At 57.6% G+C, this 57,671-nt stretch carries 47 protein-coding genes and 1 pseudogene (2 of these 48 only partly in view); 24 read left to right on the top strand and 24 right to left on the bottom strand.

The window, feature by feature from the left end:
• Positions 1-2, bottom strand: a 2-nt sliver of a protein-coding gene (locus RBB81_RS12625; RefSeq protein ID WP_353070863.1) for a thiolase family protein. Its footprint begins 1,177 nt before the window's first position; only 2 of the gene's 1,179 nt are visible here; the start codon is cut by the window's left edge — 2 of its three bases fall inside, at positions 1-2; its stop codon lies off the left edge, out of view.
• 96 nt (positions 3-98) lie between these two features.
• Positions 99-2,618 carry a 3-hydroxyacyl-CoA dehydrogenase/enoyl-CoA hydratase family protein gene (locus RBB81_RS12620; RefSeq protein ID WP_353070862.1) on the bottom strand — a complete coding sequence of 840 codons (2,520 nt, stop codon included), beginning with the start codon at positions 2,616-2,618 and terminating at the stop codon, positions 99-101.
• Positions 2,619-3,138: 520 nt separating this feature from the next.
• Here RBB81_RS12620 and serS point away from each other — a divergent pair.
• Genes serS through RBB81_RS12605 form a run of 3 tightly spaced genes read left to right on the top strand, consistent with a single transcriptional unit; the run spans position 3,139 to position 5,601 of the window.
• Positions 3,139-4,467 (top strand): serine--tRNA ligase, encoded by a 1,329-nt coding sequence (gene serS, locus RBB81_RS12615; RefSeq protein ID WP_179582352.1) that lies wholly within the window; start codon positions 3,139-3,141, stop codon positions 4,465-4,467.
• A 5-nt stretch (positions 4,468-4,472) separates the two neighbouring features.
• A complete protein-coding gene (locus RBB81_RS12610; protein WP_179582350.1) occupies positions 4,473-4,853 on the top strand; it encodes a hypothetical protein in 381 nt (126 codons plus the stop codon).
• Positions 4,854-4,896: 43 nt separating this feature from the next.
• Positions 4,897-5,601, top strand: a complete 705-nt coding sequence (locus RBB81_RS12605) for a LolA family protein (RefSeq protein ID WP_183788829.1) — start codon at positions 4,897-4,899, stop codon at positions 5,599-5,601.
• 51 nt (positions 5,602-5,652) lie between these two features.
• Here RBB81_RS12605 and RBB81_RS12600 read toward each other — a convergent pair whose 3' ends face one another.
• Complete coding sequence (locus tag RBB81_RS12600) at positions 5,653-6,711, bottom strand: aminopeptidase (RefSeq protein WP_179582346.1); 1,059 nt, start codon at positions 6,709-6,711, stop codon at positions 5,653-5,655.
• Between the two features lie 480 nt (positions 6,712-7,191).
• On the opposite strand from RBB81_RS12600, the gene solA reads away from it, so the two are divergent.
• On the top strand, positions 7,192-8,349 hold the full coding sequence (gene solA, locus RBB81_RS12595; protein ID WP_353070861.1) for an N-methyl-L-tryptophan oxidase: 1,158 nt from the start codon (positions 7,192-7,194) through the stop codon (positions 8,347-8,349).
• Position 8,350: 1 nt separating this feature from the next.
• Here the strand turns inward: solA and RBB81_RS12590 are convergent, their stop codons facing one another.
• From RBB81_RS12590 to RBB81_RS12580, 3 genes are all read right to left on the bottom strand, one after another.
• On the bottom strand, positions 8,351-9,454 hold the full coding sequence (locus RBB81_RS12590) for a carboxylate-amine ligase (protein WP_353070860.1): 1,104 nt from the start codon (positions 9,452-9,454) through the stop codon (positions 8,351-8,353).
• Positions 9,455-9,669: 215 nt separating this feature from the next.
• Positions 9,670-10,683, bottom strand: coding sequence for an ATP-grasp domain-containing protein (locus RBB81_RS12585; protein ID WP_353070859.1), 1,014 nt, complete (start codon positions 10,681-10,683; stop codon positions 9,670-9,672).
• A 173-nt stretch (positions 10,684-10,856) separates the two neighbouring features.
• Positions 10,857-11,567 (bottom strand): esterase family protein, encoded by a 711-nt coding sequence (locus RBB81_RS12580; protein WP_353070858.1) that lies wholly within the window; start codon positions 11,565-11,567, stop codon positions 10,857-10,859.
• 144 nt (positions 11,568-11,711) lie between these two features.
• Between RBB81_RS12580 and RBB81_RS12575 the strand changes: the two genes are divergently transcribed.
• The 4 genes from RBB81_RS12575 to rimM all read left to right on the top strand — a co-directional run bounded on the left by RBB81_RS12575 (position 11,712) and on the right by rimM (position 14,156).
• Positions 11,712-12,509, top strand: coding sequence for an alpha/beta hydrolase (locus RBB81_RS12575; RefSeq protein ID WP_353070857.1), 798 nt, complete (start codon positions 11,712-11,714; stop codon positions 12,507-12,509).
• Positions 12,510-12,658: 149 nt separating this feature from the next.
• Positions 12,659-12,907 (top strand): 30S ribosomal protein S16, encoded by a 249-nt coding sequence (gene rpsP, locus RBB81_RS12570; RefSeq protein ID WP_179582336.1) that lies wholly within the window; start codon positions 12,659-12,661, stop codon positions 12,905-12,907.
• A gap of 289 nt (positions 12,908-13,196) precedes the next feature.
• Positions 13,197-13,496, top strand: coding sequence for a KH domain-containing protein (locus RBB81_RS12565; protein WP_179582334.1), 300 nt, complete (start codon positions 13,197-13,199; stop codon positions 13,494-13,496).
• 54 nt (positions 13,497-13,550) lie between these two features.
• Positions 13,551-14,156 (top strand): ribosome maturation factor RimM, encoded by a 606-nt coding sequence (gene rimM / locus RBB81_RS12560; protein ID WP_179582332.1) that lies wholly within the window; start codon positions 13,551-13,553, stop codon positions 14,154-14,156.
• Positions 14,157-14,191: 35 nt separating this feature from the next.
• Here the strand turns inward: rimM and RBB81_RS12555 are convergent, their stop codons facing one another.
• Complete coding sequence (locus tag RBB81_RS12555) at positions 14,192-15,082, bottom strand: hypothetical protein (RefSeq protein ID WP_353070856.1); 891 nt, start codon at positions 15,080-15,082, stop codon at positions 14,192-14,194.
• Between the two features lie 176 nt (positions 15,083-15,258).
• On the opposite strand from RBB81_RS12555, the gene trmD reads away from it, so the two are divergent.
• The 4 genes from trmD (at position 15,259) to RBB81_RS12535 (ending at position 18,215) form a co-directional block, all read left to right on the top strand.
• Positions 15,259-16,083: a tRNA (guanosine(37)-N1)-methyltransferase TrmD gene (gene trmD, locus RBB81_RS12550; RefSeq protein ID WP_353070855.1), complete on the top strand. Its 825-nt coding sequence runs from the start codon at positions 15,259-15,261 to the stop codon at positions 16,081-16,083.
• A gap of 179 nt (positions 16,084-16,262) precedes the next feature.
• Positions 16,263-16,622, top strand: a complete 360-nt coding sequence (rplS, locus tag RBB81_RS12545; protein ID WP_218892334.1) for a 50S ribosomal protein L19 — start codon at positions 16,263-16,265, stop codon at positions 16,620-16,622.
• Positions 16,623-16,719: 97 nt separating this feature from the next.
• A complete protein-coding gene (locus RBB81_RS12540) occupies positions 16,720-17,496 on the top strand; it encodes a ribonuclease HII (RefSeq protein WP_353070854.1) in 777 nt (258 codons plus the stop codon).
• Positions 17,487-18,215: a PIG-L deacetylase family protein gene (locus RBB81_RS12535; RefSeq protein WP_353070853.1), complete on the top strand. Its 729-nt coding sequence runs from the start codon at positions 17,487-17,489 to the stop codon at positions 18,213-18,215. Before RBB81_RS12540 ends, RBB81_RS12535 begins: the two co-directional genes overlap by 10 nt.
• Here RBB81_RS12535 and RBB81_RS12530 read toward each other — a convergent pair.
• Positions 18,212-19,384, bottom strand: a complete 1,173-nt coding sequence (locus RBB81_RS12530) for a DUF2235 domain-containing protein (protein WP_353070852.1) — start codon at positions 19,382-19,384, stop codon at positions 18,212-18,214. The two genes, RBB81_RS12535 and RBB81_RS12530, sit on opposite strands and share 4 nt — an antisense overlap.
• Positions 19,385-19,568: 184 nt before the next feature.
• Here RBB81_RS12530 and pdxH point away from each other — a divergent pair, with 184 nt between their 5' ends.
• On the top strand, positions 19,569-20,165 hold the full coding sequence (gene pdxH, locus RBB81_RS12525; protein WP_179582324.1) for a pyridoxamine 5'-phosphate oxidase: 597 nt from the start codon (positions 19,569-19,571) through the stop codon (positions 20,163-20,165).
• Between the two features lie 15 nt (positions 20,166-20,180).
• Here pdxH and RBB81_RS12520 read toward each other — a convergent pair whose 3' ends face one another.
• Together RBB81_RS12520 and RBB81_RS12515 are read right to left on the bottom strand one after the other, a co-directional pair.
• Positions 20,181-20,561: a hypothetical protein gene (locus RBB81_RS12520; RefSeq protein ID WP_353070851.1), complete on the bottom strand. Its 381-nt coding sequence runs from the start codon at positions 20,559-20,561 to the stop codon at positions 20,181-20,183.
• A 232-nt stretch (positions 20,562-20,793) separates the two neighbouring features.
• A complete protein-coding gene (locus tag RBB81_RS12515; protein WP_353070850.1) occupies positions 20,794-22,917 on the bottom strand; it encodes a DUF1800 domain-containing protein in 2,124 nt (707 codons plus the stop codon).
• Between the two features lie 598 nt (positions 22,918-23,515).
• Here RBB81_RS12515 and RBB81_RS12510 point away from each other — a divergent pair.
• Together RBB81_RS12510 and RBB81_RS12505 are read left to right on the top strand one after the other, a co-directional pair.
• A complete protein-coding gene (locus tag RBB81_RS12510) occupies positions 23,516-24,037 on the top strand; it encodes a GNAT family N-acetyltransferase (protein ID WP_353070848.1) in 522 nt (173 codons plus the stop codon).
• A gap of 905 nt (positions 24,038-24,942) precedes the next feature.
• Positions 24,943-25,173 (top strand): hypothetical protein, encoded by a 231-nt coding sequence (locus RBB81_RS12505; RefSeq protein ID WP_183788860.1) that lies wholly within the window; start codon positions 24,943-24,945, stop codon positions 25,171-25,173.
• Here RBB81_RS12505 and RBB81_RS12500 read toward each other — a convergent pair.
• Complete coding sequence (locus RBB81_RS12500; protein ID WP_353070847.1) at positions 25,170-25,880, bottom strand: sulfite oxidase heme-binding subunit YedZ; 711 nt, start codon at positions 25,878-25,880, stop codon at positions 25,170-25,172. The genes RBB81_RS12505 and RBB81_RS12500 overlap by 4 nt on opposite strands.
• A 126-nt stretch (positions 25,881-26,006) precedes the next feature.
• Between RBB81_RS12500 and RBB81_RS12495 the strand changes: the two are divergent.
• A pseudogene (locus tag RBB81_RS12495) lies at positions 26,007-26,747 on the top strand (YoaK family protein); the annotation flags it as partial.
• A 151-nt stretch (positions 26,748-26,898) separates the two neighbouring features.
• On the opposite strand, the gene msrP reads toward RBB81_RS12495, so the two are convergent.
• On the bottom strand, positions 26,899-27,891 hold the full coding sequence (gene msrP / locus RBB81_RS12490) for a protein-methionine-sulfoxide reductase catalytic subunit MsrP (RefSeq protein ID WP_183788864.1): 993 nt from the start codon (positions 27,889-27,891) through the stop codon (positions 26,899-26,901).
• Positions 27,892-28,234: 343 nt separating this feature from the next.
• Between msrP and RBB81_RS12485 the strand changes: the two genes are divergently transcribed.
• The 3 genes from RBB81_RS12485 to aceB all read left to right on the top strand — a co-directional run bounded on the left by RBB81_RS12485 (position 28,235) and on the right by aceB (position 33,641).
• On the top strand, positions 28,235-31,060 hold the full coding sequence (locus tag RBB81_RS12485) for a PIG-L family deacetylase (protein ID WP_353070846.1): 2,826 nt from the start codon (positions 28,235-28,237) through the stop codon (positions 31,058-31,060).
• Between the two features lie 50 nt (positions 31,061-31,110).
• The gene (locus RBB81_RS12480; RefSeq protein WP_353070845.1) at positions 31,111-31,878 is read left to right on the top strand and encodes a 2-keto-4-pentenoate hydratase; all 768 of its coding nucleotides are present in this window, start codon (positions 31,111-31,113) and stop codon (positions 31,876-31,878) included.
• Positions 31,879-32,045: 167 nt separating this feature from the next.
• Positions 32,046-33,641, top strand: a complete 1,596-nt coding sequence (gene aceB, locus RBB81_RS12475; protein WP_353070844.1) for a malate synthase A — start codon at positions 32,046-32,048, stop codon at positions 33,639-33,641.
• Positions 33,642-33,809: 168 nt separating this feature from the next.
• Here aceB and RBB81_RS12470 read toward each other — a convergent pair whose 3' ends face one another.
• The 3 genes from RBB81_RS12470 to RBB81_RS12460 all read right to left on the bottom strand — a co-directional run bounded on the left by RBB81_RS12470 (position 33,810) and on the right by RBB81_RS12460 (position 40,392).
• Entirely contained in the window at positions 33,810-34,685 is an 876-nt protein-coding gene (locus tag RBB81_RS12470) for a dimethylarginine dimethylaminohydrolase family protein (RefSeq protein ID WP_353070843.1), read from the bottom strand.
• Between the two features lie 251 nt (positions 34,686-34,936).
• Positions 34,937-36,139, bottom strand: coding sequence for a hypothetical protein (locus RBB81_RS12465; RefSeq protein ID WP_353070842.1), 1,203 nt, complete (start codon positions 36,137-36,139; stop codon positions 34,937-34,939).
• A 536-nt stretch (positions 36,140-36,675) separates the two neighbouring features.
• Positions 36,676-40,392 carry a TonB-dependent receptor gene (locus RBB81_RS12460; RefSeq protein ID WP_353070841.1) on the bottom strand — a complete coding sequence of 1,239 codons (3,717 nt, stop codon included), beginning with the start codon at positions 40,390-40,392 and terminating at the stop codon, positions 36,676-36,678.
• Positions 40,393-40,787: 395 nt separating this feature from the next.
• On the opposite strand from RBB81_RS12460, the gene RBB81_RS12455 reads away from it, so the two are divergent.
• The 3 genes from RBB81_RS12455 to RBB81_RS12445 all read left to right on the top strand — a co-directional run bounded on the left by RBB81_RS12455 (position 40,788) and on the right by RBB81_RS12445 (position 47,388).
• The gene (locus tag RBB81_RS12455; RefSeq protein ID WP_353070840.1) at positions 40,788-43,556 is read left to right on the top strand and encodes a bifunctional YncE family protein/alkaline phosphatase family protein; all 2,769 of its coding nucleotides are present in this window, start codon (positions 40,788-40,790) and stop codon (positions 43,554-43,556) included.
• A 265-nt stretch (positions 43,557-43,821) separates the two neighbouring features.
• Complete coding sequence (locus tag RBB81_RS12450; RefSeq protein ID WP_353070839.1) at positions 43,822-46,776, top strand: immunoglobulin domain-containing protein; 2,955 nt, start codon at positions 43,822-43,824, stop codon at positions 46,774-46,776.
• A gap of 24 nt (positions 46,777-46,800) precedes the next feature.
• Positions 46,801-47,388: a hypothetical protein gene (locus RBB81_RS12445; protein ID WP_353070838.1), complete on the top strand. Its 588-nt coding sequence runs from the start codon at positions 46,801-46,803 to the stop codon at positions 47,386-47,388.
• On the opposite strand, the gene RBB81_RS12440 is transcribed toward RBB81_RS12445, so the two are convergent.
• From RBB81_RS12440 to RBB81_RS12425, 4 genes are all read right to left on the bottom strand, one after another.
• Positions 47,366-48,430, bottom strand: coding sequence for a UDP-glucose--hexose-1-phosphate uridylyltransferase (locus RBB81_RS12440; RefSeq protein WP_183788884.1), 1,065 nt, complete (start codon positions 48,428-48,430; stop codon positions 47,366-47,368). The genes RBB81_RS12445 and RBB81_RS12440 overlap by 23 nt on opposite strands.
• Positions 48,427-49,602: a galactokinase gene (gene galK, locus RBB81_RS12435; RefSeq protein WP_353070837.1), complete on the bottom strand. Its 1,176-nt coding sequence runs from the start codon at positions 49,600-49,602 to the stop codon at positions 48,427-48,429. Before galK ends, RBB81_RS12440 begins: the two co-directional genes overlap by 4 nt.
• A 74-nt stretch (positions 49,603-49,676) precedes the next feature.
• Positions 49,677-52,259 carry an ABC transporter permease gene (locus tag RBB81_RS12430; RefSeq protein WP_353070836.1) on the bottom strand — a complete coding sequence of 861 codons (2,583 nt, stop codon included), beginning with the start codon at positions 52,257-52,259 and terminating at the stop codon, positions 49,677-49,679.
• On the bottom strand, positions 52,259-52,981 hold the full coding sequence (locus tag RBB81_RS12425) for an ABC transporter ATP-binding protein (RefSeq protein ID WP_179583582.1): 723 nt from the start codon (positions 52,979-52,981) through the stop codon (positions 52,259-52,261). Before RBB81_RS12425 ends, RBB81_RS12430 begins: the two co-directional genes overlap by 1 nt.
• A 101-nt stretch (positions 52,982-53,082) precedes the next feature.
• On the opposite strand from RBB81_RS12425, the gene RBB81_RS12420 reads away from it, so the two are divergent.
• Entirely contained in the window at positions 53,083-53,781 is a 699-nt protein-coding gene (locus RBB81_RS12420; protein WP_353070835.1) for an arylesterase, read from the top strand.
• 2 nt (positions 53,782-53,783) lie between these two features.
• On the opposite strand, the gene truB is transcribed toward RBB81_RS12420, so the two are convergent.
• The 5 genes from truB to RBB81_RS12395 are packed head-to-tail and all read right to left on the bottom strand — an operon-like array spanning position 53,784 to position 57,281.
• The gene (gene truB / locus RBB81_RS12415) at positions 53,784-54,656 is read right to left on the bottom strand and encodes a tRNA pseudouridine(55) synthase TruB (RefSeq protein ID WP_353070834.1); all 873 of its coding nucleotides are present in this window, start codon (positions 54,654-54,656) and stop codon (positions 53,784-53,786) included.
• 19 nt (positions 54,657-54,675) lie between these two features.
• Positions 54,676-55,284: a GTP cyclohydrolase I FolE gene (gene folE, locus RBB81_RS12410; RefSeq protein WP_353070833.1), complete on the bottom strand. Its 609-nt coding sequence runs from the start codon at positions 55,282-55,284 to the stop codon at positions 54,676-54,678.
• Positions 55,285-55,298: 14 nt separating this feature from the next.
• Positions 55,299-55,727, bottom strand: coding sequence for a 6-carboxytetrahydropterin synthase (locus tag RBB81_RS12405; protein ID WP_179582284.1), 429 nt, complete (start codon positions 55,725-55,727; stop codon positions 55,299-55,301).
• Positions 55,724-56,134 (bottom strand): 6-pyruvoyl trahydropterin synthase family protein, encoded by a 411-nt coding sequence (locus tag RBB81_RS12400; protein ID WP_353070832.1) that lies wholly within the window; start codon positions 56,132-56,134, stop codon positions 55,724-55,726. Before RBB81_RS12400 ends, RBB81_RS12405 begins: the two co-directional genes overlap by 4 nt.
• A gap of 55 nt (positions 56,135-56,189) precedes the next feature.
• A complete protein-coding gene (locus RBB81_RS12395) occupies positions 56,190-57,281 on the bottom strand; it encodes a glycosyltransferase (protein ID WP_353070831.1) in 1,092 nt (363 codons plus the stop codon).
• A gap of 45 nt (positions 57,282-57,326) precedes the next feature.
• Between RBB81_RS12395 and RBB81_RS12390 the strand changes: the two genes are divergently transcribed.
• A protein-coding gene (locus tag RBB81_RS12390) for a TlpA family protein disulfide reductase (protein ID WP_353070830.1) crosses the window boundary here: on the top strand, positions 57,327-57,671 show its 5' portion. The gene runs 123 nt beyond the window's last position; only the first 345 of its 468 coding nucleotides appear in the window; the start codon lies at positions 57,327-57,329; its stop codon lies off the right edge, out of view.

Genomic DNA, 57,671 nt, shown 5'->3' with positions numbered 1-57,671 from the left:
ATAACCAACTAACTCCCGATCTCTGTCTCCGAATCTACTCCGAAGACCGTTAAATGAAAGGTATCTTTTGACTTGAACTAACTGCTAGGAACCCGCTCCTAATTCCGCAAAGGCTTGCCCGTTTTCAAAGTGAACGCAATTCGCTCCTGCGTCTTCTTTTCTCCACAAAGCGATAGGAAAGCTTCACGCTCAAGGTCCAGCAGATACTGCTCTGTAACCGGCGTACCCGGTGTGACCTTCCCTCCGCATAGCGCATACGCCACCCAGTTCGCGATTTTCGCGTCATGATCAGAGATGTACTGCCCCTCCCGCATAGTCCACACCGCCAGCTTCAGCGTAGCCAGTGCATTCTCTCCTGGAGCTGCAATGTCAGTACGCGGGGCGGGCGCACTATAGCCAGCATCGGCGATCGCGCGGGCCTTCGTCTTCGCATCCGTCAGCAGCCGCTCGCGATTCATCGTAATGTTGTCCGACTGCTTGAAGAAGCCGAACGAACGAGCCTCCGCCGCACTGGTCGAAACTTTCGCCATCGCGATCGTCTCGAAGTTCTTCTTAAGCGCTTCAAATATCTCGACGCCCTCGCCGCGTGCGTCCGGACGAATGCTCGATCCAGCCTCTACCGACCGGATCGTCATCTCCTTACAACCGCCGCCGCCCGGAATCAGCCCAACGCCGGCTTCCACCAGACCCATATAAAGCTCAGAGTGAGGCTGACGCGCAGCGGCATGAAGCGAAATCTCCACGCCTCCTCCCAGACACATTCCATATGGCGCAACCACCACAGGGCGCGGACAGAACTTGATGGCCTGCGTCATATTCTGGAACGCGCGCACTGCCATCTCCACCTCATCCCACTCCTCTTCCTGAACCCCAAGGAGAAGCTGCATTAGGTTCGCACCGACCGAAAAATTAGTGGAGTCACCCGTAATGACGAAAGCCTCGAAGTTGCTTACGATCTCGCTCGAAGGCTTCAGCGTCTGTGTAATCAGACTGACGATGTCATCGCCCAGTGCATTCATCTTGGAGTGCAACTCAATCGCAGCCACTCCATCGCCCAGATCGATGACCGATGCGCCCGGGTTCTTCTTAACTACCCCATTCGCCTTCTTGATCACCACCAGCGAGGTCACTCCCTCCGCCGTCACCACCGGCTTGTATTCCCCGCTGACAGGATCGAAGAACAGCCGCCCCGATGCGATCGAAGCATCATCCTTGTACCACGCAGGACTCGCCTCGCCGTGCTTCTCCGCATAAGCCAGAACCTTCTCCACGTTCGCCGAGATCTGCGCACCAGCAGCGCGCATCTTCTCCGTCGTGGCGAGCACACCCGCAGCATCGAACATCTCAAATGGGCCAAGCTCCCAGTTGAAACCCGTCTTCATAGCCTGATCGATCTCAACTATATTGTCCGCGATCTCCGGCACCCGGTTCGCGCTATACGTAAACAGCTCCGTCAGCAGCGGCCAGTAAAACGCAGCAGCCTTGTCCTTCGTCGCATCCGCATGCAGCAGCTGCGCGATGCGTGCGTGAGTCGACTCCACATTCTTCGCCATCTCGATCGCAGCAAACTTCGGCCGCATACTCGGCTTGTAGTCCAGCGTCTGCCAGTCCAGAACATGGCGCAGATCCCGACCCTCTGCGTCTTTGCCTTCCTTTTTATAAAAACCCTGCTTTGTCTTGTCTCCAAGCCACTTCTTCTCCAGCATCTTGCCGATAAAAGGCGCAAGCGTCACCTCGGCACGCTCGTCCTTGATCCTTGTGGCCTGCGCGGAAAAGTTCGTCGCCACATGTGCCAGTACATCCACGCCGACCATATCGCCGAGTCGAAAAGTCCCACTCTTCGGCCAACCTAGCGCAGAGCCAGTCAACGTATCAACCTCCTCGATTGACAGACCCTGCTCCTGCATCAGGCGAATCGCATTCCCCATCGAGAACGTACCAATCCGATTCGCAATAAAGTTCGGCGTATCGTGCGAATGAACAATCGCCTTCCCCAGCCGCAGATCGCAGAAGCGCTCCACCGCCGCAATATCCGCCGGATCCGTGTCTGGAGTCGGAATAATCTCGAGCAGTCGCATGTACCGGGGCGGGTTGAAGAAGTGCGTTCCAAACCAATGGCGGCGCAACTCCATCGGCATTCCTTCCACGATCTTGTGAATCGGCAGTCCGCTCGTATTGCTCGTAATGATCGTGTCCTTACGGCGATGTTGCTGCACCTTATCCAGCAGAGCCCGCTTGATCTCAAGATTCTCCGCCACTACCTCGATGATCCAGTCACAGTCCGCGATCAGAGCCAGATCGTCCTCGAAGTTGCCAATCGCTATCAGCCGGGAGCTCTCGACCGCATAAAACGCCGCAGGCTTCGACTTCTTCAACCCATCCATGGCCGCCAGGACAAACTTGTTCCGCTCCTGCTTCGGGGCACTGGCATCCGTACCCAGCGGAACGATATCCAGCAGAACCACCGGCAACCCGGCATTGGCGATGTGGGCTGCGATACGCGAACCCATGGTTCCCGCTCCAAGAACGGCAACCTTGGTGATCTGTCTATGTTCCCTAGACTGGCTGGGCTTTGCCGCACTCTGCGGCGTGGGTGCTTCGATGGTGCTAGAAGGCATGGTCAAAGGCTCCGGCGGGCAGGAATACCCGAACGATGCGAAGCATACTGAATGACCATTCAGTCCGTCAAGTGGATAGCCACTCGATTCACTAATTCATTCATTCTAGGACTCAATCCCGCGGCCCGTTAGCCCTTTTACTTGTCACGGCCGAAGCGAATCTTCTTCGCTCATTTGGGTCGTAGGTAGGAGGTTGCGGGATCAAATCTCATCACTCCTGACTGCGATGCCCTGCCGTCTGTCTGTATAACCCGTTCCAGTGGTGTCTTGGTATTGGCATAGTTAAAGCTGGCAAGAGTTGAAGTAGATGCTCGTTTCAGCACAAGACTGAACCCGTGCGATCCGAGGTAGCCGGCTCGAAACTGATCGATAACCAACTTCAGCTTTACGTGAGCATGCAGCCGGGGAGCCGAGATAACCGGAAAAAATCGACTTTCGTAGTCAACTGAAGGTAAAGGGCGAGTATGGCAAAGACATCGCTGGTCCGTGTTCCAGCGGGAAGACGCTAAAATGTAACGTGATGATTGATCTTGCATTTGTTCGGGCTAATTTGGCCCTTGTGAAAGAGAAGTTGCGTAATCGGGGAATAGATCCCGAACTTGCACTGGGTAACTTCGTCGAAGTCGATCGCGAGAGGCGAGAGGCTATCACTCGAGTGGAGACGCTCAAGGCCCAGAGAAACAGGTTAACGGAAGAGATCGCAAAGCTCAAACGTGAAGGAGTAGATGCAACCTCACAGTCCGATCAGACACGCGCCCTGAAGTCTGAAGCAGAGTCGCTTGAGTACTCCGCAGCAATTGCCGACGAGCGATTGAAAGAGATATTGCAAGCCCTCCCCAATCTGCCGCAGGACAGCGTACCCATCGGCAAATCGGCGGACGACAACCGACAGGAGAAGGTCTGGGGCGAGCAAACGGTCTTCGACTTCCCCGCAAAACCTCATTGGGACCTCGGCGAAGCGCTGGGCATCCTCGATTTTGGTCGCGCGGCCAAAATCTCAGGCTCGCGCTTTGTTGTCCACTTCGGCCAAGGAGCACGGCTCGAACGCGCCCTCGCCAACTTCATGATTGACCTTCACACTGGCGAGCACGGCTATACCGAAGTCCTGCCACCGTATATGGTCAACTCTAAGTCCCTCTTTGGCACGGGCCAGCTGCCGAAGTTTGCCGAAGATAGCTTCCATTGCGACGACAAGGGTTCCTACCAGACCGGTGTTTACCAGGAGAACGATCATTGGCTCATCCCTACTGCTGAGGTTCCAGTCACGAATCTATTCCGCGATGAGACGCTCGAAGAATCGCAGCTTCCAATATCCTTCTGCGCCTACACCCCTTGTTTCCGGTCCGAGGCAGGCTCTTACGGAAAGGATGTTCGTGGCATGATCCGCCAGCATCAGTTCCAGAAGGTCGAGTTGGTCAAATTTGTACGCCCCGAAGACTCCAACGCTGAGCATGAACGTCTCACGCGTCACGCCGAGACCGTGCTTGAGCGTCTCGGCCTCCCTTATCGGCGAATGCTGCTCTGCACGGGCGACATGGGCTTTTCTGCTGCTAAAACCTACGATCTCGAGGTGTGGTTGCCCGGTCAACAGCTCTATCGCGAGATATCGTCCTGCTCCAACTTTGAGTCCTTCCAAGCTCGTAGGGCAAATATCCGTTACCGCCCGGCCCAAGCAAAGAAGAGTGAGTTTCTTCACACCCTGAATGGCAGCGGACTAGCCGTAGGCCGCACCTATCTTGCGATTCTGGAGAACTATCAGCAGGCTGACGGAACGATAAAGATCCCATCCGTGTTAGTTCCGTATATGAACGGCGATACAGTCATCGGCAAGCAGCAAGGCAGGAGCTAACAACCATGTTCAAACTGATCCGCAGCTACATCTTCTGGGCCTACGAGCGAGGCAGCTTCCACTATGACGTCATGGTGACAGCCATTCTCGTCTTCATGTTTGTCTCGCCCCGCTTGATTGACTTCAAGGACAAACCCGTTGAGACGATCGCTCTCCATGCGAGCGAGGTGCTGGTCCGAGAAGCTGGGACCTCCGGCGGAAGCAGCCGCTTCATCTACCAGGTTCGCGCTGATGATATGAGCGGCGCTAGCACTGACCTCGAGCGCCGCGCCGCGATCTTGCGCGTGATCGAACCGATATCTGGCGAGGTATCGATCCAGCGGTACGAGGCCGTCCACGACGCACAGGGGAAGATCATCGCCTACAACGCCTGGGTGCTTCGTTAACTTCTGACACATAATGCATCCAACTTCCAGGAGCACCTGAGTTATGACCACATTCCGTCGTATCGTTGCATCACTTTTCCTGTCATCTGTTGTTTCAGGTCTCGCCACAGTTTCTGGTGTTGCGCAGCCGAAGCCTGGCCACCTGGATGAAGTGCTTCGTCAGATGGACGCGGCGAGCCTGAAGTTCCAGTCGGCTGAGGCCGATTTTCAGTGGGACCTTTACGAGAAGGTTGTGCAGCAGACGACCACGCAGAAGGGCACCATTTACTTCAAGAAGGAAGGCGTGAAGACCGTCATGGGAGCCAAGGTTGCGTCTCCCTCGATCAAGGTTCTTGAATACCGCAACGGGATTCTGACTCTGTTTGACCCTGGCACCGACCACGAGACCATCATTACTCCTAAGGGGAACCAGGCTCAGATGGAGAGCTTTCTCACGCTTGGCTTCGGTGGCAGTGGCAGAGAGATGGCCAAAGCATGGGCAATCTCAGATCTAGGGGATGAGATGCTGAACGGAGTGCAGACCGCTAAGCTGGATCTGGTGCCGAAGGATCCGTCTGTCCGCAACAATTGCACGCATATGACGATCTGGGTAGACCCTGTCCGCGGCATTACTCTGAAACAAAGCTTCTACATGCCGTCCGATGACTATCGAACTGCCGTCTACGCCAACATCAGATACAACCAGGGTGTAGATACCAAGCCTTATCAGATAAAGACTGACAGTAAGACGACGACTGATTCGCACTGAGGTTATCGCGGAGCACTGTAACGCGGACCGGACTCCTTCAGTACAGCCCGCTCAGGCGTCGAGTAGAAACTGGCCGTCGCGCATGATCTGCTCTTCACCCTGCGCGTCGCCAAGCCAGATGCTGAACTCGAGGCCTACTACGTCGATGTGGGTGGAGGACTTCCAGGGGGCTCCGGTGTGAGCGCCGTAAGGATCGCCGAAGGCGATGTGGATGCCGGGGAATTTTTCGTCCTGAAGGATGTTGCCGATGACGCGGTCGACGCCGATGTTGGTGCCGATGGCAAACTCGCCCACTCGGTCGGAGTTTTCGTCGGTGTGGGTGTAGGCCCAAAAATCGCGCTCGAGGGCTTTGTTCTCGCTGGAGGCACGAGTGATCCGATTGCCTTCGATGTTGATCGTGAGGGGATGGGCGCGGAGGATGCCGTAGCGAGCGCAGAGGAAGTCGCCTACGACGCCGTCGACGACGAAGACGCCGTTGACCTCACCGGGAGCGGTGAAGCATTCGCCGCCGGGGAGGTTGCCCCACTTCTCGGTGCTGATGATGCCTGAGGTTTTGAACCAGCGATAGTCGGGGTTGAGCTGGGCGTGAATGTCGGTGCCGGCGGGGGTGGTGGCGCGGACGTAAGTGGCGGCGCGGACCTTGTCGAGGACGGCCTGGGAGAGCCGGTCGATAGCGAGGAAGTCGGCGCGCATACCCTGGGTCATGATCTCGGGGGTGATGTTGACCATGTGGGCGTGGCGCATGCGGCGGCGATTGACGACGTCGGTCATCTGCATACGACTGTGGAGCTCGTTGGGCTGGACTTCGACGGCAAAGATGCTGACCTGCGAGGACTCCATGTCTTCGAGGATGGCTGAAGGCAGATCGGTAAGGGGGCGTGGGGCGAGAGCTTCGAGGACGAAGGCGTTCCAGGTGCAGCCGATCTGGTCTAGCTCCGCGACGAGGGAGGCGGCGATGGTGAGGCAGCGCTCGTCGGTGATGAGGGTGACCTTCTCGTTGGGTTGGATGCGCAGGCAGGTAGTGACGGCGTTGCGAGCACCGGGGGTGAACTCAGGGGGGAAGGCGGTGGTGCGGAGGTCTGGTGCTGCCTGCGTTGCTTGATCAACCATGGGTGCGGCCTTCCGAATAAAACTTCTTTCTAAGATAGCTTGTTACTGAGGAGTTACAGGAGAAAAAGGAGTTTGAGAGGGTATCTACTGCTCCCCCTCCCCGGCACTTTGGCGCTAAAGTCTTCCATCTTTGAGGCTTAGGTTTGGACTTCCTTTTTGACTTAGATTGACTTAGAAGCAAAGTCTTGAAAAGACAGATGCTTCTTTCGATTACTGTCTGTAAAGTCCTCATTTCATTGGCCTGTAGAAAACGAAAACCCCGACACTGGGTCGGGGCACTCTTTGGTCCTGTTTTAATTATATCGGGTTTGGTGGGGTATTGTGCCATGCGAATCTGCTTGTCTGGCGCGGTGATTTGCGATTTTAGGGCTTGACAGGTTTGTCCAAAAGGAAACGCTCCTGCAAAAGATCCTCCTAACCACATATCGTTAGAGAAGGAGACTTTGGTCCCTTAATCCTTGAACTGTTGCACCTTGGAGGGTGACGCTGGAAAGCACATTTGACGTTATCGTCGTCGGCCTCGGCGCTATGGGAAGCGCCACGTCATACCAACTATCTAAGCGAGGCGCAAAGGTGTTGGGGCTGGAGGCCTTTACTCCCGCTCATGATAAGGGGTCGTCGCACGGGGAGTCGCGCATTATCCGGCAGGCGTACTTCGAAGACCCTGCCTATGTTCCGCTCGTTCTACGGGCATATGAGCTTTGGGACCAGTTGCAAGAGGAAAGCAACGAGAACCTCTTGACCATCACTGGTGGCGTTGCTATTGGACCGACCAAAGGAACGCTGGTGACGGGCTGCTTGAGAAGCGCGACAAAGTACGGTCTCGGACACGACCTATTCGACGCCAAAGAGATGCGCCGTCGCTTTCCGCAGTTTGCCCTGACAGAGGACGAAGTCGCTTTCTACGAAGAGAAGGCAGGCTACCTCAAGCCCGAGGAATGTATCCGACAGCATCTACGCGGTGCATCCAGGCGCGGTGCAGATCTTCGTTTCGAAGAACCAGTGCTTTCGTGGACGGCTTCTCAAGAGGGTGACGGTGTAAGCGTTACGACAGAAAAGCAGACTTACCATGCCAGATCGCTGGTGATTTCTGTTGGTCCGTGGTTCGCGGAGCTGTTACCAGACGTTGCGATGCCGGTCGTCGTCTCGCGCAGGGTGCTGTTCTGGCTTAAGCCTCTTTACGAATCTTCCAACTTTGATCGTGGAGTGTTCCCGATCTTCCTATGGGAGCCTGAGGGATCTCCGTTGTTCTATGGCCTTCCGCGAATAAGCGAAGATGGGAGCCCAAAGGTGGGGATTCATTCTGGTAATGAGACATGCACTCCGTCGACAATCGACCGGCGCATCCATCCGCGTGATGCATCAGCAATCAGGTCTGCTATCGGGACTAGAATTCCCGCGCTCAACGGGGAGATCTCTCACACGTCGACCTGCATGTATACGATGACGCCTGACGAACACTTCATTATCGATACGCACCCCAATTATCCGCAGGTGAGCCTTGCTGCCGGATTCTCCGGTCATGGTTTCAAATTTTCTTCCGTAGTAGGAGAGATTCTTTGCGACCTCGCAATGACACGAGAGACTTCAACGGATATCCGCATCTTCTCAGGTTCCCGATTTCTTAAGCATGGGTAGGTTATAGGCCGGCGCGGGTTTCGGCGGCCATGTAGTCGACTACGGATTTCAGGCTGTTGGTTTCGCGGTAGGTTTTTAGCTGGCGATCGGCTCCGGAGCCTTCGCGGAGCATGGTGTGGATGTAGTTGATCTCGGTGCGGCTGCCTAGCTCGTCGAGGACGTCATCGACGAAGGCGAGGTATTCGATGATGAGATCGCGGACGGGGACCTCGGCCTGTTTGCCGAAGTCGATCATCTTGCCGTCGAGGCCGTAGCGGACGGCGCGGAATTTATTTTCCATCAGCAGAGCGCGGGAGTACTGGCGGTAGTCGATGTTGCGGGAGTGGAGGTGCCAGAGCTTGCAGGCTGTGGCCTGGATGAGTGCAGCGATGGCGATGGACTCCTGCGCGCGGAGGGGGATGTCGCAGATGCGGACTTCGACGGTGTCGAAGAAGGGATGAGGGCGGACGTCCCACCAGATTTTTTTGGCGTTGTCGATGGAGTTGGTTTTGATGAGGAGGTTGACGTAGCTCTCGAACTCGGAGTAGCTGGCGAAGCTGTCGGGGAGGTTAGTGCGGGGAAAGTTTTCGAAGACCTTGGCGCGGTAGCTCTTGTAGCCGGTCTCCATGCCGAGCCAGAAGGGAGAGTTGGTGGAGAGGGCGAGGATGTGGGGAAGGAAGTAACGGAGCGAGTTCATGATGCGGATGGCGGCTTCGCGGTCTTCGATGCCGACGTGAACGTGGAGGCCGAAGATGAGGTTGGCGCGGGCGACGAGCTGGAGGTCTTCGACGACCTGGGCATAGCGAGGATCGGGGTAGATCTCTTGGACGCGCCAGTCGGCGAAGGGGTGGGTGGCGCCGGCGATGAGCAGGAGGCCATGCTCTTCGGCTAGGGCGATCATGTTGCGGCGGAGATCGAAGAGATCCTCTTGCGCTACCTGAATGTTGCTGCAGATGCGGGTGCCTACTTCGATGACGGATTGATGCATCTCGGCCTTGACGCGCTCTTCGAGACGAAGCTTGCCCTTGGCGAGCATCTCGGTGGCGATATGAGAGCGCAGATCGCGGGTCTCGGGGTCGACTGTCTGGTACTCCTCTTCGATGCCTAGCGTGAAGGATGGCCGCATATGCTCTCCGTCTTTCAATTGTGAGTCAGAAGCGTACCACTTGAAGCAAGGGTGGTGGAAAAGCAAGGCAAGCACAACAGCAGATTCCTTCGCTGCGCTGCGGAATGACAACAAAAGAACGGGCAACGGCAAAAACAAAACTGTCCAACTGCTACGGTCGAGATGACGATTCTTGAGGAGCGCCAGTAGTGGTTATTCTTCTTTTTTTGCTGTAGCTATTCCTCTTTTTTTGTTTTCTTCTTCACCGCTTTTTTGGGTGCAGATTTGGCGCTTGATTTAGATATCTCTTTTTTCCTCGAGGGGGCGAGGAACGCGGACCAGTTCATCTCCGTTTTCACTTTGGCGGAGGATTGCGCCTTTTTTACAGCTAGTTTCGCGACCTTGTCGACGATCCAGTCGAAGCTCTCCTTGCCGACGGCGTGAAGGTCGGCGTCAGGTGCGGGGTTCATGAAGTCGATGGCGTAGGGGCTGCCGTCTTCTACGGCGAACTCGACGGTGTTGAGGTCGTAGCCGAGGGCTTTGCAGAGGGTGAGGGCGTCCTTTTCGACGCGCTTGAGGAGGTTCTTGTCGTACTCCGGTGGGTCGAGGACGTAGCGGTGCTCGTGTGGGCGGCGCGGATCGTAGGGCATGATGCGGACGTCAGTTTGACCGACGACGTAGCAGCGGAAGTACTCCTTGAAGTTGACCGCAGCCTGAAGGGTCATGCAGAGGTCGCGGGTCTGATCGTAGGCATAGAAGAACTCGTCGCGATTGTGGACGTGGAAGACATCGCGCCAGCCGCCACCGTCGTGAGGTTTGAGGAAGGCCGGAAAGCCTACGTAGTCGAAGATGCCATCCCAGTCGAGAGGAAACTGCAGGTTGCGTAGGGAGCGCTCGTTGATCTGTGGTGGAAATTTTTTGTGCGGAAGGAGAACAGTCTTAGGGACGGCTACGCCTAGTTTTGAGGCGAGGGCGTAGTTGAAGAACTTGTCGTCGGCGGACCACCAGAAGGGGTTGTTGATGATCTGTGTGCCGCTGAGAGCCGCGTTTTTGAGGAACGAACGGTAGAAGGGCATGTCGTGCGAGATGCGGTCGACGATAACGGCGTAGCCCGAGGGCGCGGCCATTTGAACGCCGCCTACGCAGACGAACTCCGCGTGAATGCCTTCGATCTCCATCGCGTTGATGCGATCGACCAACGCACCGGGAAAGGTATTTTCCATTCCGAACAGAACACCGATCTTCTTCACTGAATCCTCCATACGGGTTTTGGGTTTGGTTAGGGGGCGGCTCGAGTCGTTTCTCCTGCAATGTCCTGCCGGACGGGCCCACTGCGCGTGGGGCGGTCACTACGTGACGTGTATACCGGTCTTGATTGTTTTGATGCTTGGTTCCTCCCGTTGGTCGGGATCAAGGCCTGGCTTTAGAGATAGGTCTGCAGCATTCTCTGCCACCAAGGCCAGTCGTGGCCTGTGTTGTCGCCCCAGACATCGAGGCGGCAGGGGATGTTTTTTGCGCGGAAGATCTGCGCCATGCGTTCGTTCTCGTTCCAGCACTGGTCGTGGACGCCGGTTGCGAGAACGTAGTTGTTACGGCGGTAACGGTCGAGATACCAAGGGTCGCCGATGTTGGGGAGATAGTGCGTGGGGATGTTGAAGTAGCAGTCGTCGTCGTAGTAGCCGCGGAGAAAGTGGGATGGGTCGAAGGCTCCGCTCATGGAGAGCATGCCGGTGAAGACGTCGGGGTGACGGAGGGCGATGTTCAAGGCGTGGTAGCCGCCGAAGCTGATGCCGATGGTTCCGATGCCGGAGTACTGGTTCATCTGGCGGATGAGGGGAACGACCTCATTCATGATGTAGTTGCCGTACTGCGCCTGACGGGCGATTCGCCAGCGGGGTGGGACGTCGCGGTTGTACCAGCTTTCGCCATCGACCGAGTCGACGCAGTAGAGCTGGAGGTGGCCGTGCTCGAGCTTGTCTTGCACGGTGCTGACCATCTGGCGATCTTCAAACTCGTAGAAGCGGCCCTGGGAGGTGGGGAAGACGACGGCGGGATACCCTGCGTGTCCGAAGATGAGCAGTTCCATATCGCGCCCGAGGGAGGGAGAGAACCATTTGTGGTATTCGCGCTTCATCGAGCTCCCTCTGCTAGTCTGATGCAATCGTAGTTTATTGGAGCAGCTTCTTTCGCATTGAAACAAACATCGCCATCTCATTCAATTTCTGCGCTTAAGCCACTTGAGCGCGAGCTTGCGTCCGTCGGTTTGCCCGAAGAGGCGATGACAGAGCATACCGCAGACGAACTGGATTCCAATCCGAGATATAGCGTACGTAAGTTTCATTCGGAGATTCTGCCGGACGACCGGATGATTTCGGTCTATCTCCCACCGCAGTATCTGGAGGATGAGGAGCGGCGCTTCCCTGTTTTTTATCTGCACGATGGTCAGAATTTGTTTGACGGGCGGACGTCGTACATCGCGGGGCGGACCTGGAATGCGCATACGACGGCTGACGAGCTGAGCCTGAACGGTGAGATTGAGCCGGTGATCCTGGTAGGCGTTGCAAATACAGGACTTCGCCGGATGGCAGAGTACACGCCGACGCGTGACTTGAAGATGGGTGGGGGAGAGGGACGGAAGTATGGGCGGTTGCTGGTCGAGGAGCTGAAACCTCTGATTGACCGCTCCTACCGGACCTTGGCCGATGGAAAGAATACCGGGCTTGGCGGGTCGTCGCTGGGCGGACTGATCTCTCTGTATTTGGGATTTTCGTACCCGGAGGTGTTCGGCAAGCTCGCGGTCATTTCGCCATCGCTGTGGTGGGATCAGCGCAGCATTTTGCAGGTGATCGAACGAACGGACCCGAAGCCTGAGCTTCGTCTCTGGCTGGATATAGGGACGGCGGAGGGGGTTCGTCATGTTCGAGACACGGACATGCTGGAGCGCGTGCTGCTGAATCGGGGCTGGCGGGCCGGAAAAGACCTTATCTATGAGAAGGTTGACGGAGCAGTTCACGATGAAAATGCCTGGTCGAAGCGCTTTGGGGATGTGCTGCGGTTTCTTTTTCCGTCAGGGTAAGAGAGTTTGCGCTTCTTCGTTGCGGAAAGGCGCGTTTTCAGCCATACTTAGATGTTGGGTAATGTATCTAAAGTCCCTGTCCGAGAAGGATCGACAGCGCGGCTATGTCACCCAAACCAATAATGTTCTGAAAGGCATTGCCCGTGTTGATGATTCGTTTGGCGCGCGTTGGAGCGCGTAAGCAGCCACATTACCGCATCGTTGTGATCGAGAAGGACCGCGCCCGTAACGGCCGTTCGGTCGAAGTAGTGGGGACGTACAATCCGCGCACCAACCCTGCGACGGTTGATTTGAAGCGTGACCGCATCGACTACTGGACCGGAAACGGAGCACAGTTGTCTGAGCGCGTGGGTAAGCTGATGGCGCAGAAGCCTGCAGAGGCAGTCGCGGTAGCCTAGGAGTTACTGGTCAATGCTATCTTTGGGCATGAGGTAATGGTTCCCAAAGATAGCTGACACAATAGGTTCCTTGAAGCACGTCCTGGTACCGTTTCACGTAGACTCCTTGGTATTGCACAGTCGAACTGCAGTGGCCTTGCAAAGCAGAAGGCCCGGGGTTTATTGCCCTGGACTTCCTGCGACCGGTGTATCGCTCGTTGCAGCACTTCCTGGAAGATCTCGCAGTAGACGAGACAAAGGGAAAGAGCTTGAGCGTTCCTCCGTGACTCCCAGACCCAGAAGGTGTGTGATGACCCAGGCAACCCAGTTTCCTGCAGGGGACAACCCTGTAAAGAACATGACAGACCTTGTAGCAGAGATAGCCCGTGCCTTGGTAGACGACCAGGACAGTGTCTCGGTCGAGGCCATAGAAGATGGCGAATGCACCGCGATTCGCTTGCGGGTCGCTGCCAGCGATGTCGGTAAAGTGATCGGGAAGCAAGGACGGACAGCGCGTTCCATGCGCACGATTCTTAGCGCAGCCAGCATGAAGCTGAAACACCGCTTTTCGCTCGACATCGTTGAAGAGGATCATCCCCCTGCACCATAAAGCTCAGAGCAGCTTGCAGGATCTGGTTTTTTGCTTCTCCTCAGATTTTGCTCTATGACGCAAACTACTCCAGCCTGGATTGTGTTGGCACATCTACTTCGGCCGCAAGGTCGCAAGGGTGAGGTTCTGGCGGAGCTGTTTACCGACTTCCCCGAGCGGTTTGAGGAGCAGACGAGAGTGTTTCTCGCGCCCTCGGGCTTTGAAGGGGAGGAGTCGGAGGCACGTGCTATAGAGGTTGTGGCGTTCTGGCTGCCCGTTGGGAAGAACCAGGGACGCGTCGTACTGCAGTTGTCGGGTATTGAGACGATTTCGGATGCTGAGGCGGTCGCCGGATTAGACGTGCTCGTCCCTCGAGAGGAACGGCTTCCGTTAGATGACGATTCGGTCTACATCAGCGAGTTGATCGGCTGTACGGTGTATGACCGAGCAACGGCGGTGGGTGTTGTAGAAGATGTTCAATTCGCTACAACCGCAGATGGGGCGCGCCGACTGACCGACGCTGCACCGCTGCTGGAGGTGAGGTCGCTCGCCGGGGATGTGATTCTCATCCCGTTTGCGAAGGCGTTTTTACTGGCGGTGGATACAGAGGCGAAACGCATCGAGATGAAGCTGCCTGATGGTTTAGTCGAAGTCAATCGAAGCTCGGGCGACGAGAGCTAAGTTCGAAGCATCAGCGCAAAGTTCAAAGCAGAGAGCTAGAAGTGATAGGCCACTCCTAACGAGAGGATCGGATAGACGGGGACCTTCTTCAGGTCTTCGTTGATTTTGTGAATCTCCTGCGTGAGGCTGGCCTGGACCTCGGAGTTGCCGCCGAAGCTGGTGCAACCATCGTTGGTGCAGGCGGTTCCGGTGAGATTGACGTTGATGGTGGCCGCGCCGGTGTAGGCGACCCCGAACTCCATGGGGACGGAGAGGCGGCGGCTGTTGCGGGGAAGGATGTTACCGAAGCCTAATAGAAGCATGGGGGACAGAGTGCGTGGATACGCGAGCGACATGTTGCCGTGGACCGGATCGCCGACGCTGTTGATGAAGCTCTGGTCACCGAGGGTGAAGTTCTGGCCGGCAGGGACCGTCGCAGCCGAGGAGACTGTGTTTTTGGAGTAGAGAATGCCTGGGCTAATGTGAAAGGCGTGACCACCGGGGAACCAATCGAGAGTGCTCTGCGAGGATTTGAAGTGGAGATTCGCGTTGTAGTTCACGCCGTCGATGCCAAAGGGGTAGGCGAAGGCCAAGAAGTTGACGCCGGAGCGGAGATTGAAACGGCCGAAGAGCGGCGTAGCCAGTTCTGCGCCGGCTCCTAACGTATTGGCTTTAATGCCAAAGGCTGCCGTGCGGAACGGTCTTTGGGATGGGAGCTCTTTTTCGAGCTGGGGTGCAGGGGTGATACGGATGACTCCTTCGGCGCTGGAGGATTCGAAGGCTGGCTTATGCGATTCTTCGGTCGATAGGCTGGCCGTTGCCGGCAGAGCCAGGGCGAGTTGCGAGGGCGCAACGGGATTCGAGGGCGTTTGTTGCTGTGCTGTAACCGTGAGGCTGAGAGACGACGGCAGTAAGATCAGGAGAGCGGCGAGTTTTCGTTGAAGCATATGGATGCTCTTTCGGCTCGCCGCGATGACCTGAAAAGACGGCGGGAGAATCGCCCAGGTCCTCTGATCATCTCGATGAGATCTTCGTTGAGATCAGTCGCGTGATTCCACAACTTCCAAGTGATATGGTGCAACCTGGGAGTCAAAAACGAGCGGCTGTACCGCTCTTATCGTCTATGCGCTTTGACATCATTACGATCTTTCCCGATTTCTTTACAGGGCCCTTCGATTACGGGATTCTGAAGCGCGCTCGCACTACGGGTCTGGTGCAGATTGCAACACATGACCTGCGCAGCTTCACGCACGATCGCCATCGAACGGTGGACGACCGGCCGTTCGGCGGGGGCGAGGGCATGGTGCTGAAGGCGCAGCCGATCTATGAGGCGATGCAGTCGCTCGGGATTGCGCCAAAGGCTGAAAGACATCAGCAGAAAGAAACGGTGATCCTACTATCGGCGCAAGGGCAGCCGTTCACTCAATCGCTGGCGCATGAGCTTTCGACGACGGAGCGGGTTGTCATCTTGTGCGGGAGATATGAGGGTGTCGATGAGCGCGTTAATGAACTGCTCTGCGACCGGGAGATTTCAATTGGCGATTATGTTTTGTCGGGTGGGGAGTTAGCGGCGGCGGTGATTGTTGACGCTGTGGTTCGACTGCTGCCGGGGGCTCTGGGGAATCCTGACTCATCGCGATTTGAAAGTTTTGGGGCTGACGATGTCGTGGAAGTTACCTATGCTGCGGATGGGCCGCCGCGGTCGACCTATGGAGCGGGAGGGTTGCTGGACTACCCGCACTACACGCGGCCAGCGGATTTTATGGGGACAATGATTCCAGAGGCACTGTCTGGAGGCAATCATGAGGTGATCCGACGATGGAGGAGGAGGATGGCGCTGAAGAAAACACTGGAGAACCGTCCGGACCTGTTGGAGAGGATTGAGATTACGGATGAAGACCGCGAGATTCTGGCGGAGCTACGGGGCGGCGATTCAGGATCTTTTTGAGGGATCTGGCCTGCCGGCCGGGCCCACTACGCGTGGCGCGGTCACTTCGTGACTTGTATATCCTGTTGAGGGAACTGAGAAAAGCGGCCCTCCCGCCGGGCGGAGGAGATGATTCTAGAGGCATTTTGCGGAGATTTCGTGTACACTGGAGGTCGAGTCCAACATAGGAAAGTTGTGTCATGTCCATTCATCCGATTATGCAGAAGCTGGCCGCAAAGTTAGAGCGGACCGATTTACCCGCGTTCGCCCCCGGCGACACAGTTCGAGTTCAAGTAAAGATTCGTGAAGGCGAGAAAGAGCGTCTGCAGGCGTTTGAGGGAATGGTCATTGCCTGCCGCAAGGGCGCGCAGGGATCCTTCACCGTTCGCAAGATGAGCTTCGGTCAGGGCGTGGAACGCATCTTCCCGTACAACTCCAAGGTCGTCGACAAGGTCGAGAAGGTTCGCTCCTACGAAGTTCGCCGTTCGAAGCTGTTCTATCTGCGCGGTCTGCGCGGTAAGGCTGCTCGTCTGCGTGAGGTTGAGCGCGCCGCCAAGTAGGCATTTCGTTCCCTGTTTTCCACTGAGCTTTACACTAAGCCACGACTTCGGTCGTGGCTTAGTTTTGCGCGGTGGGTTTACACTCGACCTTGAAGGCATGGCTTCGACTCCCTCCACTCGTGCTCCCCGAACGGTGACTGCTGCTACCGCAAAGCAGCGCATGTTGAAGATGCTTGTTTGCAGCGATGCGCCAGAGCAGGCTCTGCGGTATTACGGTTTTCAACGAATCGCCGGGGTGGATGAGGTGGGGCGTGGGGCGCTGTTTGGGCCGGTGGTGGCGGCTGCGGTGATTCTGCCGGAGTGCCTCGACGAGTTGGCGAACGCAGGATTGAAAGATTCCAAGCAGATGACACGGGAGGAGCGCGAGTCTCTCAACCAGCAGATACGCGGGATGGCGCTTGCGGTTTGTGTGGCGGAGGTCGATGCCGAGACGATCGATCGGGTGAACATCTACCAAGCTACACGGATGGCAATGCTGGCTGCGGTGAAGGGACTGACGCTCGCGCCGGATCATTTGCTGATCGATGCTATGCGGCTCGATCATCCCTGTCGGCAAACGAAGCTGATCTATGGCGACGCGCTTAGCCTTTCGATTGCCGCCGCTTCGGTGATTGCGAAGGTGCATCGTGATGCGTTGATGCGTGAACTGGACGCTGTGCATCCGGGATACGGACTGGCTTCGCATAAGGGATATGGGACGCCAGAGCATCGGCGGGCGTTGGCTGAGATTGGGCCGTGTGCGCTGCACAGGAGGAGCTTCGCGCCGGTGCGCGGGGTCGATCCGGATGCTGAGTTGGAACAAGCGATGTCGGCTGACCTTCTGTTTGAAGATGCCGATCTGGATGCAGGCCTGGAGGAAGCTGAGTGGGCTTGAAGTTGATGTGTGTCGTGGCGCATCCTGACGATGAGTGTTACGCCTTTGGCGGAGCGTTGGCGCTGGCAGCGGATCGAGGAGTTGAGACCTACGTGGTTTGCTTGACGGACGGTCAGGCAGCAACGAATCGAGGCGACGCTGAGAACGGAGAGGCGCTCGGGAGTATGCGGAGAGAAGAGTTTCGCGCCTCGTGTGAAGTGCTGGGCGTTACGCATTGTGAACTGATGGGTTACCAGGACGCGCAGCTAGAGTTTGTTGAATTCTCGAAGACCGCCGAGAGGCTGGTGGAACGGATACGGCGATTCAAGCCGGATGTCTTGATTACCTTCGGCGGTGACGGCGGCCAGAATACCCATGCTGATCATATGATGACTTCTATGCTGACAACCGCCGCGTTTCACTGGGCGGGGCAGCCAAAACGGTATCCAAAAGCGGGGCATCCGCACAAAGCCCAACGGCTGTATTACGTGACTGCAAACTTCTTGATGCCCGATCGACAGCCTGCAATGATGATGCCCTGGACCCTAACGCTGGATATCCGCTCTGTACGAGAGCGGAAGAGCGAGGCATTTCGGAAGCATGTGTCGCAGGCGCCGTTGATGGAAAAGACAAAAGAGATATTCGAGCGATATGGAGCTGAGGAGTTCTACGCCTTGGCGGCTACGACTGAGCCGCAGGCTTGCAAGTTGCAGACGGATCTGTTCGAGGGATTGACCTAGTTCGCTTCTGCGCTCTCCGCACGCGAGCCAGTGCTCGAGCAGTTGAATGGACTGTCAGGCTCCGCATTATTTCTCCAGGCGGGATTCGTGCTCCAGTCGCTGGGCAGATTGGGCGGGCGATAGGACGAATCGACAGCGAGCTTTTGCCAAACTGTTTCGTGAATAACAGAGCCAGGTGGGATCGCTCTGCGAGCGCCGAGAGGGATGCGCCACCTCTTTTTCTTGGTCGCTGCGTCGTAATAGGAGTGAGGAAATATTTCGAGGATCCACCAAAACCCCGTAAGGGAGTTATGTTGGCGCTGTGCGGGATTCGGAGCCACCTCAGTGGAGGGAGTTACTTCTGCGAGAATCTGATTTGCCTGGTTGGGATTGACCAGCAGACCGAGTGAGATGGCTTCGCAGAGCATCCACTGCAACGTGACTTGCGAAAGGCCGGCCTCGGCGCTGGGATAGGAGCCGCCAATGTCTGAGTGGACACCGGCGAACCAGACCTGCTTGATGCTCTGGCCGTCGAAGGGGTCCCCCCAGAGATTATTGCGGAAGTAGCAGCGGCGCTCGTCGATGGAGATGGCGTGGCGGCCATTGGCCATATCGGGGTTGCGTCCGGTGTACGGCAGCTTCAGGGGATCCCATATCCAACCCACCGAGCTGACCGTGTCCCACACACCAACCAGGTGCAAAGGGCATGGTCGGCAGAAGGTTGCTTTGAAGCCTTCGGCGACGTGGAAGGTGTGGGTCATGCCGCCGGCCTTGCGGCTTCGTCTCGCGTACATCTTGACGACGTAGGGGATGAGTCCATCGTTGCCGGGGCAGAGAAGGCCGAACATCTGAAGGACGCCCGCGATGGCGCGTGCCGTAAAGGCTCCTCTGCTGAAGCCGAAGAGGTAGACGTTGTCGCCCTGTTCGTAGACGTCCATCAGGTAGCGATAGGCATCGGAGACATTGCCCAAGAGACCTGCTCCGAAGGCCAGACCCGCAACGATGGAGAGTGCGGCGGTCAGCCTGTTGGTTGAGTTGGGAGAGCCTTCGGTGCCAACGCCGGGATGATAGTAGCCGACCTGCCGCTTCCCGTCGATGAGGAGTGTTTGGTAGAGCTTGACGACATTGGAGTTGTTATCGCCATACGCGTTGCCGGTGCCATCGCAGCAGATAACGATGTTCTTCGCCATGAAGGATCTCCTCGGAGAATAGGTGGACGAATCATATTTGCCGGAAGCTGGGAAAGAAAGCTGTTTCGCGGGAGCAAGGTCGGGAGAGAAAAGTTCCACGCATTGCAAACTGAAGCGGGACCCACGCCAAAGCTCGATCAGATGGTCGTTTGCATCTGTAGACTTGAGGCGAAGCGAGGTTTTGATGAGTGAGATCGATGTTGAAAACGCGGTCGACCCAATTGCGTTATTTGGCTTGTGGATGAAGGACGCCGAGAGGGATGAGTTGAACGATCCGAATGCGGTGGCGCTGGCTACGGCTACACGGGAGGGTGTGCCGAGTGTGCGGATGGTGTTGTTGAAACGGTTCGATGCTCAAGGGTTCTGCTTCTACACTAATGCGGAGAGTCAGAAGGGTGCGGAGTTGAAGGAGAATCCGCGTGCGGCGATGTGCTTTCACTGGAAGTCGCTGCGGCGGCAGGTGCGTATCTCGGGTTTGGTGACTGAGTTGTCGAGTGAAGATGCGGATGAGTACTTTCATAGCCGGTCGCGGCTGAGTCAGCTTGGTGCCGCGGCTTCCGAACAGAGTCGCGTGGTGGCCTCTCGGGAGGTGCTGGTGGAGCGGGTGAAGGAGTTGGACCGAGAGTTTCCGGGGGAGATTCCGCGACCGGCTTACTGGCGAGGTTATGTACTCCGGCCGGAGCAAATTGAATTTTGGAAGGATGGGGAAGGACGCCTGCACGACCGATTTCTGTTTACTAAAGTCGGGGAGGGTTGGCGTAAGGAACGATTGTTTCCTTAGGCTGATGGCGACGGATCAGATCCAGAGTCTGGGAAGGGCACCTGAGGGGCCGGTGAGCGGGTCGGAGTGGGGAAAGCGGACCTTGCGCATGCTTGCGAGTGTTTCCGGGCTGGCGGCGGTGCGGCAGATGTCCCAGTGCTCGTTCTCCGGATAGGCGCCGATCACAAGGAAGTCATCTGAGGCAGAGATGCGGCAGTGGCCGGTACCGGTGGGCAGGACGAGGACGTCGCCGGCGTGTACGGTGAGTGGATCGTTGCCTTCACCGCCAAGGACGAGGTCGGCGTGGCCGGCTGCAAAGCCGAGGACCTCGTGTGCTGTGGAATGGTAATGGTGAAACGAGTAGACGCCGTTGCGCCACTGTGGCGGCCAGCCGTTGGCGGAGAAGATGCGCTCCATGTCAGATGCGAGGTCTCCTGTTAGTGGAAGCGCTTTTCGGTATAACAAGACGGGCAATTGGCTGTTCGGCATCCAGCCGTTGGGTTTGAGATGAAGCTGTTCGGGCATTGCAGTCAACGGAGTTTCGATTGCAGACGCTAAGGTTTTGGTGGTTGCAAAGCTGGCAGCTACGAAGCCAGTCGCGAATTGTCTGCGGTCAATTGATGTCATGTTGAATGAGATGGCGTGGAGGTTAGCGGAGTTGGAACTCGGGGCTGCCCATGACGAGAGCGGTCAGCAGGTTGAGGGTGTCGGTGGAGTTGGTAGTGGGAATTTCGGTGATTTGCTTATGGATGAGTTGATTGGTCTGGGCGGAAACGTCGTTACCGATGAGCGTGTCTTCGAGGACGTGGAGGGCTATGTCCTGGCCGGCTGCATCGGGTGGGGGCTGGTTCGTGGTGCCGTTGTGGATCTCGGCGGAGAGGAGAGCCTCGGAGAACTTTGCGCGGTTGGATTTTTCGGTCTCGGACATCTGTGGAGATGGTGAACTGGCGGGTTGAGACATGAGGCCGAGCGCGAGAACGTGGGCTGAGTCGAACTTTTGATTGGCAAACTTGCTGCCGGTGAGGGAGTAGGCGAAGTTGAGGCGGTCTACAAGAGCGGTGGAGTTCATCCACTGGTCTGCGGTGATGTAGTAGCCGGTTGGGGGAAGCGCGTAGTAGAGGGGCATACCCATCGTCTTCAGGGTATTGACTAGGGCGCCTGGGTTCGCCGGGTCGGTGGCGGTGGTGCGGAAGGCGGAGGCGACGAACTCCATCGGAGTCTTCACCTTGTTGCGGAAGTACTTCTTCGAGTTGAACTCAGGGGATTGGACGAGGGTGCGGAGGATGGCTTTGATGTCTCCGTCGGTGGCGAGATAGCTGGCGGCCATGCGGTCGACGAGAGCAGGTGGTGGGTCGTCGGCGACGAAGCGCTGAGCTAATTTGTAACTGATGAAGTGCGCGGTGTGTGGGTCAGCGGCAAGGGCGGTGAGAGCTTCGATTCCCTCTTTCATGCCGACTTGCGTCGCCGCTGGAGATGCATTGGGTAGGACAGGCTCTGAGGAGATGGTGCGCTTCAGCCATTGCTTGGGGCCGGGTTCGTGTTTTTTGTAGTCGTACTGGAAGGGGCCACCCTGGTTGGCGCGATCGACGGTCCAGCCGGTGAGGACGGCGGCGAGTGCGGTAACGTCGGCCTGGGTGTAGCCACCGTTGACGCCTACGGTGTGGAGTTCCATGACTTCCCTACCGTAGTTCTCGTTGAGGCCGTGGTTGCCCTTCTTCGAGTTGGGGTTGGCGGGGTTGACGCCGTTGGCCTGGGAGTCGGGGCCGATAGAGAGCCAGTTGTCGAGGTAGACCATCATTGCCGGGCTTTGGGCAGTGGCTAGGAGGAGATCGCGGAACTTGCCGAGGGCGTGTTTGCGGATGGCGTCGCGTTCGTAGCTGGTGGTGTACCAGGTGTCGGAGTCTTTGCCGATGAAGATGTTGAAGTGGTTGAACCAGAAGTCGTCCATGACCTCCTGCAGTTGGCGCTCGCTGAGGATGGCGCGGAGGATCTTGGCCTGGGATAGCTCATCGACGATGTAGTGGGGCGCACCGATGTTCGCAGCCATGCCGTTGAAGATCTCGCGCTCGCGGGGGTTGAAGTCGGCTAGCAAGAGATTTTTTTGGTCTCCGGCGACGTAGGTGGTGAAGGCGATGCGCTCGGGGACGGAGAGCTTGATCAGCGCGGCCATCCGTTGATTTTTAGGGAGGGCGAAGAGCTCTCCGGCGATGCGGGCGGCCGTGTCCTGGTCGGATTTCTTCTGGGCGGCGGCTTCGGCGTCGGTGGGTGGGGGGATGATGAGCTGGCCCTTTGCGTTGGTCTTTTTACTGTCGATGTCCTTGTTCAGTTTGTAGACCTGAACCTCGTACATGGCGAGGAGGAGGGGGTCGGTGGGGTAGGGGCGCTTGCCTTCGGCGGTGATGGCGATGGTGAAGTGGTCGGGGAAGAGCTGGAGGGCCTGGTCGGGCTGGAGGTTGAGGGTGGTGTAGTCGGCGAGGCGGTGGTCGAGGGCGGCGTCGGGGATGGAAGCGGGGTTGAGTTGCTGCTCGAACCACTTTTCGGGGGTGAGGGCGATTACTTTTTCGAGGTCGCCGGGGCGGGGGCCGAAGGTGAAGCGGTTGAGGAACTGCTGGGCTCGTTCCTGCTGGGTGAGGGGGATGAGTGGGGCGGATTTGGGCGGGTTGGCGGCCTTGGGTTTGGTGGGCTTGGGGGAGGGTTTGGGCGAAGGTTGCGTTTGCGGGCAGGCTGGCGCGGCGACGGATAAAGCAAGGAGAATCGGTAAGAACCTTCGCATAGACGCCTCTGGCTGATTAGACCTGACATCGAGTTCGAAGTTGCGCTCCAGGGCTTGAGAGAGGTGGCGGTACCTCCCCCTCCCCCCTTGGGGGTATTTTGGGCGTAAAATCTTTCGATTCATTGGCTTGCGGGTGGTGCTTGCCTGTAAAATATTGCAAATAAGAGGGTTACGCACAAAATACTTGTTATCAGGGAGTTAGCTGGGAAGTTTGGTGGCGGCGATTCCCTTCTTTCATCCTAATATCAAGTATAGCTAGTGGAGGGTAACTGATACGCCACGCGAATCTGCTGGATTGGCACGGGTTTTGGTGAGTTGGGGGCTTGACAGGTTTTTTTGATCTGGAACGTTTTGAGGAGGACAGCGACGGCTGGAGTGTTTGGGTTGGAAGGTTCGGACGGTACGGGTTGGTGGAAGGTCTCGGGATCCTTCGATGCACTCAGGATGACGGCAAGAACAGACTACGGATTCTTCCCATTCGACTTCGCTCAGGGTCGGGATGACGACGAAGAACAAATAATGGCAACTTACGAATACAACAAAATCGACAACAGCCGGCGGGCTTGATCGTGCTGCGGCTGGACGATATGGTGGGCGCATGGCAGAGATTCGCGCGGCGGCGGGTGAGGATGCGGGCGCGATTGCCCATGTGCACGTTGAGAGTTGGAGGACGACGTATGCGGGGATTGTGCCGGAGGCGTACCTGGCAAGTCTGAATGTGGCGGAGCGCGAGGCCTCGTGGCGGGAGTGGCTGACGCTTGATGTCGATGTGTTTGTTGCCGAGGTGGACGGCGACGTTGTTGGGTTTGTCGGTGGCGGTGCGATACGGGAGCCTGTGGAGGAGTTCGACGCGGAGTTGTTTGCGATCTATCTGCTGCGGGAGGCGCAGAGGCGTGGGATTGGGACGGCTCTTCTGAGGAGGCTGGCTGTGTCGTTGAAGGCGAGAGGGTTCAGGAGCATGGTGGCGTGGGTGCTCGAGGACAACTCTTCTGGTGGCTTCTATTCGCGGTCGGGTGCGGTGCGGGTGGCTTCGAAGGAGATGGAAGTGGGTGGGGTGATGCTGCTTGTGGTGGCTTATGGGTGGGTTGATCTTGGGATGATTGGGGCAGGTGTTTGGTAGTGGATCAGTTTGAACTCCCGGCAACCAAAGTTACCTATAACCCCGTTTCTACTAGCTGACTAGAATGATGGAGGCAGTTTGTGTGTAAGGCAGGTGCTATTGGCTAATCAAGAGAAGAAAGATGTATATCCTTTTTCGTTCATGGTGCTGATTTTCTTGGCTGCTGTCATCGTTTCTTCGATAGCGAAACAGCACACGAATAGTAACGCGGCTTGGGGAACAGGAGCCTGCACTATCGCACTGATAGTCGCCGCCAAAGCTCGCTGGGATCTTAACGGAAGATGGTGGTTTGGGTTGCTCTATGTGTGGGAGCGGCGTTACAACTACCACTCATATTCCTCATGCCGTGGGCTGCGCCTCATTTGACCGGAATCGGTGCAATGGCATTTGTCATCCCGGGATTTCTGATGGCATTGGGGTGCGTATTCCTTGCCGAGAAGGTTTTTGCGAGCAGCACTCGTTCCAAATAACGCTCATCAGAAGCCTAACTGTAGGGCGATTTGTGCCAAGGCTCTAGGGCGAAGAAGCCATCCCTCGCATTTTGGAGAGGCAAATAGGACCTCTCCCACAAAGTCGCATTATCGGCAACTTCGGTCATTTACTCCAAACTGGCCCACTACACGGGTGTTTGATGGTGGTCTTTTCGTGGTGAGTTTGTGGTGGGATGATGGTGGCTTGTGGTGCGCCCGCAACGACAACAGCGACCGCAGCGACAACAGCAGATCCTCCGCTGCGCTGCGGAATGACAAACAAAAAACAGGCAACGACAACGGCAACAGCAACGGCAAAGGCAAATACGGGGGTCTTGACGGATACCGCAGCATGAATTGGTTCGCTGCAATTGAAAGCTGTAGCCACAATCCACTGCACTGTTCACGGTGAGACTGTGAACAGCTTCGGTCGAGATGACGATTTTTTTTGGATGGAAGAGCGGCAACGGTTGGAGTGTTTGGGTCGGAAGGTTCGGACGGTATCGGTGGGTGGAAGGTGTCGAGATCCTTCACTCCGTTCAGGATGACGGCAAAAACAAACTACAGATTCCTTCCCCATTCGGCTTTGCTCAGGGGCAGGATGACGGCGAAGAACAGACAGCGGCGACGCAACTAAAAACGGCGATTGGTGCTTGTGTGCGCTAGACGGAGCTGGGGCGGGCGGGGATGGGGGTGGGCTTTTTGAGGCGCTTTAGGGCGGTGTAGGCTACGCGGGCGAGGAGAAGGATGGTGAGGACTGCGGTGTCCTTCCATGGGGCGTTGTTGCCTTTTTTGACGAGCCACCAGAAGTGGACGATACCGGCGATGGCGGCGAGATAGACGAGGCGATGGAGGCGCTGCCAGTTCTTGCCTCCCATGGCGCGCATGATGAAGGCGGGTGAGGTGCAGGCCAGGGCCAGGAGGAGGAGCCAGGCGAAGAGGCCTACCTGGATGAATCGGCGCTTGAGGACGTCGTCGACCATGCGGGGCCAGATGAGCTTCCATTGGGTGACGAGCTCGCCGGGATGTCCGGAGCGGAGACCGGTGAGGGCGGTCTGAAGGTCGTAGCCGGAGAAGAGGAAGATGTAGGTTGCGAGATGGAGGGTGGCGTAGAAAAAGGCGTAGAGGCCGATGAGGCGGCGGAAGCGGATGAGGAAGCCGAGGCTGGTGGCGAGGCGGCGGATGGGGGTGATGGCGAGAGAGGTGAAGAGGAGGTAGAGGGTCCAGTCGCCGGTGAAGTGGGTGATGTAGTTGACAGGGTCGGCGTTGAGGGCGAGGCCGCCTGAGGTGAAGAAGTGCCAAAGCCATGCGATGGGGGCGAGGCAGAGAAGATGTATGAGGACTTTGAGGAGGATGATGGCGCGCTTGGACATTTTTGACTGGGGCTAGTTTAGCTCGGGCTGTTGAATGGGACGCGTTTGTGGGATTTGAGTTACAGAGTTGTCAGGGGGCTGGTGGGCGAGACAGGAAAAACTGCGATGATAGAGGCGGACGGTGCGATGCCAGTTCCTTATCTTCGCAGACTGACGGGAAGTGAACGCACCCAGAGGGCCAACCGGCAGCTTGCGCACTTCCTCGCTTTTATCGCGGGAGCGGCAAATGCCGGGGGATATGTGGCGGTGAAGCAGTACACCTCGCATATGTCGGGGATCGTGTCGGCGATGGCGGATGCGACGGCGGCACAGGATCTCGGGTGGCTGGCGGCGGGAGTAAGTGCCTTGCTGGCGTTCCTGGCGGGCGCGGCGTGTACTGCAATTCTGGTGAACTGGGGGCGAAGACGTTATTTGAATAGCGAGTATGCGCTGCCGATGATGCTTGAGGCGGGGCTGCTGTTGTGTTTCGGGTTGATGGGTGGGCATCTGGCTCGGCATGAGTGGTTTGTGGTGCCAATGACGGTGGCGCTGCTCTGTTTCACGATGGGGCTCCAGAATGCGATTATCACGAAGATCTCTCAGGCAGAGATACGGACGACGCATGTAACCGGCATGGTGACAGACATTGGAATTGAATTGGGGAAGGCTTTGTATTGGAACCGGCGCGGCGAGGATGAGGGGCTTACCGCGGTGCGGGCAGATTTCGAGAAGCTGTGGCTGCTGGTGTCGCTGGTGGGATTGTTCTTTGTCGGCGGCGTGGTGGGGGCGGTGGGATTCAGGCGGATGGGCTTTGCCGCGACGCTGCCGCTGGCTGTAGTGCTGCTGATGCTCGCGTTTGTTCCGATTATGGACGATGTGCGGGAGCGGAGTGCTTCTTAACACTCTGTCTTCAGGAACAGGGACTAAGGATGTGTCCTGCCGGACGGGCGCCCTGCGCGGGCCGCGGTCACTTCGTGACTTGTATACCGCTTCGCGTGGCGCTCCCGTTGGTCGCGAGCCGGGCGCACTTCCGCTTAGTTCAATAAAATTTTTTGAGGTCCATGCCGGCGTAGAGGCTGGCTACTTGGTCGCCGTAGCCGTTGAACATTTGAGTGGGGATGTTGCGGGGGAGGAGGCTTGTGTCGAGGCGGCGCTCGTGGGCCTGGGACCAGCGGGCGTTGTCGTAGTTGGGATTGACGTTGGAGTAGAAGCCGTACTCGCCGCCATCGGCTTCGTTCCAGGTGGTCTCGGGCTGCTTGTCGGTGAAGTGGAAGCGGACGATGGACTTCGCGGATTTGAAGCCGTACTTCCAGGGGACGATGACGCGGACGGGAGCTCCGTTCTGGTTGGGCAGGACCTGGCCGTAGCAGCCGAAGGTGAGGAGGGTGAGGGGGTTCATGGCCTCGTCCATGCGGAGGCCTTCGCGATAGGGCCAGTCGTAGCCGGAGGGCTCGTCGGGCATAACTTTTTTGTTGTTGTAGGAGAAGAACTGGACGTATTTTGCGCTGGGGAGAGGCTGACAGAAGTTGATGAACTCGGAGAGGGAGTAGCCGTCCCAGGGGATGATCATGGACCAGGCTTCGACGCAGCGGTGACGGTAGATGCGCGATTCGAGCGGGCGGTAGTGGATGAGGTCGTCGATGTTGATGGTCTGGGGCTTTTTGACCATGCCGGTGATCTGTATGGGCCACGGGCGGGTCTGGAGGCGGTAGGCTTCGTGGGAGGGGTCGGATTTGTCGGTGCCGTACTCGTAAAAATTGTTGTAGGAGCTGGCCTTGGCGAGGGGAGTTTGCGGGTCGTCGAGGGTGTACTTGCTGGGGATTGTTTTGAGCGGCTCGCCAGCTGCGTGCACCGTTGTTGGAGGGTTGATGAGGGAGGGGATGGTGCGGGCGGCGAGGGCGGCGGCGCCGAGGGTGGCGGCGGAGGTGAGGAAGCGGCGGCGGGTCTGTTGATGCTGCTCGAAGACGTGCTGGGGGGTGATCTCGGAGGAGCGGATGGTGGCTTCGAGGCTGGGAGATTTGGGGAGAAGCATGGGGTGGTTCCCTCTGTTACAGGTTACTGCTAATACATAGGACTCGGCGCGGGGCTGGTGGTTACAGGTGCTGCTTGAATAGAGAAGCAGGCGACACCAAAGGCGAAATGCGGGGTTCTTGACGGATACCGCAGCATGAATCGGTTCGCCGCAATTGAAAGCTGTAGCAGCAATCCACTGCTCGGTTCACGATGAGACTGTGAACCGCTTCGGCCGAGATGACGGTTTTAGTGAATAAGATTCAGATCTTATTACCCCATAGTATGTACGGCTGGGGTTGATTGGTGGATGGTGGGATTTCTGGCGTGATTTGGGGCGGTTGGGTGTGAGAGATTAGAAAGTAATGACTTCTAAACGGGTTGTGGCGGGTCTGGCTGCGGTTTCGGTGATGGCGCTGGTGGTGGCGGGCGGGGTTTTGAGCTGCCAGGAGCTGCGGGAGACGGCAAATCTTGCCGGGGAACAGGTGAAGCCGGCGGTTGGGGTGCAGAAGATTGCGGCGAATGAGGGGTCGGCTGCGCTGTGGCAGAGTCTTGTGAAGCTGCGGACGCGGGCGAGCCTGATGATGATTGTGGCGCATCCGGATGATGAGGATGGCGGGATGCTGACGTATGAGGCGCGGGGACAGGGCGCGCATGTGGCGATGCTGACTCTGACTCGGGGTGAGGGTGGACAGAATTTGATGTCTGCCGATTTTGATGATGCGCTGGGGTTGGTGAGGACGCAGGAGCTGCTGGCGGCTGGGCGGTATATGGGGATCGACCAGATGTGGGGGACGGAGGTGGACTTCGGGTTCTCGAAGACGAAGGAAGAGGCGCTGGAGAACTGGGGGCATGATCGTGTGCTGTACGACGCGGTGAGGGCGGTGAGGCTGTATCGGCCGCTGGTGGTAACGGCGGTGTTTGTGGGCGGGATTACGGATGGGCATGGGCAGCACCAGGTGTCGGGTGAGATGGCGCAGGAGGTGTTCGATGTGGCGGGTGATCCGAAGGTGTTTCCGGATCAGATTGCGGCGGGGTTGATGCCGTGGAGCCCGCTGAAGGTTTATGCGCGGGAGCCGTTTTTTTCTGTGACGTCGAAGGGGATGTATGACTATGCGACGGGAAAGTATGCTCCGTCACGGTTTTATAACTATGTGACGAAGGAGTGGACGACGGAGTCTCCGAAGGCGAATGTGACGGTGCCGGAGGGAGACTATAGCCCGGTGCTGGGGATGACGTATTTGCAGTTTGCGCGGATGGGGCTGGGGTTGCAGAAGTCTCAGAACGGCGGGATGGGGATACCGGCGGCGGGGAGGTTCGATGTCTCGTATCACCGGTATGCTTCGCGGGTGAAGACGGGTGAGGAGGAGAAGGGATTCTTTGATAGCGTAGATGTTTCGCTCGGGGGGATGAGCGCGCTTGCTCCGGGCGAGAGTACTTTTTTGAAACAGGATCTGGGGAAGATCGATGGGTTGGTGGGGCAGGCGGAGGCGGTTTACAAGATTGCTGCGCCGGAGAAGACGGCTCCGTTTTTGCGGGATGGATTGAAGGCGACCGATGAGTTGATTGCAAAGGTTGATGCGAGTGGGCTGACGGCGCGGGAGAAGTACGATCTGCTGCATGAGCTGCGGGTGAAGCGGATGCAGTTCAATGATGCGATTGTGCAGGCGTTGGGGATTAGTCTGCGGGCGCAGGTTGCGGTGAAGGCCGATAGTGGGCCATTTGCGCGGTTTGGAGATGGCGCGGATACGTTTGTGACGGCGGTGCCGGGGCAGAGCTTTGCGGTGAAGATGCTTGTGGTGAACGGGAGCAAGGTGCCGGTGACGTTGAAGGCTGCGGGGTTGGCTTCGAGTGCGGGAGCTACTTATGAAGACTCGGGGGCGAAGGCTGGTGAGGGGGCGAAGACGATTGTCAGTGGGGTGGCGTTTGAGGATCTGTTTCAGGTGAAGCTGCCTGCGGATGCGGCGGTGACGCGGCCTCCGTTTACGCGGCCGGGGATTGAACAGGCTTACTACGATGTTTCAGATCCGGCGATGCGGAATGCTTCGCTTGCCTTGCCTGCTCTGACGGCGTGGGTGACGGTGGACTACGACGGGGTTGATGTGAAGCTGGGGCAGGAGGTGCAGACGCTGCATAGGGTGACGGGGCTGGGAACGGTGTATGAGCCGCTGGTGGTGGCTCCGGCGATCTCGGTGGCGGTGTCGCCGTCGGCGGGTGTGGTGCCGCTGACGGAAAAGACGCTGATGGTAACGGCGAAGGTGAAGAGCAATGTGAAGGGTACTGCGACGGGGACGGTGAAGCTGGAGTTGCCGAAGGGGTGGACGGCGTCTCCGGAGCAGGCGGAGTTTTCGCTGGTCAAAGATGGGGATTCGGTGGATGTGCCGTTTGTGGTGACTCCGGGGAAGATGGCGGAGACGGCTTATACGATGACTGCGGTTGCGAGTTATGAAGGCAAAGAATATCGCGAGGGGTACAAGACGGTTGGGTATGCGGGTTTGCTGCCTGCGAATCTTTATCGTCCGGCGACGTATCGGGCGCGAGGGGCGGATGTGAAGGTGGCTCCGGGATTGAAGGTGGGGTATCTGCCGGGGACCGGGGATGAGGTGCAGGCGTCGCTTGAGAATCTTGGGGTGCATGCGACGACGTTGACGATGGGCGATGTTGCTGGTGGGAAGTTGAGTGGGTATGACGTGGTGGTGCTGGGTGTGAGAGCTTATGCGGCGCATCCGGGACTGGCGGCGGCGAATGGGCAGCTGTTGCAGTATGCGAAGAATGGTGGCGTGGTCATTGTGCAGTACAACCTGGGGAACTTTGACTACGGTCCGTACTCGTATTCACTGGGAGACGCTGAAAAGGTGGTGGACGAGAGGGCGCCAGTGCGGCTGCTGGTGCCGGAGAGCTTGGTGTTGAGTTGGCCGAACAAGATTACGGAGCGCGACTTCGATGGATGGGTGGAGGAGCGCGGGCACGGGTTTATGGGGACGTGGGACTCGCAGTATGTTGCTCCGCTGGAGACGCATGATCCGGGACAGGATCCGCAGAAGGGTGGGCTGCTGGTGGCGAAGACGGGTAAGGGCGCCTATGTGTATGTGGCGTTTGCGTTGTATCGTGAGCTGCCGGAGGGAGTGCCGGGAGCTTATCGACTGTTTGCGAATCTGTTGAGTTTGGGGAAGAATACGGCGGCGAATTAGATCGTTTGGCTGCGAGACAGAGGCAGGCTGGTTGGGAGACACTGGACGACATGATGACCGGTGAGAGAGAAAGACAGCTGATTGAGGCGGCGGATCTGCTGCTGGATGCGCGGCGGACTGGGGTACCGATCGAGGATCTGCCGGAGCCTTTGCAGCCGAAGAATATGGACGAGGCTTATGCGCTGCAGGATCGCATTGCGGAAGCCTATGGGGAGATAGGCGGCTGGAAGATCGGGGCTCCGAGTGCGGAGGCTACTCCGATATTTGCGCCGATGCCGCTGGCGTGGGTTGCGCGGGATGGCGCAGTAGTTGTCGGGGTGCGGAGGTATCGTGGGCTGGAGGCGGAGATTGCTTTTTTGATGGGTGAAGATCTGCCACCGAGGGCCACGCAGTATTCCAGGGATGAGGTGGTGGCTGCGATTGCGAGCTGCCATCCAGCGATCGAGGTGATTGAGAGTGGCCTGCTCGATCCGCTGAAGGCGGCGCGGATGTCCATGCTTGGCGATCTGCAGATGCATGGCGGGTTCGTGTACGGCCCAGCGGTGGCGGATTGGAAGAAGATCGATTTCAAGGCCGAGCATGTGATGATTGCGGTCGATGGTGCGGTGAGGGTGGAGCGGACGGGATCGAATACTTCGGGGGACTTGATGCGTCTGCTGCCGTGGCTGGCGAATGAGGGCGCTGCCAGGACTGGTGGATTGAAGGCTGGACAGTGGGTGACGACGGGAAGCTGGACCGGTGTGACCCTAGCAGTTCCGGGGTCTACTGCGAATGTAAAGTTTTCTGCGGCGGGCGAGGTTCATCTGCGGTTTGAGTAAATCGAAACGCGGGATTGTGTTCGGCTTTTGATTGCAGCTGAGAACTTCTTTGACGTAGAGGAAAGCGACAGCAAAGGCGAAGACAAAATGCAGGGGGCTTTACTCCGTTCAGAATGACAAAGCTTTCTCTCCACATGTGCGGGAGATCTTTTCTAAAGGGATGAAAGATGAAATCGACTAAGAGTGTTGAGTTCGTTGCGCCGTTGGTGGGGCGGTACGCGGAGGTTTTGACTCCGGAGGCTGTGGCGTTCGTGGTTGGGTTGCAGAGGACGTTTAACGAACAGCGGAAGGAGCTGCTGGAGGCTCGCATGGCGCGACAGAAGCGGCTGGATGCGGGGGAGCGGCCGGATTTTTTGAAGGAGACGAAGAGCATTCGCGAGAGTGAGTGGATGGTGGATCCGCTGCCTAAGGATCTGCTGGATCGGAGAGTCGAGATTACCGGGCCGGTGGATCGGAAGATGATCATCAATGCGCTTAACTCGGGCGCGAAGGTGTACATGGCGGACTTTGAGGACTCGACGACGCCTACGTGGGAGAACGTGGTGGATGGGCAGATAAATCTTCGCGATGCGGTGCGGCGGACCATCACGTTTGAGGATGAAAAGACCGGGAAGAGTTACAAATTGATTGAGAAGCCTGCGGTGTTGTTTGTGCGGGCGCGCGGGTGGCATCTCGAGGAGCGGCATCTGGTGGTGGATGGCGAGCCGATGTCGGGGTCGCTGTTTGATTTTGGATTGTATGCGTTCCATAACGCGAAGGAGCTGCTCGCGCGGGGTTCGGGGCCTTACTTCTATCTGCCTAAAATGGAGAGTCATTTGGAGGCGCGGCTTTGGAACGATGTGTTTATCAAGGCCGAGGGAGAGTTGGGGATTCAGGCGGGTTCGATCAGGGCGACGGTGCTGATCGAGACGATTCTGGCTGCTTTTGAGATGGATGAGATCTTGTGGGAGTTGAAGGACCACTCGGCTGGGCTGAACTGCGGGCGATGGGATTACATCTTCAGCTTCATTAAAAAGTTCGCGGGTGATATGAGCATGGCGTTGCCGGACCGCGCGCAGGTGACGATGACGACGCACTTCATGCGGAGCTACTCAAAGCTGGCGATCAAGACGTGCCATCGCCGGGGGGTGAGCGCGATGGGTGGGATGAGCGCGTTTATTCCGATCAAGAGCGATTCGGTGGCGAATGAGAAGGCGCTGGCGCAGGTGAGGGCCGATAAGGAGCGTGAGGCAACGGACGGACATGATGGGACGTGGGTAGCGCATCCGGGGCTGGTGCCGGTGGCGCTGGAGGTTTTCGACCGTGTGATGCCACGGGCGAATCAGATCTCAAAGCAGCTGCCGGAGTTTCATGTGACCGCTGAGGATCTGCTGAAGGTGCCGGAGGGCACGATCTCGGAGGCTGGGGTTCGGCAAAACGTTGCGGTTGGATTGGGATATGTGGAGGCCTGGCTGCGCGGGATTGGGTGCGTGCCGCTGTTCAATCTGATGGAAGATGCGGCTACGGCTGAGATAAGCCGGGCTCAGCTTTGGCAGTGGGTTCACCATAAGGCAGTGATGGACGATGGGCTGCCGGTGACGGTTGAGATGGTGGATGCTGTAATCGGGGATGAACTGAAGCATGCCAAGGCGAGCGTTGATGCGAAGCGGTACACGGCCTATGTGCGGGCTGCGGAGTTGATGGGGGAGTTGGTGCGGGCATCCAAGTTTGTGGATTTCCTGACGGTGCCAGCTTATGACAGGGTGATGGCTGAAGGGCTTTAGTTCCCTGCTCTGGTTTGCTCCTCTTTGCTCTTCTTTAGAAGATATGTCCCGCCGGACGGGCCCACTGCGCGTGGGGCGGCCACTTCGTGGCGTGTGTACCGGTCTTGGCGAGATGATCCTCTACGGTCCTCCCGTTGGTCGGGATCATCTGCTCGGGCACGAATGCCTTTAGAGTACGGACCGGCTTAGTTTCATGACGAGGCATTTGGCGGCGCCGCCGGCCTTGAGGAACTCGGTGAGAGTGACCTCGATGATGTCGAAGCCGCGTGATTCGAGTTGGTGGCGGAGGTCGGTGCTGATGTTGTTCAGGATGATGGTGCGGTCGACGTTGATGGCGTTACAGGCAAAGCACACGGCATCTGACTCGGTGACGATGATCCGTTTTTCGAGTGAGTAGTAGGCTTCGATCCTGGCGAGAGAGGCTTGGTCGAAGGCTTCGGGAAAGTACATGACGTAGCCGCCTTCGAGGGGAGCAAAGCAGGTGTCGAGGTGGTAGAAGCGCGGGTCGATGAGGTGGAGTGAGGTGACCTCGATGCCCCAGATCCTGCGTAGAGTGTGATGGCTGGAGGCGACGGTGCGGGGGCCGTAGCCAACCCAGAGACGGGTGCCGTCGGTGGAGAAGAGAGCGTCGCCCTCGCCTTCGAAGGGCGTGGCGCGCGGAGTGTCGATGACCGTGTAGCCGGCGAGCTCGAACCAACGGCGGAAGTGTGGCTCTTCACCCTGGCGCTCAGGGTGGAAGAAGCTGCTGATGGCGACGGTGCCGTTGCGCTCGAGGCCTGCGTTGGCGGTGAAGACCATGTCGGGAGAGCCGGGTTCGGGTTCGACGAGTTGGACATCCGCGATGGTGCTCACGGCTTCGTAGAGGCGCTGCCACTGCTCGGCTGCGCGAGTGCGGGAGGAGGCGTGGACGTTGCCCGCCATCCAGGGGTTGATGACGTAGTTGACGTCGTAGAGCCTGGGCGGACACATCAAAAAAGTTGCCGGGGTGGAACGGATTGTGGTGAGGATCGCTGGGGTGGTGATCTCGATTGGCTGCGTGCTCATACTGAATGTTTCTCCATGATGAGCATGGAGGATGACAAAAGCCGCGTCAACACTAATGATTATGCATCAATGACGCATAAAGATACATTTTGTGGAACAAATATTCGAGAGGTTGAGTAGTCGGCCTGAAGAAGCGATGCGGCGACATCTGTTTGACCTCTGTCCAGCGACGCAAGATGTGTAAGAGCTTTCGAGATGAGCTCCCTCTCTCGCCCCCGGACAACTATCCGGGGTGAGAGAAGGTTATCCGCTTAAGATCTGCGCCGAGCTTCGTCCGCCTCCTCCGCCAGACGGAACATCAGTCGCAGGAACTCTGGATTTTTCTGGCCTATGAAGAGCCCGTCATCCACAAAGCCCTGGAGAGAGGCCACCGCTCCACTATTTTTTGTAGAGGTCGGGCGAACGATTGCAACGGGTGGGAACTTCTTGCTGAGAAAGTGGGTTGGTTCGGGCATGATGAGGTTGGCCTGCAAGGTGTCGCCTTTGAGGGACTCGGGATTGGTCTCTCCCTGGGCGTTAGCGAGTGTTGTAAAGGTAACGGATGCACCGGTTCCACCTGGTCCATTGTCGACGTCGGTCAATGGGAGCGCATTGCCTGCCTTATCCTGCCAGGTTTGGAAGTGCATGGTCTCGCTGGGGCCGATGCTAAGCAAGACCCGTAGGACTTCCAGATTGCTGACCTTCTGGGCCAGTGTTGGATAGAGGCTGGTTCCCCCAGCTTCTATAAACGCAAAGTGGAATCCTGCTGTAAACGCGATTGCCTGGAGGTGCGGTGTGATGCTTTTGGTGTTGTCACTGCTGATGAAGCTGCCGGCGGTGTCAGCGTCGGTTCTTGGAATCGCTGTGTGTTTTCCTACGTTGAGGCTGGGGACTGCCTGAACGAACGGTGCGCCGGGATCGAAGTCAGGATTGGTGACGCTGCGGTACTTGGACCAGAAGCTGGTGTCCACGGTTAGCTGCGTCAGATTGGTGAGCCGTGTCTTGCCGGTGGAACCGGTCGCAGTGCTGCCTGGGATGGTGGCAAAGGGGCTGAGGTCGACCGCCTCGGCGCCCTTCGATTCGAGGTATGCTTTCAGGAAGGCGGCGTGGCTGATCTCATCGTCGGTATTGTCGTGGATGTACTGGGCCATATCGCCGTCGAGAATAGAGAGGGCAGCCGTGTAGAGTGGGTTCCCTCCCTTGACTCCCGAGACTTCCTTGTCCTGAACGCCTCCGAGTTCGGAGTATTGAATCCACAGATCGGCCTCGATCTGCTCAAGAGCGTTCAGGAACCTGAGAATCGCGATGTCGCCTTGTGTGAGATCGCCATCTCCGTCATGTTCCTGGCCAAAGGCGGATGCTCCACCGCCCAACAAGCCTGTGCCTATGGTCGCTACGCCTGCCGCAGTAATTCCCGTTCTCAAGAACTCGCGCCGATTGGCGGATTTCTTGAGTAGAGTTTCAGATTGTGACATTTCACTTCTCCTTTGGTCGAACTTTATTGAGCCCGCAAAATACTGCTGACCCCGGTGACGAGACAGTAGGCGTTCTACTCGTCCCTGTTGTCAGTGCAAAGTCAAAAGAGTGTCGGCTCGAGTAAAAATTTGGTAAGCGCAGAGATTATGCGGAGAGTTACGGTGCTGTAATGATTGGCTTGGCTCTTCTGAGCATTTCCTCTGATCGATTCAGTGGAAGTTGCATTAAAAGAATCGAGCACCTTGAGAGCCGTGAACGGGCCAGCCGCGAATCACAACTCGGCAGCCGGGACCGTAGCTGAGCCGGATGATAAGGCGCGAAGCAAATTCGCACGCCAAGAATGACGCTCTGATGTCTGCTGATCCTTCTTAGCAGGTGAGTTAGAGCGCAGGTGCTTCGCGAATGGCCGTGGACCATAGGCATCAACACAGCCTGGTAGCCGATGTGCCGTGCGATGAGTGTTGATCCGGCGATCGTCAAAGAGGAGTGAAGTCGCGCTTGAAGAGGTCGAAGTTGGCGGTTGCGGTTGAGGCCGTCAGAAGCTGAAGATTCCATAGAACTGAATCTGCCGTGGGCTTCCGATCGGGTTGGTAATGGCTCCTACTCCCTGACTGGAGAAGATGGTTGGGTCCGTGTTTGGAAGCGGCGTGATCGAAGGCGGGTTGGAGAAGGTCGCGCCGCTGAAGTTGTTGCCTGGGGTATCGAAGCTGGGCGTGTTGGTGATGTTGAATACTTCCATCGCGAGGCGAAGGCGGTACTGCTCATGGATTCTTGTTTCCTTGAAGAAGGACATATCGGCGCGTTTCTGGAAGGCACCGCGGAAGATGTTGCGGCCTCCGGTGCCGAAGTTGGACTCGAAGGTATCGCAAGCTGTGGTGCCAGCGGAGGTGGGTCCGCACGGTGGAACTCCGGATTGGCCTGGGGCCAGCGAGGGATAGGCAAAGGCTGAGGGTTTGAAGGCAACATCGTTCAGGTTGGAAGAGGTTCCGTTGGGGGTGTTCGGGTTGACGAAGGCACCGCTGTGTCCGGTGAGGGCCTGCTTCGGACTGACTCCCGGGGCCAATGGAAGAACGGGGTTGGTGAGGAAGTCATTTGATGAAAAGAAGATGCTTCCGACGGTTCCGGAGAAGTCGTAGACGTTGTAGGGTTGGCCGCTCTGTAGAGTGGTGACGCCGCTGATACCCCAGCCGCTGCCAGCTTTATCGAAGAAGCGATTGCCAGATTTGAGGTCCGGGATTTGATAGTTGAAGCTGAAGCTGGTGACGTGGGTCCGGTCGTAGTCGGAAGAGGCGTAGCCCGAGGCCAGGTTGCGCGGATCGTTGCCGTTGTAGAAGAGGCCGAAGCCGCTGGAGGCATCGAGGGAGTGAGACCAGGTGTAAGAGAGAAGGTACTCGAAGCCGTGAAATGGAGTTTGGCGGACGGAGGCCAGCAGAGCGTCGTAGTGCGACCAACCTACCGTGGTCCAAGCGACCGAGTTGGGGCTGTATCCGATGTAGGGAACGCGTAGGTCTGTGTTGCCGCCGGTGGAGGTGCTGTAGGGTTCCGACAAAAGCGTATTGCCATTTGCGTCTGTTGCATTGAAGCCGTAGCTGTAGGTCTGGCCGTTGACCGGCGACTGAGGGGTGGCGACTCCCGGTTGATTGAAAGGTAGAGGGACGGTTTGATGCACGCCGTGGTTTCCTGTGTATCCCACCGTTCCGACGATGTTCCTGGAGATCTGGTATTGGATATCCAAGCTCCAGTTTTCGGTGTAAGGCAAGCTATTGTTAGCGGCGTACGCGCCGAACAGGTAGGGCGAGGCTCCGTTGATAAGTGCGTTCTGGTTGGGCAGATTGTTGATGAAGTCGGCGGGATTGGTGTCGACGGGAGGACGCACGGTGCCGAAGGGATTTTCCGAGGTGGCACCGTCAGGCGAGTTGACGGGCTGCACAAAAGGCGGTTGTAGGGTAACGCCGAAGGGTCCGTTGAAGCCGTTGCCGGCAGAGGGAGAGAACTCGGTAAAGAACTCGCCGCGGTCGTAGTAAAGACCGAAGCCGGAACGAACGACAAGCCTGGGATTGACGCTGTAAGCGAGTCCGATTCGCGGGCCGATTCCCCATTGACGATTGGTGAGCGTCGACTTCGAAGCGCCGGGGCTGGCGAACTGTTTGTTGTTGCCTGCAACGATGAGACCGCTGTTGAGGATGGTGTCGCTGGCAGCGGCATAAGAGTACTGGCTGGGGCTGAAGTTGACGAGGTTTCCGTACTTCTCGTAGAGGCCGCCATCGTAGTCGTAACGAACGCCAACGGTGATTGTCAGTTGAGGTGTAGCGCGCCATTGGTCCTGCGCGTAGGCTCCGACCTGAGGAGACCGATAGTAGCGATTGCTGGCGCCCTGAAAGTAGACCGAGTTACCGGCGAAGTTGTTGAGCGGTCCGCCGGTGAGGAAGTTCGCGATGTTGTCGTAGGTGAGGGTGGCGACCTGATTGGCGCGATTGAGGATATTGAGTTGAGTGAAGTCGTAGTTGCCGCCAAAAGAGAATGAGTGATTGCCTGCGACGTAGTTGAGTGTTGATGTGAATTCGAGGGTGTTTTGTGTGAAGCCGGTGTTGGAGAAGTTGGAGGTGGGACCGATGTTCAGTGTTCTTCCGCCACCGTTATCGGGGGAGCCGTTTACGTTGCGAACTGCGATGCCCGGCAAGAGGGTGCTACCGAAGAGATTGATTCCGGGGGTGGAGGGACCGAAGGGTTGTCCGGTGAAGCTTCCTACGGTCATGCGAACGATGCCCGCCTTCTGCTCCCAGGTGAGGCGCGGGGAAAGTACCGCGGTGTTTTCCAAGGAGAAGACCTGGCTTCCGGCGTTGTATTTTTGAGGAAATCCAAGCAGCGGGCCGCTCGAGAACGGGCTTTCGGTTGGATCGTGCTGATAGTAGTATTTGGCGGCGAGGGTGTCCTTCTTCGAGACGATGTAGTCGACATTGCCGTTAGCTTGATCGGCGAGGAACTTTGAGGCGGGCCCGATGAATTGAACCTGGGCTCCGGGCGTTGCGGGGGATTCGATGAGGTACTGGCCACCGGGGAGCTTGGCTTGAAGAAAGGTGAGTGCAACGGGATCGATGGGGGTACCGGCGGGGAGGCCGGCTGCGATGACGACGGCCTGCAGTCCGGCGGCGCTGCGATCGTCGGTGAGGCCGAGCGGTGTGAAGTAGGAGGTGAGCGAGTTCAGCTGATCGCGGGCGCGTGTGTACTGATAGCTGCCGTAGAAGAAGAGTTTATCTTTGCGGATGGGGCCGCCTAATTCAGCACCCGCGATGTAGCGATGAAGATCGGGTGTTGGAAGGCCGGCCTGTTTGTTGAAGAAAGGGTTTGCGTTCAGCTTAGACGTCTCCCAGTTGCCGTAGACAGAGCCATGAAATGCATTGGCACCGGACTTAGTAGTGACGTCGATGTGTGCTCCGGCGGTCGCTCCTTGAGCGGCATCGAACATGGAGGTGTTGACGCGCTCCTCTGCGATGGTCTGTTGTGGCGGCGAGGGAAGGGCTTCGCCGATGGCGTCGTAGATGGAAGTGTTGGTACGGATGGCGCCATTGGATTGAAAGGACTCTCCCGTATTGAGAACGGCGCGGCTCTCGGTGACCTGGCTGGAGGAGGCTCCGTTGAAGAGGTTGTTGGTGACGACGCCGTTGAAGGTGAAGGTGTTGCTGGAGAGGCGCTGGCCGTTGGCGTAGATGTTCTGGTTGCCAAGTCCCGTGTTCGTGCCGGTATCGGCGAGCAAATCCGCGTGAACGCCCGGGCTGAGCGTGGCGAGTTGCGTGAAGCTACCGGTGCCGAGAGGGACCTTCTCGATCGATGCGGCGTCTAGAACATAGCCATTGGTGGTGTCCGTCGCGTCGAGTTGTGGCGTCGCCGCTACGTCAATTGTGGAGGAGACCTGGCCGGGCTTGAGACGGATGACAAGTGAGGCGGTGCGGTCTGCCTGGATCAGGAAGCCGGTGAGTTTTTCCGTATCGAAGCCGTTCGCTGTAACGGTCACCGTGTAGATGCCGATTGGCAGACCTTGCACCAGGTAGGAGCCATGTGCGTTGGTGTCAGTAGTGCGGCTCGCTGCGGTTTGATCGTTGACGAGAACGATAGATGCTCCGGAGATCGCTGCTCCAGTCGCGTCGCTGATTACGCCTGATACGGATCCCAGGGTTTGTTGCGCGTCGGCGCATGGAAGAACAAGGGCACCCAGGAGGAACAGGGCGATAAGCATCGCTCTACGCAGCATCATTGGCTCTGCCTTTCAGGAAGCGGTACAGATCTATGATCGAGAAGCAACGGTTGGTATTTTTTCTGGTTGCACCATTATCTCAATCAAGCTAGCGGTCATATGTTAAATAACGTTGACAACTGTCTCGGTCGTGTCGGGCCATGAACAATAGATCGTTATTTTTTTATTTGGCGGAGCATCCGGTGGACGCAAAGGGAAGATGGTCGAATTGATTTCGATGCGCTGGTCGCGATCTTCGCCAAGGGTGCAACGGGTTCACGCCGACCGATTCTCTTACACACGGGAGATTGGCTGTAACACTCGATCAACGAAGAGTTTGCTAGGCTGGGAGAATGACAGTTCGACAGTATGCTGCGTTCCTATTGACGATGGCACTCATCTTGAAGACCGGTTCAATGTCAGCACAATCTGGCTTGCCCGCTATCGATCTCCCCACGAGCAAAAGGATTCTGCAGCCGGTCCCTGGCAGCCCGCAAAGGCTCAATGGACTGCCAATGTCGATGGCCATATCGCCGGATCAGCGCTTTGTCGTCACGGTCAATGCAGGATACGGAACCTTCGAGTCTGGATACAAACAGTCGCTCGCGGTGCTGGATACTCAGACCGGCGTGGTGGAAGACTTTCCTGACGACAGGACTTCGGTCAAAGCCAGACAGACGCTCTATTTGGGGCTGGCCTTCAGCCGAGATGGCAGGCATATCTACGCAAGCATGGGATCGGAGACTGATCCTTTGGGCACGGAGAAAGGCGATACCGGTAGCGGCGTCGTGGTCTATGGCTTCAACGCAGGCAAGATTTCACAGGAACGGATGATAAAGATCCCGCTGCAGCAGTTGGCTGCGGGCCGGAGGACGATGCTGATTGGCGGCACGGCCGGGGATAAAGGCGTTCCGTTTCCGGCTGCGATCGCCGTGATAGGTTCGTCAGGCTCAGAAAAACTGCTGGTGGCAGACAATCTATCAGACGACGTACTGCTGATAGATCCGGCGTCGGGTGCGATTCTTATACGGTTCGATCTGGCGGAAAACGATGCGGTGCCTTCGACGTATCCTGTCGCGCTGAGCGTCTCAAAAGATGAAAGCCGCGCGTTTATTGCGCTGTGGAATGCGAGCGAGGTCGTCGAACTGGATCTGAAGAACGGTGTGGTGGGCCGTAAGCTTGCTCTGCTAAAACCAGACAGTAAGACGGCAGCCGGAACTCATCCCTGTGCGCTCGAGTTGTCGGGCGACGGGCGGACGATGTACGTTGCGCTAGCGAACCGCGATGCGGTTGCGGCTGTTGACGTGGATCACGGCCATTTCGCGGTAAAAGGTTACTTCGACACTCGACTGCCGCACCAGACCTACTTCGGAGCAGAGCCTGAGGCACTGGCTTTGTCTCCTGATGGTTCAAGGCTCTATGTAGCGAACGCAATCACCGACGCAATCGCAGTGCTTGACACGAGAAAGCTGTCGGCGAAGGTGGCGAAGGAGGGGATGGTCGAACCCTCAGGCTTTGTGCCTACGGAGTGGATGCCGATGTCCATTGGACTCGCGGGCGGAAAGCTTTATGTCGCGACCGCCAAAGGAAAGGGGACGGGACCAAACAATTTCCCGCAGCGTCAGTCCGAGGGTGCGAGTGCCACGAGGCCGGGCCCTTCAAGCTACATCGCAACGCTTCTCTATGGTTCTCTCGCCGTGTTGGACACGAAGGCCATCGAGCGAGACCTTCCTAAGTGGACAGCCGAGGTGGTCGAGTCGAATCGGATGAAGGCGGCCGAAGAGAAAATTCGGTTTGCAGGTAATCAGCAGGATCGTATCAAACATGTGATTTACATCATCAAGGAGAACCGCACCTACGACCAGATCTTGGGAGATCTTAAACAAGATGGGAAGGCCGTCGGCAACGGTGACTCAAGCCTGACGATGTATGGTGCGGAGATCACACCGAATCAGCACAAACTAGCTCTCCAGTTCGGAGTGCTGGATAACTTCTACGATTCCGGTGAGGTGTCGGGCGACGGGCATGTGTGGTCTACCGCCGGCATCGGCACAGACTATCTGGAGAAGACCTGGCAGCAGAGTTACCGGGGAGATGAGCGAACCTACGACTTCGAAGGCGTGGTCGCTGAGGGTTATCCTCTTCTGCAAAAAATTCCTGATGTCAATGAACCCAACAGTGGATACCTGTGGGGAAACCTCGCACGACAAGGCAAAAGTTACTACCACTTCGGAGAGTACATCTCGTCCACATTCTGCGATGTCAAAAAGACTGCAAGTCCTCAGGAAGGCCCGCTGCTGGAGGGAGCAAAGTGCCAAAAGCCTTCGATCCTGCCGGGGGAGACCCTGCCGGTGGAGTGGGGCGGCGGGGTGAATCAGTGGCCGTGGCCAATCCCGCTTCTGGCGACCAACATTGCAACCAAGCCGGAGTTAGTCGGGCACTTTGCGGTGGAGCAGCCAGACTTCAACCTTAGAATTCCCGATCAGATTCGAGTTGATGTCTTCCTGAAACACTTTGAGAGATGGGTTGCGGACCGCGAATCAGGCAAAGATGACATGCCGAACTTCATTCTGCTGCGGCTTCCAAATGACCATACAGCAGGAACAACTCCCGGTGGACCCACTCCTAAGTCTTCCATCGCCGACAACGATCTGGCCGTCGGCCGCGCAGTCGATGCGGTGTCCCATTCAGCATTTTGGGACGACACGGCATTTTTCATTCTGGAAGACGATGCGCAGGCGGGTGCGGATCATGTGGATGCGCATCGCAGCCTTGCGTTGGTGGTCAGCAAGTACTCGCCCAGGGCTGCGGGTGGAGGGGCGTTCGTTGATAGTCGGTTTTACTCGACTGTCAGTGTCCTGCGGACGATGGAGACGCTCCTTGGTCTGCCGCCGATGAATAACAATGATGCCTTCAGCTCAATGATCGGGTCGTTGTTTACCGGAGATGGGGGACAGGCGGCATTTTCGTCTGATTACAGAAATCGCGATAGTGGGCTGATCTACACGGCAAATACAAAGACTGCACCCGGGGCTAAAGCGTCTCAGAAGATGGACTTTCGGCATGCAGATCATGCGGATACTCAAAAGCTGAATGTGATCTTGTGGAAGGATGCCATGGGCGATAGCCCAGTACCCGCTCTGCTGAATGCTCGCCCCAAGAAGCTGAAGAACGATGACGATTAGTTTCGACGAGGAAGCGACTGGACTGCCTGCGCCTATTGGAAGGCACTTTTCAGCTCTGTCGATTTCTTGCGGGGGGCTGAAGTGTGCTGCGGGTAGCACGGAAGGTGTAGAGAACTTGAGCGTGTTTGCGGATATCTTTTCTAGAGATTCACCTTTTGCTGATCGTTGGGCCTGGAACACTTGTTTTTCTCCTGCATGTAGAGAGCTGTTTGCGAGGGTGATGGGCCCGAGCTGACAAAATTTGTGATCCTTTCCAGGAGTCCCGATGTTCAAAGTAGCCGCATCCCTCAATTTGTCTATCGCTTCGTCGCTCTCGAAGTTGCGCCTCGCTATTTGGCCTGACGATCGACGATCCAGCGGGTTGATGAAGGTCCGCTCAGGAGGTTTCCGGCTTCTGACTGCGACGCTCGCGCTGCTTGTGATGACGGCGTGCGGCGGAGGGTGGAATGGCTACTCCGGTCAACCTCCAACCATTACGAAGCAGCCGGTAAATCAGACCGTAAATGTCGGACAGACCGCTACGTTCAGCGTCACCGCGACGGGGGCCGGGACACTTACTTATCAATGGTTCGACAACGGAACGGCGATCGCCGGAGCGACTTCGAGCACCTACACTACCCCGGCGACGGCGAGCACCGATAGCGGCTCTGTCTTTACTGTGACGGTAACCAATGCTGGAGGGACGGTGACCAGTTCGCCGGCTACGCTGACGGTGGCTGCGAGCTCCACTACAGTGCCGCCGAACGCACCGCTTGTTATCAGTCAACCAGCGAACCAGACCGTGCAGGTGGGACAGACCGCGACGTTCAGCGTTACTGCCTCGGGGACGGCTCCCCTTACTTACCAGTGGTCTAAGAACGGGATTGTGATCGCAGGTGCCACATCGAGCAGCTACACCACGCCTGCCACGGTCATCGGTGACAACAACTCGCAGTTCACGGTGACTGTAACCAACGCCGCCGGCGGAGCCACGAGCAATCCGGCCACTTTGACGGTCATCAATACGATCCCTGTGGCCACCAGTCTTGCCTGCAACTCGGCTACTCCCGCATACAACACCTCTGCAACCCTGACTCCCACCTTCTCGGGTGGAACGGCAGTGATCGGATCGGCGGGAGTTGGGAGCAGTGATATCACGTTGTCCGCAGTCAGCGGCAGCTCCTACTCGACTCCGTTGCTGATCTCTCCGAAGACGTACACACTGTCGGTCACCGGCACGGGTGGAGCAGTGGCTTCGACCACGTGCACGGTTACACCAACCAATGTGACGATCGGGCCGATCTCTCCTGCGAATGCGACGATAGCGCCGGGAACTCAGACGTTCACCGCGAGCGTCTCCGGAGGTGCTACCAACAGCCTGGTATGGACCGCCAGTGCGGGGAGCTTCGTCGGCAATGTATGGACCTCTCCCAACACACTTGGCACCTATACGATCACAGCTACCAGTGTGGATGAGCCTTCTGTTTCGGCTACCACTAAGGTGACCCTCAGCTTGCCGGTTATCACCGGGCAACCGCCGAGCGTGAATGTTTGCAACAACGCCTCGACAACTCTTTCTGTCGTCGCTTTGTATGCGAGCACGTATCAGTGGTTCTTCAACGGATCGCCGATTGCCGGTGCAACTAGTTCGAGCTACTTTATCCCGAGCGCAGTTGCGATGGATGTCGGCAGCTATACAGTCACAGTTACAAATGCCGCGGGCAGTGTCACCTCGAACGCCGCGAAGGTCGTGGTGGGAACGTCGATTACGTCGAATCCAGTTAGTCTTTCGATCGTCCAGGGCCAGACTGCGACCTTCTCGGTTGCGGCTACAGGCGACGCTCCTTTTAGCTACCAGTGGTATGTGATTGCCCCGGGCGGCTCGACGGGAGTTGCCATCGCAGGGGCTACTTCCAGCATCTACACGTCGCCAGTATTGAACACGAGTTCGAACGGCGCCAAATACTATGCCACGGTCACGGATACCTGCGGAAGCGTGCTTACCAGCACGTCGGCTACGCTGACAGTCAATCCCGGCAATGATCCACCCACGATTATCACTCAACCGATGAGCCAGACCGTGGCGATTGGCGGCACACCAACACTCACTGTGGTTGCGGTCGGATCGCCTACCCTCACGTATCAGTGGTATCAGAAACCTGCGGGGAGCGTGACGGGGACGGCCGTATCAGGGGCAACGTCGTCCAGTTATACTGTTCCGGCGACCGCGACCACTATCAATAATGATCAGGACGGCTACTATGTCATCGTCACGAACAGCTACGGACAGGCGCTATCTCAGACTGCTACTCTGGCGATTGGCGACGGCATCCTGATCACGAAGCAGCCCGTGGATGTTTACGTCAACGCGGGAGATTCGGCTACCTTCTCGGTAACAGCGACCTCCGCGCTTCCTCTGACCTATCAATGGTTTGAAGCAGCCCCGGGAGGTGCCACCTTCTCTGCGATTCCAGGAGCAACGAGCGCGTCGTATACGCAGGCCTCGACGGCTACTTCTGACTCCGGTTCCGTCTTTTATGTGGTTGTCAGCAACGGAAGTTCTCCGGCGGTCACCAGCAATTCAGCATCACTGTTTGTTGGAGATCTAACGGGCATCAGCAATCTTTGCGGGAGTTGGAAGTTGATTGGCAATGCCCAGCCCCCGAATTCTTCCTGTGCGATTCAGTTGTCAGCAGCAGTGCTCGGGCAGCGAGGCGAGATCGTCTGGCCTAATCTGATCTCCACCGGCGACATTCAACTGAGCTTCACGATCACGACGAGCAACTCGAGCAATCCTCCAGCAGACGGCTTCGCGATGACGCTGGGCGATCCGTCTCTTGGAGCGACGACCAACAGCATTGGAGCTACGGGAGGCGGACTAGGTGCCGAGGGAATTCCTGGAATCGTGCTTGCCTTCGACGATTATCACGATCCGGGCGATCCACCTGTTCCTTACATTGGCGTTGGCAGGGGCGAGACCGCCTTGTGGGAGAAGCCATACTTCAACGTCAACACAAACATTGCCCCACTTGCTCTGGCAGGAGCCACGGTGTCGCACGATTATGTCGTTTCTATCGTGCAAGGAATGATGACTGTGACGATGGATGGCACTCAGGCCTTCTCGGGCAGCGTCTCTGTCCCTCCTGTGGCCTACCTCTACTTCAGCGCCTCCACCGGTGCTCTCGATGAGCAGACGGTCATCAGCAACCTCTCAGCCACTGTTACCGCACCGTCCAACTAACGTGTGGACGAGGAGAATCTAGAGATGCGATCGTTTTTACTAGTCTGCTTTTGGATCATCGGAACGGCGGGTACGGCTTTGGCCCAGGCGATCTCTGGGGAACCATCGCATAGCGGAGATGCTGCTGTTACGTACCACTGGGTGCACACGAACGCGCCTCCGAATGGAGGATGCGGCTGCTTTCCGCTGAATGGCGGCGGCATCTCCGCCTCCTGGAACCTTGGCACTCGATTGGCGGCAGTCGCAGAGTTTAGTGTCGATCACACCAGCAATGCGCTCTCCTCCAGCAGATCGCTTACCCTGACTTCCTATCTCGGTGGCGCTCGCTATCGCCTTCCACGATTCTGGAATCATGGTGATCGCGCGCTTGAACCATTCGCGCAGGTGCTGGTCGGAGGGGCACACGCAGGCGGCGGGATGGCTGGCGTGGCGGATGGTACCTCTGCTTTTGCGGGTCGTCTCGGCGGAGGAATCGACCTACCCTTGACCCTCGGAATTTCTGTCCGCCTTATACAGGCCGACTACTACATGACCAGTTTCGATAACTCCGCAGACAATCGCCAGAACAATATTCTATTGGGCGCAGGGGTTACTTTTCATTGGTTCCACTGAGTGGAAGAGTTCGCAGATGCGCCTCACGAAGGGTTGTGGCAGCGGATTCGGGTGTGATGTCCCTTTGCGGAGAACCTAGCAGTTCGTAGCCAACCATGAACTTTCGTACGGTGGCCGAACGCAGCAGCGGTGGGTAGAAGTGAACGTGAAACTGCCACTCAGGATGTTGCTCCCCGTCGCATGGAGCGGGATGCAGGCCCATGGAGTATGGGAACGGAGTATCGAACACCTGATCGTACGTCGTGGTGACGGAATGCAGAATGGCTGCAAAGTCTGACCGTTCCGTCTCCGTGAATTCCTGCAGAGTGGTGACGTGTCGGCGCGGAAGGATCATCACTTCGAAGGGCCAAACGGCCCAGAACGGTACGACGGCAAGGAAGCTCTCATTCTTCGCCACGACGCGTTCGCCCAGCGACTCCTCGAGCTTCTGGTACTCGCACAACAGAACTGCCTGATTCTTTGCGAGGTACTCGCGTTGGCCTGCGAGCTCTGAGACTACTTCGTCCGGGACGGAGCGGCTCGCCCAGAGCTGCCCATGCGGGTGGGGATTGCTGGCTCCCATCATCGCTCCACGATTTTCAAAGATCTGCACATAACGGATGTCATCGCGTGCGCCCAGCTCTGCGTACTGCTCGCTCCAAACATCGACGACAGAGCAAATTTCGGGTACGGACATCTTCGCCAGCGTGAGGTCGTGACGCGGAGAAAAACAGATGACGCGGCATACGCCGCTCTCTCCTTCTGCAAGGAGCAGGCCTTTGCCGCCTTCATCGCTGGAGAATTGCGGAGCGTCCGGCTTCAATGCGGCGAAGTCGTTTTCGAAGACATAGGTGGTGGTGTACTTGTCGGTTCGCACTCCGCCGGCGCGCACGTTTCCCGGACAGAGATAGCAGGTTGGATCGTAGGTCAGTGCGACCTCAGCGGTCTTCGCCTCTGTTTGACCTTGCCAGGGGCGTTGTGTGCGGTGCGGAGATACCAGCACCCACTCGCGCTTGAGGGGATTGAACCGACGGTGAGGGTTCTGCTGCGCTAACGAAATCACAGGACACCGCCGTTTGCAGCCATGGCGAGCGCTCCATCGGAGGGAGCACTCACAAAACACTGTGCTTCGATTCCGGTCTTTGCTGCGTACTGTTTCTTCAAAGTGGTAACGAATTGCTCCGCGGCCTCGGTCCGGACGACATTCACGGTGCATCCTCCAAATCCGCCCCCTGTGATACGAGCCCCGAAGCACTCTGGCTGCTGCGTGGCGATCTCAACCAACGTATCGACCTCTTTACAGCTTGCGGCAAAATCATCGCGCATACTCTTGTGAGCCTCAACCATGATGCTTCCGAATCGCTTCATATCGTCGCGCAGCAGCGCCTCCCGAGCATCCAATACCCGTTGATTTTCTGTGATGATGTGCCGGCATCGCGCGAAGCTGGCCGCGGACATCTTAGTTTTGCAGGCTTCAAGATCTTCGAGCGTCGCGTCCCGCAGCAGTTGCACACCCGGCCGCTCGCGCTGCAGGACCGACTGACCAGACTCGACCTCATCACGACGGTCTCCATATTCGCCGGTTGCCACAGCATGTTTCACCATCGAGTTGCAGATGACCACACGCACCTGGTCCGGCAAGGGGAGAAGCTCAAAGGTGAGAGAGCGGCAGTCGAGCAGCATCGCGCGATGCGTTACGGCGCCTGCCACGACGAACTGATCCATGATGCCGCTCTTTGCGCCGACGTACTCGTTTTCGGCGCGACGGCAGAGGTTCGCGAGTTTTTCGAGGGACAGGGCCGCTCCTGCGTGGGCCAGGAGTGCCAATGCCGTCGCCACTTCGACGGAGGCAGAGGAGCTTAGTCCAGCTCCCAGAGGAACGTCTCCTGCGAGGGTCATATTGAAGCCACTTACCCTGATGGCTTGCTGTTGGAGAGACCACAGAACGCCAGCGGGATAGTCGGACCAATGCCCTTTCGGCGCGCGCTCCAGCGAGGCAACTTCGAATGAGGCTTCTTCCTCGTAGTTTGCCGAGTAGAAGACGGCGCGCTGGTCGTCTCTCTTACTGAGGACGGCGGCGGTTCGAAAGTCTATCGCCATGGGCATGACCAGGCCGCCGGTGTAGTCGGTGTGCTCGCCGATCAGATTGACTCGCGCAGGAGCAGCGAAGAGCTTGCCCTCGTGACCGAATCGCTGATGATGAAGACGCAGCGCATCTTCGTTGTACGTCTTCATTCACAGTACCTGCATCCCTAAAGTTATTGACAAGATCATCTCACAATCGTGAACGTGCACGTAAGGCTTTTTCGTCACTCTTCGCGGAGGACTTCCAGCGGCTTTCTGCCCAGGATGCGGTGACTTGCCACCCAGCCGGTTACGACCGTCAAGGCGGCTGTTCCGAGCAGTGCGGCGAGCGTCCACAACCATTGGAAGTGGTACGTTACGGTGAGCCTGGTTAGCAGCACTCGCGCAATGATGTTCGCGAAGAGTATGCCGACCATGCCAGCAACGAGCCCCAGGACTGCGAACTCGATGGAGAATACAGTGGCAATGCGTGCTCGCGTGGCTCCCAGAGTCTTGAGGACGACGACCTCGCGGATGCGGCGATAGCGGGTTCCGGCGATCGAGCTGGCGAGAATGATGATGCCGGCGAAGATGGAGAACGCTGCGAGAAACTGGATCACATAGGTGATCTGGAGGACTACGGCTCGTACGGTTTCGAGCGCCTGCGCGACGTTGATCACGGTGACGGTGGGGTAGGAGTTGTAGAGTGCGCGCTGCAGTTCGCCAACGTGATCTGGATCGGCATGGACGCCACCGTACCAGACGACCGGCAGACCTGCGAGGGCAGGTTGCGGCAGAATAAACTCCGCTCGCGAGTAAGCGTGCTGGCCGTCGGACTTAGTGAGAACGACGACCGTGGCGACGAACTGAGTGTCTTGCGCGGCGAAGGTGATGTGCGAGCCGACATGAACGCCTAGCCTGTCCGCCTGACGTTTTTCGACGGCGACTACAGGACGCTTTTCGTCTGTGGGCCACCAGTTCCCTTCCACCGTTTTCGTTCCGGGGGGCGAGGCGGCGGACCAGGTAAGGTTTATCGATCGCAACATTCGTTTGGGAAAGTTCTTCAGCTTCGCTTCGTTTGCGGGGACGCCATCGATGTCGACGATGCGGGATGAGACGACGGGAAGGAGCTCCGGTGGTGCGGTGACGCTGGGCTGTGACTTTAGCAGCGTACGAATTCCGCCGATCTCTTCGTTGGTGATATCGATCAGGAAGACGTTGGGAAGGTTTGGCGCGGCGGAAACGTGGAGCTCCGAGACTACGGCCTGCTGGACGAGGTAGACCGTCATGATCTGCATCACGCCTAACCCGAGTGCGGCCAATAATGCTGCAGAGGGATTGCCTGGGCGATAGAGGTTTGCGAGTCCGTGACGAAGCGAGGACGGCAGATGGAGACGAGTTTTGGAGAGGAAGAAGCGGAGTCCGGCCAGTACGGCTACCGAGGAGACTAATAGAACCCCAAGGACGGCTACCAGGCCAATCGAAAATACCTCGCCCACGACAAGCGAATCGCTTAGTGTCGTGGCGATGGCAGCAAGTCCTGCGAGAATGAGCACCGCGGCTGCGACCTGCGCGAGATTTTTGGTGATCTTGCGCCAGGCTGCGGTCACGAATGGGTCGTCGTTATCTTCCACTGCCCGGCGCAGAATCAAGATGGGACGGACTCCGCGGATGTCGAGCAACGGAGGCAGGGTGAAGAGAAGGGTCGTGAGCAGGCCGGCTGCGAGTCCAGTGATGACGGTGCGAAGCTGGACGTGAAGCTCGGTGTCGACGTGGATGAGCCGCGCCAGAAGGTGGGGAAAGCTGAGCTGCACTGCGACGCCAAGCGCAACGCCCAGGAAACCTCCGGCCAGGCCTAGCAGGAGCGTCTGCAGAAGATAGATTTTGATGATCTGGCCTGAGCGTGCGCCCAGGGACTTCATGATTGCGATGGTGTCGAGCCGTTGCTGGAGGTGAGCTCGCATCGCCATGGCGACACCGATGGCGCCAAGGACCAGGGCCACGAGACTCATCAGCGACAGTAAACTTGTGGCACGATCGAGACCTTGCGTGAGTGCTGGGTTGGTCTCGCGGTAGTCAATAATTTGTGCCTCTGGAAGGAGCTTTTCCAGGCGGGCTTTCAGGTCTGCCACTGCTTTGTCGGAGATAGGTGCGCCGTTACTGGGCGGAGGAACTTTGAAGAGATAGCGTTGTCCGGCGTGGCTTCCGGGCGCGAGGAGGCCGCTTGCGTCCAGGCCCTCCCGCGAGATGAGTACACGTGGCCCAGCTGCGAAGTTGCCCGAGAGACGATCCGGCTCATTGACGACAACCGACCCGATGCGAAAGAGCTGTGTCCCGATCTTCAGCTGATCTCCTATTTTGACATTCAAGCGCACGAGGAGGTCGTCAGCAACTGCGACCGTGTTCGCATTGAGTACGGTCTTCAGTTGAGCGGACGGGCTGAGTTCGACTTGTCCGTAGAAGGGATACTTTGTGGGATCGACCGACTTGAGAGATACGAGTAGAGGATCGAGTGTCTTCGCGGATGACGCCATCGAGAGCAGCTCTGTGACGGGAGTTATCTCGACGCCGGTTGCCGCGATCTCGTCGAGGGCCTTTTGCTGGTCCGGGGTCGGCTGCTGAAACATCCTTGCGGAGAGGTCAGCCGCCATGATGCTGCGGGCTCGATTGAGCAGAGTGCTTCGGAAGGACGAAGAGAAGCCGCGTACTCCAGTTAGCGCAGCGACGCCGATGGCGACGGAGAGAATGACGAAGAAAAACTTTCCGCGGGACGAGTGCATCTCGCGGGCGGCGATCTTCGCGGCGGAACGATAGGAGAGGGTCGCCATTAGCCCTCGGTCAAGGCGGCTTCGCGGGAGGTCTCGGCCGGCGATGGGTTGATCTCGTCGGCGATGATCAACCCATCGCGCAGAGTAATGCGGCGGTTGGCGTAGGTCGCAAGCATGGGGTCATGCGTGACCAGGACGAGGGTTGTGCCTTCAGTACGATTTAGATTGAGCAGAAGCTCCAACACATGCGCGCCGTTGGTTGTGTCGAGATTTCCTGTAGGCTCGTCGGCCAGGACGATGGGGGGGCGGAGGATGAAGGCTCGGGCGAGGGCTACTCGCTGCTGCTCACCGCCGGAGAGCTGGACGGGATAATGGTCCATGCGGTCTCCGAGGCCAACGCTGGTGAGCAGATCGCGTGCGCGTTCAAGGCCACTTTCTTTTGTGTCGGCGTTGAGCTCATGAGGGAGGAGGACATTTTCCAGTGCGGTCAGCGTTGGGATCAGTTGATAGGACTGAAAGACGAATCCGATGGTTTTTCCGCGGACCTGGGCGAGCTTGTCCTCCGGAAGATAGCTTATCTCGGTGCCGTTGAGTCGAACACTGCCCGCGCTCGGAGTGTCGAGGCCTGCCAGCAGACCGAGAAGAGTGGATTTTCCGCTACCGCTCGAGCCCATGATTGCGGCGAACTGACCTTTCGGAACTGTGAAGTCCAGTCCTTTGAGGATGTCGACGGTTCGGGGGCCGTTGCGGATCGACTTGCGGAGGTCTTTCACAGCGATCATGGGAGTTTGGTATGTCAACTTCGGGGACTCTCCTTCTTCGGCAACGGTTTTGTTACTTTGTAAAGATGCGGAGAACAGAATCTGTAGCTATTCTAACGGTCTTGTCTCTCTTGGTGGCGCTTTCGCTGAGTGGCTGCCGCGGTGATAAGACAGCGAAACAGGCTGAGGTGACGGATTCGAGCCAGCCGGTTGCCGAAAGCGAGGCTCCAGATCCTGCTTCCCGGCCCTCGTCGGCAGCCGCAAACGATGGGCGGCCGGTCATCGTTTGCTTCGGGGACAGCCTGACTGCAGGCTACGGAACGGACCTCGGGCAGAGCTATCCTGACTATCTTCAGACGGATCTGAACGCGGAAGGATATAACTACCGCGTCGTGAACGAGGGGATTAGCGGCAATACGACCAAGGACGGCGTCGAGCGGCTCAACAGGGTGTTTGCTTTAAATCCTGCGGTGGTGGTGGTTGAGTTTGGCGGGAATGATGGGTTACGCGGTCTTCGCATTGAAGATTCACGCACAAACCTGGACAAGATTGTCGGCACGCTGAAGGCAAGTGGAACAAAGGTCGTTCTCGCTGGAATTACTCTGCCACCCGACTACGGCCCTGACTACATCAAGCAGTTCAATGACACCTACGCCACGCTTGCAGCGAAGTATCATGTGCCGATACTTCCCTTTCTTTTGAAGGACGTCTTCGGCGTGGACGGCATGATGCAGGCTGATCGGACCCACGCAACGAGCGCGGGGAATCGGATCGTCGCGAAGAATGTGCTCCCTCTCGTGACGCCTCTGCTGAAAAAATAAAGCTACCCGAGGACGACGATGGGTTGCATCAACGTGCCGGCGATACGGCGCGTGATTGCCAATAAATCTGTTGGAGTAGTGAATACTTTAACCAGAGGTGCCTGCGAGAAATCGGGGAGATTGACCTGCATTCCGTTTCGCAATCGACCGGCAAGCTGATCGTCCACGGTAACGGACGGCATCTCGGGGAGCAGCGTGCGCGGGTGCGGCAGCATCCCCTCAAGTTCGGCGACCGAGGCTGTCTTGAGCTGGTCGATGGTGATCGAGTGTTCGAGGGAGAATGCTCCGGCACGGGTCCTTCGCAGACTGGAAAGATGCGCACCACAGTTCGCCAATTGCCCGAGCTCGTGGGCTACGGAACGCACATAGCCACCGGCGGAGACGGACATGACGAAAGATGCCGTGTCGCCTTCGAGGGAGGTTAGCTCGAAGTTGTGAATCGTGATGCGCGCCGGTTTGACCGCGACCTCGGCGCCTGCTCGCGCCAGCTTATGGGCAGCGACTCCGTTGATCTTCTTCGCGGAGAAGATCGGGGGGACCTGGTCTAACTCCCCGCGAAATCTTTGACTTAGTGTTCGCAGCTTTTCAAGGGTCAGGCGCAGGGGAAGCGTTTCGCCCGCAGGCATTCCGTCTGCGTCGAAGCTATCGGTGGCGAAGCCGAAGCGGATGCGGCCTGTGTAGTGCTTGTCTGCTTGGCCGAAGAACTGCGCGAGGCGCGTGTATTTGCCGAGAAGCAGCGGCAGAACGCCGGTGGCCATTGGGTCCAGCGTGCCGAGGTGGCCAATGGACTTTTCGCCAGTGGCCCGGCGAACGATGGCGACGACGTCATGCGATGTAATGCCGGAGGGTTTATCGAGTACAAGGAGACCATTCATGCAGTCTCCAGTTTAGCCGCTAGAACGAGTTTCCCTGACGGCGGACAAGAGAAAGGAATTCATTACGCGTCTGGAGCTGCGTTTTGAAGACGCCGAGCATGGCCGAGGTGACGGTTGAGGAGTGCTGCTTCTCAACGCCGCGCATCATCATGCAGAGGTGCTGTGCTTCGAGAATTACGGCTACGCCCTGCGGGCGAATTGCATCGGTGATGGCTTCGCCTATCTGCCGGGTCAACCGTTCCTGCACCTGCAGTCTTCGTGCGAAGACATCAACGAGGCGCGGAATCTTGCTGAGCCCGATGACCTTGCCGTTTGGGACGTACGCGATGTGAGCCTTGCCGAAGAAGGGCAGGAGGTGATGCTCGCACTGCGAGAAGAACTCGATGTCTTTCACGATGACCATCTCGTCGTAGTCGACGTCGAAGAGAGCTTCGTGGAGAACGTCGGTGACGTTCATGGAGTAGCCGCGCGTGAGAAACGCCATGGACTTCTCCATGCGCTCGGGGGTACGTAGCAGGCCATCCCGCGTGGGATCTTCTCCGATGCGGAGAAGCAGTTCGCGGTAGAGATCCTGAGTCGAAACGGTGTCGAGTAATGATGGTTCAATTGTGGCCGAGGTGCGTGCCATAGGACGGGCCTTTCTTACATCGTGCCTGGCGTTGGTGTCGCGTCGCCGGCGTAGTCGAACGAGTTGTTGCTGGTCTCCTCAACGTGAACCCGCTCCAGATGAGCAGCGGGAAAGTGTTGAAAGATGCGATAGATCTCGATACTTAGATTCTCCGTCGTGGAGACAATATTCGCAAAGCAATTCATGGTATTCAGGTTCATGTGATCGAACCGGGCGAGAAGATTTGTTTGCGCAAAGGCATCAAGCTCCGCGAGATTGCAGACCATTCCTGTGGATGGATCGACCGGACCGCTCATAGTTACCTGCACGGTGTAGTTGTGGCCGTGGCCGTGGGGATTGTTGCACTTCCCGAAGACGGCACGATTCTTCGCGGCATCGTACGCCTCGGTGTGAAGACGATGCGACGCGCTGAAGTGGTAACGGCGATTGAGATGCGCCTTCATGATTCTCCATAGTAGTCCGCGAAGAGATCCGGCATCTCGTAGACGCGGACGCGGTGCAACTTTGCGTGAGGGATCTTGTCGTGGAGGCGCTGCCATATCGCGATAGCAATGTTCTCGGTCGTGGGGATGGTGGTTTTAAACTCGGGAACTTCGAGGTTTAGATGGCGGTGATCGTAGACGCTGACGACCTCGCGCTCGAGAATGTCCTTCAATTCCTTTAGATCGACGACGAAGCCGGAGGTGGCATCTACCGAGCCTGCGACTGTGACCTCAAGCGTGTAATTGTGACCGTGGCCGTTGCGATTGGCACACTTGCCAAAGATGCGTTGATTCTCTTCAGGCGACCACGCTTCGTTCCAGTAGAAGTGGGCAGAGGAGAATTCGGCTTTGCGGGTAAGAAAGATCATCGTTATTCCTGTGGTTAGACGTGTTTATGGGATTGGTGGATGCAAACCATGGTAACTAGGGGGAGGTGTTGTAGTTACGTCCCTTCCAGATAATGATTTTCTTGAAACGATGACGGCTCACGCTGCGCAAAAGTAAGTAAACGAAAAACGGGACGCCAAGGATGGAGATCGCTATATCTGGTGCCGAGAAGTTGGAGCGCGCAACGCGGGAGTAGAAGCGCCAGAGCGTCCTGACCCAGATGAGAAGGATAACGTTTCTCTGCCAGGGTTGCAGCCAGTAGAGGCCAAACGCCGCAACCGGCAGGCCGAAGAAGAGAAGAAGGTCGAGGACGCGCCAGAGGGCGAGGGCAACGGGCTTTGGAAAGAGGATGGCGAGATTTTTCGTCCAACCTTCGACCATCTCTGCGGTGGTCCAGTACATGCGGGTGGAGAGGGCTTCGGGGGCGTAGCGGAAGCGGATGGTCCGAGAGCCACGTTTTATGTTTTCGGCGAGGGCAACGTCATCGAGAACGCTCTTGCCGACGGCACGATGTCCTCCGACAGAGAAGTAGGCATCGCGTTCGACGAGGAGGAACTGGCCGTTGGCAGCGGCGAGTTGGCTGGCTGGATCGTTGACTTGCTTTGGAGGATAGACGGAGGCCAGTTCGGAGAAGATCAACGGCATGACGGCGTGCTGCCAGAAGCCGGTGACGATCTGGCGGGGCGAGTAGGAGAGCAGAGATGCGTCATGGCGGTCGGCTTCGCGGAGGGACCGGGAGATGTCGTTGGTCTGGTGGATGGTGTCTGCGTCGGTGAAGAGGAGGTATCTGCCGCGTGCGGCCTGCGCGCCGGTCCAGCAGGCGTTGGTCTTGCCGGTGAATCCTCCGTTGGCGCTAAGGTCTAATGGAGGGGCGTCGAGGACGAGGACCCCTTCGTGGGTAGAGGCGGCTTCGGCGGCGATGATGCGGGTGTTGTCGGTTGAGTCATCGTTGACGACGATCAACTCCCAATGCTGGCCGAGGAGGAAGCCGGGCTCAGACTGGCTCAGAATAGAAGCCATACAGGCGGCCAGCGAGCGCTGCTCGTTGCGGGCGGGAATGATGACCGAGAGTTCGAGGTCGGGTGTTTCGGTAGAATTCGGTTCCTGCGCGGGGTCGGTGTCGCTCACGACTTCGTATTATAGGAAGTGGAGTGACTTGTGCGTAGATTGTTGATGAGTTTAGTGTTGGGACCGCTGCTGGTGGCGGGGTGCGACCGCGGCAGTCATCCCGGAAATATCGATAAGCCCGCGCCGCAGTTTGTGATGGGGGATGGCACCCGGACGGTTGATTTGAGCAAGCTGCGCGGGCGGGTGGTGGTGCTGAATCTGTGGGCGACCTGGTGCGCGCCCTGCATCGAGGAGCTGCCCAGCCTGCTGGCGCTACAAAAACAGATGCCGGAGCTGGCGATCGTCGCGGTGAGTATGGATCAGGATCCGGATGTGTATAAACGGTTTCTGGTGGACCATCATGTCGACCTATTGACTGTTCGCGACGAGGAGCAGAAGGTCAACGCGCTC

Origin of the sequence: Tunturibacter gelidoferens (assembly GCF_040358255.1) — a bacterium.
Classification (GTDB): Bacteria; Acidobacteriota; Terriglobia; order Terriglobales; family Acidobacteriaceae; genus Edaphobacter; species Edaphobacter gelidiferens.
The sequence above is the reverse complement of the archived record's forward strand: the minus strand, read 5'-3'. Positions and strand labels throughout refer to the sequence as shown.

What these genes read in the sequence shown, in the direction of transcription:
- RBB81_RS12465 (WP_353070842.1), bottom strand. Translation starts at nt 36,139, where the DNA reads ATGTCACAATCTGAAACTCTACTCAAGAAATCCGCCAATCGGCGCGAG.
- rimM (WP_179582332.1), top strand. Translation starts at nt 13,551, where the DNA reads ATGACGCAAACTACTCCAGCCTGGATTGTGTTGGCACATCTACTTCGG.
- aceB (WP_353070844.1), top strand. Translation starts at nt 32,046, where the DNA reads ATGAAATCGACTAAGAGTGTTGAGTTCGTTGCGCCGTTGGTGGGGCGG.
- RBB81_RS12450 (WP_353070839.1), top strand. Translation starts at nt 43,822, where the DNA reads ATGTTCAAAGTAGCCGCATCCCTCAATTTGTCTATCGCTTCGTCGCTC.
- RBB81_RS12605 (WP_183788829.1), top strand. Translation starts at nt 4,897, where the DNA reads ATGACCACATTCCGTCGTATCGTTGCATCACTTTTCCTGTCATCTGTT.
- RBB81_RS12480 (WP_353070845.1), top strand. Translation starts at nt 31,111, where the DNA reads ATGATGACCGGTGAGAGAGAAAGACAGCTGATTGAGGCGGCGGATCTG.
- RBB81_RS12580 (WP_353070858.1), bottom strand. Translation starts at nt 11,567, where the DNA reads ATGAAGCGCGAATACCACAAATGGTTCTCTCCCTCCCTCGGGCGCGAT.
- RBB81_RS12530 (WP_353070852.1), bottom strand. Translation starts at nt 19,384, where the DNA reads ATGGCGAAGAACATCGTTATCTGCTGCGATGGCACCGGCAACGCGTAT.
- RBB81_RS12500 (WP_353070847.1), bottom strand. Translation starts at nt 25,880, where the DNA reads ATGTCCAAGCGCGCCATCATCCTCCTCAAAGTCCTCATACATCTTCTC.
- RBB81_RS12470 (WP_353070843.1), bottom strand. Translation starts at nt 34,685, where the DNA reads ATGAGCACGCAGCCAATCGAGATCACCACCCCAGCGATCCTCACCACA.
- RBB81_RS12425 (WP_179583582.1), bottom strand. Translation starts at nt 52,981, where the DNA reads ATGATCGCTGTGAAAGACCTCCGCAAGTCGATCCGCAACGGCCCCCGA.
- RBB81_RS12505 (WP_183788860.1), top strand. Translation starts at nt 24,943, where the DNA reads ATGACGATTTTTTTTGGATGGAAGAGCGGCAACGGTTGGAGTGTTTGG.
- serS (WP_179582352.1), top strand. Translation starts at nt 3,139, where the DNA reads ATGATTGATCTTGCATTTGTTCGGGCTAATTTGGCCCTTGTGAAAGAG.
- RBB81_RS12565 (WP_179582334.1), top strand. Translation starts at nt 13,197, where the DNA reads ATGACCCAGGCAACCCAGTTTCCTGCAGGGGACAACCCTGTAAAGAAC.
- RBB81_RS12430 (WP_353070836.1), bottom strand. Translation starts at nt 52,259, where the DNA reads ATGGCGACCCTCTCCTATCGTTCCGCCGCGAAGATCGCCGCCCGCGAG.
- RBB81_RS12485 (WP_353070846.1), top strand. Translation starts at nt 28,235, where the DNA reads ATGACTTCTAAACGGGTTGTGGCGGGTCTGGCTGCGGTTTCGGTGATG.
- RBB81_RS12575 (WP_353070857.1), top strand. Translation starts at nt 11,712, where the DNA reads ATGACAGAGCATACCGCAGACGAACTGGATTCCAATCCGAGATATAGC.
- RBB81_RS12460 (WP_353070841.1), bottom strand. Translation starts at nt 40,392, where the DNA reads ATGATGCTGCGTAGAGCGATGCTTATCGCCCTGTTCCTCCTGGGTGCC.
- msrP (WP_183788864.1), bottom strand. Translation starts at nt 27,891, where the DNA reads ATGCTTCTCCCCAAATCTCCCAGCCTCGAAGCCACCATCCGCTCCTCC.
- RBB81_RS12515 (WP_353070850.1), bottom strand. Translation starts at nt 22,917, where the DNA reads ATGCGAAGGTTCTTACCGATTCTCCTTGCTTTATCCGTCGCCGCGCCA.
- truB (WP_353070834.1), bottom strand. Translation starts at nt 54,656, where the DNA reads ATGAATGGTCTCCTTGTACTCGATAAACCCTCCGGCATTACATCGCAT.
- RBB81_RS12540 (WP_353070854.1), top strand. Translation starts at nt 16,720, where the DNA reads ATGGCTTCGACTCCCTCCACTCGTGCTCCCCGAACGGTGACTGCTGCT.
- rplS (WP_218892334.1), top strand. Translation starts at nt 16,263, where the DNA reads ATGTCCATTCATCCGATTATGCAGAAGCTGGCCGCAAAGTTAGAGCGG.
- pdxH (WP_179582324.1), top strand. Translation starts at nt 19,569, where the DNA reads ATGAGTGAGATCGATGTTGAAAACGCGGTCGACCCAATTGCGTTATTT.
- RBB81_RS12555 (WP_353070856.1), bottom strand. Translation starts at nt 15,082, where the DNA reads ATGCTTCAACGAAAACTCGCCGCTCTCCTGATCTTACTGCCGTCGTCT.
- RBB81_RS12620 (WP_353070862.1), bottom strand. Translation starts at nt 2,618, where the DNA reads ATGCCTTCTAGCACCATCGAAGCACCCACGCCGCAGAGTGCGGCAAAG.
- rpsP (WP_179582336.1), top strand. Translation starts at nt 12,659, where the DNA reads ATGATTCGTTTGGCGCGCGTTGGAGCGCGTAAGCAGCCACATTACCGC.
- RBB81_RS12405 (WP_179582284.1), bottom strand. Translation starts at nt 55,727, where the DNA reads ATGAAGGCGCATCTCAATCGCCGTTACCACTTCAGCGCGTCGCATCGT.
- RBB81_RS12520 (WP_353070851.1), bottom strand. Translation starts at nt 20,561, where the DNA reads ATGGAGCGCATCTTCTCCGCCAACGGCTGGCCGCCACAGTGGCGCAAC.
- RBB81_RS12600 (WP_179582346.1), bottom strand. Translation starts at nt 6,711, where the DNA reads ATGGTTGATCAAGCAACGCAGGCAGCACCAGACCTCCGCACCACCGCC.
- trmD (WP_353070855.1), top strand. Translation starts at nt 15,259, where the DNA reads ATGCGCTTTGACATCATTACGATCTTTCCCGATTTCTTTACAGGGCCC.
- folE (WP_353070833.1), bottom strand. Translation starts at nt 55,284, where the DNA reads ATGGCACGCACCTCGGCCACAATTGAACCATCATTACTCGACACCGTT.
- RBB81_RS12610 (WP_179582350.1), top strand. Translation starts at nt 4,473, where the DNA reads ATGTTCAAACTGATCCGCAGCTACATCTTCTGGGCCTACGAGCGAGGC.
- RBB81_RS12510 (WP_353070848.1), top strand. Translation starts at nt 23,516, where the DNA reads ATGGCAGAGATTCGCGCGGCGGCGGGTGAGGATGCGGGCGCGATTGCC.
- RBB81_RS12445 (WP_353070838.1), top strand. Translation starts at nt 46,801, where the DNA reads ATGCGATCGTTTTTACTAGTCTGCTTTTGGATCATCGGAACGGCGGGT.
- RBB81_RS12590 (WP_353070860.1), bottom strand. Translation starts at nt 9,454, where the DNA reads ATGCGGCCATCCTTCACGCTAGGCATCGAAGAGGAGTACCAGACAGTC.
- RBB81_RS12400 (WP_353070832.1), bottom strand. Translation starts at nt 56,134, where the DNA reads ATGATCTTTCTTACCCGCAAAGCCGAATTCTCCTCTGCCCACTTCTAC.
- RBB81_RS12455 (WP_353070840.1), top strand. Translation starts at nt 40,788, where the DNA reads ATGTCAGCACAATCTGGCTTGCCCGCTATCGATCTCCCCACGAGCAAA.
- galK (WP_353070837.1), bottom strand. Translation starts at nt 49,602, where the DNA reads ATGAAGACGTACAACGAAGATGCGCTGCGTCTTCATCATCAGCGATTC.